Below are 57,671 nucleotides of genomic sequence, written 5' to 3' on the forward strand. Positions count from 1 at the left end.
ATGTTTGGCATGGTTCTTAGACAACGATGAATGTTCTTCTTATTTTAATTCCCTCTGCTACTTTTGCAAGAGGTCTACTATATTCATCTGGAGTTTCACTGTTTTCGTTAAGATAAACAATATGCCACTGCGTAAGCCTTCTATTTTTAAGCTCTTGAGCATAATCTTTTATTTGCTCAAACTGATCTGTTGCGTAAGGCTTATTTTCAATACAAATGCCGTAGCTGTCATCTCCTACCCGGCATTGTAGATAAATATCCATACGCCGAGAGGTCTCACTTACCCGCGTTGTCTCTTCTATAATGACCTTAGTTTGTTCAATGTGCTCTACAAACGATTGCCAATGAGCATCTTTATATATACTAGGTAAGCAATACTGAATAAATAAACGTAAAAAATCAGCTTTTTGAGCGTGGCCACCTTGTGGGTTGAGCAGGTCAGCGAGTATTCGGCTAAGCCCTAATTCATCCGTATTTATATAGTCAAAAGTGTTGAAGTTTGGCGCAAGCTGTCGACTATAGAGTGCTTGCGCGGTTTGTAGCGCTCTTACCTTTTGACTAACCTCATCAATCAAACCTTGTACTGCGCTCATATTTATACCTCCTATTAAGACTTGTTAAATCATATCTATTAAAACTACGATCCACTGATATTTTGATGTTTTAGCTATATAGGTATCATTATTACCTGCAAAAGACTGATCTAGTAATTGCTCAAGCAAACTATTATTCCCTACTAGTAAAGCAAATAATATCAATCTACAAATATTCTCATGCTTGCTCTAGTCTATACTTAGTGCCTCGCTAACCTGCCACATATATCGCCTCTAACTTATAGTAGTTAGGCTTATCAGTGACTCTTGAGCCGTGAAACACTTCTGCATCATCAGAAATTCGGCTATCAATAATATCTGGTACACCAGAAAATTCATCCTGTGATATCTTATGACCACTTTCCATATTAAGTACCATAGACTTAATATTAAGACTTTTAGGAATTTGTTTTAGCAGTTGATTAACGGCATATTCCAGTAGTTTTGCGCTTGGCATGCCCGTCACCTTAGTCTGTACATATCTGGCAGCTTTGTCAGCTTCCCAGGGTTTTTTAATATCTCTATAATCAATGGCTATAAAACCTTGATACGGTAATACTGATTGAAAAACGCTTACCACTTGCTCGACTTCATCGGCTGTGCAAATAATCATACGATCTATAATCTCGAACTTCTCAATCTGCTGATCTGTGGTTTGTATAGCAAATAATGTGCCGAGTTCTGCTTGTTGTTTTAACGCTAGTAATGACTCCTCATCCCAGCCGTCTTCGATAACAATTAACCCAACCTCAGATAAAACGGATATCTCTTCATGCGGCTTGTATAGCGCGGTAAAGGTTACTCGCTTTTTCTGAAGCTTGTTATCAGCTTCTTGAGCAATATTATTTGTTAGAGACTCACTACAGTTAGAAGTACTATTTGCTGTCATATCTGGTTCCTTATTAAATAACTCTATTAATCATTGTTGTAAAGCGCTATCCCACTTTCTAGGCGCTCTAAAATAACCTCTTTTAACTGAGCAGGCTCAATCACCACTGCCAATTGCGACATGCTCACTAACCAATCTTGCAAACGCTGCGTATTAGCAACCGTTGCGCGCACTTCATTCCAAGTGTCATCGATAACCGTAATCGTTTGAGTAGATGATAACGGCCGCTCATAGAGGTGCTGACAGGCATATTTCTGCACTTTTAAAACCAAATTGATTTCAATATTTTCACCAAACTCTAGCTTACCTAGCTTCTGCAAACTTTCTAATGTAAAAACGTCACGCCCTACCCAGTCAGGTATTCGCCTGTCTATGACTACTGCCTCGGTAATGCGATTGACTGCAAAGTTACGGTGCGCCTTCAACAAGACATTGTCATCAATATGATCCTCTACCGGATAAAAGCCAGTCAGGTACATCATGTTATCGATAAAGACCAAACCACGCGGATAGATTCGTTTTTCACTCACGCTATCGTCCCATTTTTTTTGATAGCTGATTTGCAGTTGACGGTTTTGTAATAACGCCTGATGGATGCTAGCCAGCACCCCACTATCAAGCTTTGGTGCTTGTACGATACTCGACAGGGTAATGAGATGATCTTGCCACTGCCCCAGCTTGCTTTGATTGAAGCTGGTCTTATCTTGACGATCTAACTGGTTCAACTTATCGCTAATACTTTGCTTAAAAGACGTTGGTAAATAGTTTGCCGTATATTTATCAAGCATCTGCCAAAAGAACACCGTTTGCTCATTAATGACATCGATACTAAAGCTTGGCTCAATATAAAACCGTGCCGTTTGTCCGCTAATATTCTGACCCCACACTGGCTCTCTGACCAAAGCCTGACTATAAAAAATATCGTTAAATATTTGATTGAGACGACTCAGATCGTTTTCTAAGTTTTTACGCTCATTTGCGTAGCGTTCAGGATTATCGCCATAGACACTCATTAACTCTGTTAGGGACATTGCGTTGGCTTTATCCCGCGGCAGAAATTGATAGAGCGCAAATAGGCGTTCTGACTTGTTATAAGTTGCTATTGAGTGATTAAGCATAACAAACTCGCTCTATTGCAGAATGGGCAAATAACTAATAAACAACGTGTTTCCTATCAGTATCTAGTCAAACCGTACCACAATAGCTGTGCCATTATCATAAGCATTGCCATCCGAGTCGTATACTTGCTGCATAAGCTTCTGTAGCCATCCTTGTAAATCCGTTTGATTATCGATAAGTGACCACTCGTAGCACGATACTAAATCATGAATACCGTCAGTACAAATGACAAGGCTATCACCTGCTTGCACTGTGATTGTTCGCTTGTCGCTCTTTGGCGGCTCGCTACTTGGATCATCGCTATCTACTGCTAGTGCAAAGCATTCGGTAATGCTATATAAGCTGCCTGCCATATCTGTGCGATTGTACTCATCAAAATTGACTTGACGACCTTCTGTACGGGCTTGCTCATCGACTAGCTCATTTAATAAGTTATGATCGCGAGTTAAGCACTGCCACTCTTTCGCCTCTTTGCCCAGCTTGTATACACGACTATCACCGACATGGGTAATATCTATATTAATTGATTTATTGTCGTCTAGTGTCCCGACGATCATAGCGAGGGTTGCCGCAGCGCCATAGCGTTTTTTGGTATGTTTGGTTTGGCTCAGTTGTTTATAGATATGATCTGAGGTCATGCTTTGGACGTTTGCTTGTTTGTCATCCCATAGCGCTTTAATTGCTTTGACCACTGCCTTTGAGCAGTGCTGCGACTGATTAGAGCTGGCAACGCCATCCGATACCGCAAGACAAAATGGCGCTTGCACTGACGTCACTGCCATCACCCCTAAGTCCTCTTGATACCAGTGATCTAAAAAGAAAAACGCATCTTGTTGTAATCCATTACTAGCATTACCTTGAAAAGTAATGGCACAGGCTTTAGCTATGAATTGAGTAGGATTTGAATCGTTATTGTTCTGAAAAATCGTCATGACAGCTTGCCTATATTATTCTTTATAGACAAGTATAGCGAACAACCTAGTGTTTTATTTTCTAGGTTGATACATAGATTGATTAATTAATTTTGGGGCTGTAGTAGATAAGGATTAAATATCACACCATTTTCTCAAGGTTTTCAGCTGATTAGATGGTGAACCATAGTTAAATCTAAACTCACACTCTTTTAAAAATAAATGGAAGTTCTTCTTATCGATCCCATTATACTTTCTTAGAGTTCGTTTAGACTGATTCCAGAAGTTCTCAATGCCATTGATGTGATTGTTTTTACCGCAAGTGAACTCTATAGAGTGATTGACTCTGAAATGTTTAAACTCGCTCACATCTAATGCGTTGTAACTTCGATAGCTATCCGTATAAACAAAGCTGTCAGGCTTGATTTTACGCTTAATAACAGGCATTAGGGTAGTCTGTTTGGTGTCTGCTACGACAATGGTATACACCTTACCGTTTCGTTTTAGAATACCAAATATGGCGGTTTTGCCAGCAGCCCCGCGACCTCTTTTGCTTTTGCGTACGCCGCCAAAGTAACTTTCATCTAATTCGACCTCACCATCAAAAAGTTCATCAGTTTCTAATGAGAGATGGTAATCTATGACAAGTCTTATTTTATGATAAAAAAGTGCAGCAGTGTTAGGCTGAATATTGAGCAAATCTGCGGCTGTTCTAGCAGTCACTTCAGCTGTGAAAAACTCTAACAGTCGTCTCTGTGCTTTTTTACTGAGTTTACAACGGGTTATCTTCATAGAAGTAGTCTAGCATAGTGCTTATCTACTACAGCCCCTTTAACTATTATCGACAACTATGACATGAAGAAAAATTTATTAAAGCAGGTTGCTTGTGATATAACAACTAATATTGAGAGGATGGTGAGTTTATAACGCTATATAAGTTGTTAAATTTGTTGTTCAAAATAAAAGCTCTTAATGATTACCCCTTATACGCCTTGAGCTATAAGGGTTTTTTATTGCCGAATTACAATTAACTGAACCTGTCAACAGCGCTTCTTTACCAACTTAAACCTTCTATTTTGATATTTAGACTTATCAAGACAGTAGAACTCCTTACCCCTCCAACACATTTGTTCTGCCCAGTTTTAGCCCCTTAAGGAAACAATGGCTTTTATTCACAAGTATTCATAAACCATCGTGGTGCATAGGAGCCTATAGGTCTATTTTGGTGCAAAAAAAGAAGGCTTCTTACTCAATAAAGAACCACAGTGGTGCAATTTTCTATATTTTTGGCTGGCATAGATATTGAAGTAATAAAAATAGTAAAACAGTCAAAGCCATTGATTGACTCACCTTGTTGCTATTTTACTCTTTTTGGAGAAGTTTATGTCTTTATTGCCGACCCTTGCTACCGCTACCACACTGAATAGCGCCCCTCGTACCGACTTACGATTGACCTCACGCTTATCTATAGTGGCGCTTGCCGTTGTAGGTAGTTTGAGCCTTGCTGGCTGTCAAAAGCCAGCCGAGACGAGCTCGGAGACGACAGCTAGCGATACCACCACTCAAAGCGCAGCGGCGGCTAATGGCGATACTATTAAAGTCGGTATTTTGCACTCTTTATCAGGGACGATGGCCATCTCTGAAACCTCGCTAAAGGACACCGCGCTAATGACGATTGAGGAGATTAATGCCAACGGCGGGGTACTCGGCAAGCAGTTAGAGCCTGTCGTCGTTGACCCTGCCTCTGACTGGCCGTTATTTGCTGAAAAAGCGCGCCAGCTCCTCACACAAGATGAAGTAGATGTCATCTTTGGGGGCTGGACCTCAGTGTCGCGTAAGTCGGTATTGCCCGTTGTTGAAGAGCTCAATGGCTTGATGTTTTATCCGGTGCAGTACGAAGGTCAAGAGCAGTCCGAAAATATCTTTTATACTGGTGCTGCGCCCAATCAGCAAGCTATTCCTGCCGTTGAATACTTGATGAGTCCTGAAGGTGGTAGCGCTGAGCGCTTTGTATTATTAGGCACAGATTATGTCTATCCTCGTACCACCAACCAGATACTACGCGCTTTTTTACAGTCTAAAGGCGTTGCCGATAGCGACATTATGGAAGAGTACACGCCATTTGGCTTTAGCAATTATCAAACCATTGTCTCTAATATCAAAAACTTCGCCACGGGCAAAAAGACAGCAGTCATATCGACCATCAACGGCGACTCCAACGTGCCTTTTTATCGCGAGCTTGGTAATCAAGGTATTGACGCCGCTGATATTCCAGTCATGGCATTCTCAGTTGGTGAAGAGGAGCTACGCGGTATCGATACTAGCGCGCTGCAAGGGCACTTAGCGGCATGGAACTACTTTATGTCGGTCAAAAACCCAACCAATAACAACTTTACCAAAAAGTACAAGCAGTATGCGCTCGATAACAACTTACCCAATGCCGAGAATGTCGTCACTAACGACCCTATGGAGGCCACCTACGTCGGTATCAATATGTGGAAGCAGGCGGTGGAGGACGCGGGTAGCACAGATGTGGACAAAGTCCGTATCAGTATGGGCGGTCAGACTTTTGCTGCTCCTTCAGGCTATACGCTAAAGATGGATGCAGAGAACCATCACTTGTGGAAACCGGTCATGATCGGTCAGATTCGCCCCGATGGTCAATTTGATGTGGTCTATAAGACACCCGAGGTTATCCAAGCTTCACCGTGGAGCCAATACATTCCTAAGTAAGGATTATCCTAAGCTTTACTTTCTTATTGGTATCAATATCAGCAAACCTTGATAGTCCCGCCAAGCTATAGGCTAGCTTGGCAGGGTTGGAGGAGTGTTGATTATAAAAAAGGATTCCACTATGTCGCCTTATCCCTCTTTTATATATGCTTTTATATATGACGCGCAGGCTAGCGGCTTTAACAAGGCCTTTAGTGCTGTTAGTCTTAGTCTATCATTTGTGCTTCTTTGCTTAGCATTTATGCTCGCTTTAACCCCGCTTCCCGCTTCGGCTGACGACACCGCAGTAGATAGTCATTCTCCTGCCAATACAGTAGCGACCACCTCTAATCTTGCCAGCGATGATAAGAGTTTGCTTACGCAAAATGCGCAGTCTTTGACTACGCCTGCCGCGCTTACCAGTCCAGTTACCAGTCCAGTTACCAGTCCAATTAACAATCAGGGCGATGCCATTGAGCAGTTTGTGGCTGCAGACTTTAGTCAGCGCCAAGCGATGCTGGGTCAGTGGCCAGGCTCCGCTGAGAGTCTCGATACGTTAGTTGAGCTGATTGATAATGATGAGCTGTATCAAGGCAACGGTGGGCAAACTTATTTGCTAAACGCTGATGACGAGCTGTTTACCTATCCTGATAGAGATCTGACGGACGAATGGCCAAGCGATCTGGCGCAAGTAACATTGACTAATGCCCTGCGCTCCGCACTGGTGTTTGGGCAAGCAAAAGTGAAGCTGGATTCAGACGATCCGGCGCAGCGCTTGCAAGCGGTGAGTATCCTTGCTGATAACATCGAACAAATAGATCCTGCAATCGTCAGCGCAGCAGCCGTGCGCGAAGATGACGCGGAGGTGAGCGCCGCGCTTAGTACCTTGCAGGCGAGGCTAAATTTTCGCGATGGCGATGTGGCTACCCAAATCGCCGCGCTTGACGTGCTCGCTGACAGCGATAGCCCGCAGGTGTTAATCGATGTCAAACAGGCGTTGGCAAACGACAATCTTGATCCTAATCTTGAGACGGCGTTGCTGGCGGCTGAAGCAAGTATTGAGCAGCGCATCTCGATCAGCACATGGTCGGGGCATCTGTTCACCGGTCTTAGTACCGCCAGTATCTTACTACTAGCAGCGCTAGGGCTTGCAATTACCTTTGGGCTGCTTGGCGTCATCAATATGGCACATGGCGAGCTGATTATGATTGGCGCGTACGCCACTTATGTGGTGCAAAACCTATTTCAAGCCTATCTGCCTGAGATGGCAAGCTGGTACTTACTCGCCGCGATACCCAGTGCGTTTTTGGTTAGCGCTGTGATCGGTATGGTCATCGAGCGTATCGTGATCCGTCCGCTCTATGGGCGTGAGCTTGAGACCCTACTGGCGACGTTTGGTATCAGTTTAATTTTGATGCAGCTGATACGCATGGTGTTTGGCGCGCAAAACGTTGAGGTCAGCAATGTCTCATGGCTTAGCGGCGCGTATCAAGTGTCTGCAAGCCTTGCCCTTCCCTATAACCGCATCGCTATCATCGGCTTTACGGTCATTATTCTGCTGCTATTGGTGTATTTACTTAACAAAACGCGCTTTGGGCTATTTGTACGCGCGGTAACGCAAAATCGGCAGATGGCACGCGCGGTTGGTATCTCCTCTGCGCGCATCGATATGCTGGCCTTTGGGCTTGGCTCGGGGCTGGCAGGATTGGCAGGCTGCGCACTCGCGCAAGTCGGCAACGTCGGACCCAGCTTAGGTCAGACGTATATCATCGACGCGTTCTTAGTTGTCGTCGTCGGCGGTGTCGGTCAAGTATGGGGCGCAGTACTCGCCTCTTTAGGTTTAGGCGTCAGTGGTACGGTGCTTGAGATTGGTATTGGCGCGGTGCTCGCCAAAATTGTATTACTGGTTCTTGTGATTCTGTTTATTCAGAAGCGGCCACAAGGTTTATTTGCACTAAAAGGCCGTTTTGTTGATTAAGGAGAAGGCTATGAGAATCATCACATTATTATCTGATACCCCGCGCAGCGCTGTATTTATCGGCTTATGCTTTTTGCTATTACTTATCGTACCGTGGCTGCATCTGCTGCCTATCACCTCTCCTTTTCACCTCTCCGCTTACTGGATTACCCTTATTGGTAAGATTATGGCGCTAGCGATGGTGGCGCTGGCCCTAGATTTAGTCTGGGGGTACGCGGGTATTTTGAGCTTAGGGCATGGGCTGTACTTTGCGCTTGGCGGTTATGCCTTTGGTATGTACCTCACGCGCGAGACCGCAGGCGACGGTATCCCTGATTTTATGCGCTTTTTGAGCTGGACTGAGCTGCCGTGGTATTGGGCAGGGACGCAGCACTTTTGGTGGGCGAGCGCTTTGGTGCTATTGGTGCCAGGTATCGTTGCCTTTATCTTTGGCTTCTTTGCTTTTCGCTCAAAAATAAAAGGCGTGTACTTCTCGATTATTACCCAAGCTATGACGTACGCGGCGGCCTTACTGTTCTTTCGTAATGAGACAGGCTTTGGTGGCAACAATGGTTTTACCGGTTTTACCACTCTTTTGGGCTACGACATTACTGCCGCCTCCACGCGCGCTACCTTGTGCTTTGTGACCGCACTGGCACTACTGCTATCTTATGCTGGCCTGCGTTATTTGATGGGTCAGCCTTACGGGCGCGTGCTTGGCGCTATTCGCGATAGTGAAAACCGCTTGCAGTACTTAGGGTATCGCACGCTTTGGTACAAGCTATCGGCATGGGTGCTATCAGCGGTTATCGCTGGTATCGCAGGGGCGCTGTACGTCCCGCAAGTGGGCATCATTAATCCTGGCGAGATGAACCCGATTAACTCCATTGAGATGGCCGTGTGGGTCGCTGCTGGTGGCCGCGGTAATCTTATCGGTGCCATCTTAGGCGCAGGCGTAGTCAACGCGCTCAAGACTTACTTTACCGTCGCCTACCCTGAGGTCTGGCTATTAATACTTGGCAGTCTGTTCGTCGTTGTCACCCTATTTTTACCAAACGGCATTATTGGTCTGCTTGGACGCTTTAAAAAGGAAAAATCTGATGCTCAATAATCATTTATCAACATCGCTTGTCTCTAAGCTGTCTAGCAATTTACCTAATAAAGCGCCTAAGAGGTCGCTAGCTATGACAGCTCAGGCGCTTGATGAATACGACTACAATGACGACCACAGCGACGGTTTGAGTCACCCTAAGACTCGCGGCGCAGACTTTAGCCACGGTATTGCGCTCTATTTAGAGGAAGTGAGCGTCTGGTTTGACTCATTTCGGGCGCTGAACAACTTGTCCTTGTACATCGAAGAAGGAGAGCTGCGCTGTATTATCGGTCCTAATGGCGCGGGCAAAACAACCTTGATGGATGTGATAACCGGTAAAACCCGTCCTACCGAAGGTAGCGTGTTCTTTGGGCAAACCTATAATCTGGCGACTATGTCAACAGAACAAATCGCAGAATCGGGTATCGGGCGCAAGTTTCAAAAACCGACGGTGTTTGAGAACTTTAGCGTGCTCGATAATTTACTGCTTGCCGCGCCCAAGGACAAACGCGTAATGGGCAGTTTGCGCCGTAGGCTTGATGCCGATACTCGAAACACACTTGAGGCGACTCTTGAGCAGATTCGCTTGACAGACAAAACCCGCCTGCCCGCAGGCCTCCTCTCGCATGGGCAAAAGCAGTGGTTGGAGATTGGTATGCTGCTGATGCAAAGTCCTAAGCTTATCTTGCTCGATGAGCCAGTCGCTGGTATGACGGACGCTGAAACCGAGCACACCGCTGAGCTATGTCTGCGCCTCAAACAAAATCATACCTTAATCGTCGTCGAGCACGATATGAGCTTTATTGATACCATTAGTGAAAAGGTCACGGTACTTGCCCAAGGGGCTATTTTAGCCGAAGGTACTTTAGCTGAGGTGCAAGAAAATGAGGCGGTCATTGAGTCCTATCTTGGACGCTAACGGCTTGACTTTTACTGCTTAAAACCATTTAAACATAGGAGCCTCTATGCTAGACGTTAAGGCAATCAATCAGTACTACGGCGGCAGTCATATTTTGCGTGACGTGTCATTTACTGCGCCGGTTGGCGAGTGCAGTGTAATACTCGGGCGTAACGGCGTTGGCAAAACCACTTTGCTTAAATGTCTGATGGGCATACTCCCAATCAAGTCAGGACAGGTTGTCCTCGATGGTACAGACATCAGTAAGCTCACTCCTGAGCAGCGCGTGCGCGCCGGACTCGCTTACGTGCCCCAAGGGCGCGATATATTCTCAACACTGACGGTAGAGGAAAATATTTTGATCGGTATGGCCAAGTTCTCCCGCAGCAAAGCGGGGCGCGTTCCCAAACACTTATACGACATCTTTCCGGTACTCGATGAGATGAAGCACCGGCGCGGCGGCGATCTGTCAGGAGGTCAGCAGCAGCAGTTGGCAATCGCACGCGCACTGGCCTCAGAGCCGCGCGTGCTGGTACTCGATGAGCCTACCGAAGGCATCCAGCCCTCAATTATCAAGGATATCGGACGGGTCATTAAGGATTTAGGCTATCAAGGGGATATGGCGATTGTACTGGTTGAGCAGTTCTATGAATTTGCAGAGGAGCTGGCGGATAACTACACTGTGCTCTCACGCGGACAAGTGGTCGCTCAGGGCGCAGGAGAGGATATGGCAAACAACCGCATTCAAGAATTGGTAGCCATCTAAAAGCATACTTTTTCAAGAATGCTTTTAAAAGAGCTTTTTTAATAGCATACGTCTCAAAAGGAACATTTTATTTTGACTTGGCAATCTACGCTACATCTTTATTTTGACCATACAGCTGACGCGGCAAAAACTCGGCTGTATCACCGTGCCCATACTGGGGCACTGATGGTACAACGCGCACTGTATCCTGAGCCTGATCACCAAGCAGGGATTTGTCATATCTATGTGTTATATCCTCCCGCTGGTATCGCGGATGATGACCGCTTAACACTGGAGTACAAGCTAGAGGCCAATAGTCACGCGGTGATTACTACCCCAGGCGCGGGCAAATGGTACGGGCAACGACAGGCGCAGCGCCAAGCGCATTATGGCGAAGCACAAAAATGTAGCAAACCAAGTCAGCCTATAGACAGCAGTAGCAGCACTTTGCTTGATAAGCGCTTATTAAGCGCTACGGTTGAGGCCGTACAACATATCAGCGCCTACCTCGATGACCACGCTATCCTTGAGTGGCTGCCCCAAGAGAGCATTTATTACGATCACTCTGTCTCTAACGCTACTAACCGCTTTTATTTAACCCAAACCGCCAGTTTGCTCACTTGGGATATCGCCGTGTTTGGTCGTCAAGCGTACCGAGAGACTTTTGCTCATGGTCACTATGCCAATCGTTTAGAGATATGGCGAGATAACGTGTTATTGGTCAAAGAGCATACCGCGCAGCAGGCCGATACCCGCTGGTTTACCTCAGCACTCGGGCTAAATAATCAGCACGTGCATGGCTCGTTTTGGGCCATACCCAGCATTGATACCATTGAAGCAGAGCTACAAAACAACCCATTAAAGCTGGGACAGTATTTAGATGAGACGATCAGCGAGATACGCAGTCTTACCGATAAACAGTCGCTACCCATTTATTGTACGCACAACTATCAAGGGATCAATTGTCGCTACCTAGGGTCTGATGTACGAGCTTGTTTTGAAGCCTTTTACCAAGCCCGCGAGCTTATCAGGCGCAAATGGTATGCGCTTGAGCCGCATCGACCAAGGATTTGGGACACTTAGTTTTTAATTCTGACCTATTCTAAAGCGATAGCTTTTGACAATAGACTCTATTGATCAACAGCGATGTGACTAGGGCGTGTCCCTATTTTAAAAATGGTGATAAAAATGAGATAAATTAAAGGCAAACAAGGAAAATAGCGCAGGTAATATCAAGATATTGACCAGCTACTTGACACCGTTTGCCAAAGATTTAGCCATTTTTAGCCCATTTAGTCATAAACGCTTGAATTAGGGACACGCCCTAATGTGTTAAGTAAATAAACAAATAATATGACCACTCATTATTAAGGCTATTAAGGATAATCCGATGCAACTAACCCCTACCGAAAAAGACAAACTCATGCTATTTACCGCCGGCATGGTCGCTGAACGTCGTAAAGAGCGCGGCGTCAAGCTCAACTATCCAGAAGCCATCGCTTATATCAGTATGCTGCTTATGGAAGGCGCCCGCGATGGCAAAACCGTAGCGCAGCTAATGAGTGAAGGCGCGACTTATCTCTCAACTGATGATGTCATGGACGGTATTGCTGAGATGATTCACGATGTACAAGTCGAAGCCACCTTCCCTGATGGCACCAAACTTGTGACCGTACACAACCCTATTGTCTAGTAAGACCTATAGAACAATGAAGGATGACAAAAATGAGCAAAAATAAAAAGATAAAAGCAGGCGAATATAGAATCAAAGCAGGTGATATGGCCCTAAATGCAGGTCGCTGCGTGCAAAGCGTAGAGGTCGTCAATACAGGTGACCGTCCCATTCAGATCGGCTCGCATTATCACTTCTTTGAGGTCAACGAGGCATTAAGCTTTGATCGAGAACCCACGCTTGGCTACCGTCTCAACATCGTACCCGGAACTGCGGTACGCTTTGAGCCGGGGCAAGCGCGCGAAGTAGAGCTGGTTGCCATCGCAGGTCGTCAGCACATCTATGGTTTTGCAGGTAAAGTGATGGGAGCGGCCGATATCAAGAGCACGCCACACACCTCGCAAAAACGCGTGGATAGACGCATCCATGCCGAGCACTTTGGCCCGACCACAGGCGACAAAGTGCGCTTGGCCGATACCGACTTATGGCTTGAAGTGGAGTATGATTTGACCAGCCACATCGACCAGCGTCCTAATACGTGTAGCGTCAGTATCGGTGAGGAGGTGAAGTTTGGCGGCGGCAAGGTCATCCGTGATGGCATGGGCCAATCACAGCTGCTTGGTAGTCAAGTAGCCGACACCATTATCACCAATGCTTTGATTGTTGACTATACCGGTATTTATAAGGCCGACGTGGCTATCAAAGAGGGTCGCATTAGCGGTATTGGCAAAGCCGGCAACCCTGATATTCAGCCCAATGTGACTCTGCCGATTGGCGCAGCGACTGAGATTATCGCTGGAGAAGGCAAAATCCTAACCGCTGGTGGTATTGACAGTCACATTCACTTTATTGCTCCCCAGCAATGTGAAACGGCCTTGATGTCTGGAGTCACCACCATGCTTGGCGGCGGTACTGGGCCTGCCGAAGGCACTCTAGCCACCACTTGTACGCCAGGCGCTTATCATATTCAAAGTATGCTAAAAGCCAGCGATGCTATTCCTATGAACATTGGGCTGCTTGGTAAAGGTAACGTTAGCTTACCTGAGCCTATTATCGAACAAGTTGCAGCGGGAGCTATCGGTCTAAAACTGCATGAAGACTGGGGCTCAACACCGCAGGCTATTGATAATTGCTTGAGTGTGGCTGAAGAGTACGATGTGCAAGTCGCTATCCATACCGATACGTTAAATGAAAGTGGCTATTTGCATAGCACGTTAGCTGCCTTTAAAGAGCGCTGCATCCATACCTTTCACACCGAAGGCGCAGGCGGTGGTCATGCGCCAGATATCCTAAAGGCCATTGGTGAGCCTAATGTCTTGCCGTCATCAACCAATCCGACGCGTCCCTTTACGGTCAATACCATCGATGAACACCTCGACATGCTTATGGTCTGTCACCACTTAAGCCCAGCCATCGCCGAGGATGTGGCTTTTGCTGAGAGTCGTATCCGCCGCGAGACTATTGCTGCTGAGGACATTTTGCAAGATATGGGCGCCATCTCCATGATGAGCAGCGACTCGCAAGCGATGGGGCGCGTAGGAGAGGTCATTATTCGCACGTGGCAGACCGCTGATAAAATGAAAACGCAGCGTGGTCACTTAGCACCTGACCAAACGGCCAAAACGGAGCAGTCCTCAGAACATATCACCTTAAGTCATACCGACTTTGATAGCGGTAATGATAACTTTCGTATCAAACGCTACCTCTCTAAATACACCATCAATCCCGCTATTACCCACGGTATCAGCGATGAGGTCGGCTCTATTGAAGTTGGCAAATGGGCGGATCTGATTTTATGGTCACCCGCGTTTTTTGGGGTAAAACCGGACAACATTATCAAAGGCGGGTTGATAGCTGCCGCGCCTATGGGCGACCCTAACGCCTCCATTGCTACCCCGCAGCCTGTCCACTATCGCCCTATGTTTGGCAGCTTCCCTAAAACGGTAGCGCAAACTTGTATCACCTTTATGTCGCGTACTGCCTTAGAGAAAGGTGTTGATAAGCAGTTGGGACTAAATAAAGTCATTAAAGCAGTACACAACATTCGTCAAATGCGAAAACAAGATATGAAATTTAACAGCTACTGCCCGATTATGGAAGTCAATCCAGAGACTTATGAGGTGCATGCTGATGGGGAGCTGTTGACCTGTGAGCCTGCTGACTATTTACCAATGGCTCAGCGTTACTTTTTATTCTAAAGGGCTTTTATAGTAATGCTAACTCAGCTCACTAGACATCAACCCTCTATTCCCCTATTTGAACGGACGATAAAGCAATTTATGAAAATATATACACAGCGTCTCGACCCAGCAGCGCTTAGCGCCAAGCAGCAAGCCGTTATTGATGATCAAAAACAGGCACAGCACTTTTTATATCTCGATTTCGATACCCGTCAGCGTAGCCGCTTTAAAGCGCAAACGCAGCAGCAACAAGCCGTCGGTATTGACCTACCGCGCACAGAAACCATCAAAAATGGCAGTGTGCTGGCTAATAATCAAGGCGAATTGATACAGGTGATGGCCGCTAAGCAAGCGTTAATCAAAGTCACCGCTGATAATAGCTTCGATCTTATGAGGGGCGCTTATCATCTAGGTAACCGTCACGTGCCTTTAATGATTACCCCTGACGCCCTGTACTTTGAGCCTGACCACGTGTTAGAGGCGATGCTGGGTCAGCTTGGCCTACATACTCAAGCGGTACAAGCAGCGTTTGAACCAGAAACGGGAGCCTATAAAGGTGAGCATGGGGGACACGCTCACGGTCATGCGCATAGCCATACTGATAGCCATGGACACAGTCACGCTCATCACAGCCATGCTTATGCATATGCTCATACTCACAGCGCTCAAAGCGATAACGGACATTCGCATAGCGATGGCAACGCTTATGACTAATCATGATACGCCCTTAGCGCAATCGAGCGCAAACGCGGTAGACGCAATAGACGCGATAACTGCGCTAAACTCTATAGATATAGACGTCACCGGACGTTTGCTTATGCTGGCGTCAAGTAACCTGCCGATCGGTAGTTACACCTATTCACAAGGTATAGAACCTGCTATTGAGTCTGGGCTTATTTGTGACGAGGCCAGTGGCTTGGAGTTTATGAGCGACTATCTAGCACTGGCATTATGTCGTTACGAGCTACCGCTATTGGCGCTTATGATGGCAGCGCTTATGAGTGATGATAACGCCCTTACTGATGCTTTAGGTGCCGATTACCACGCCAGCCGCGAAAGCAAAGAGTTTGTCTATGAGTCGAGCCAACTGGCACTGTCTTTATCGGCTTGGCTTGGTGATGTGCTTGAGCTTGACGTGCCTGATCGTCTGCTTGCTCATGGGTTTTTACCCTTATTTGCGCATATCAGCTCGTATTGGCAACTTGAGCCTGCGCAAGCTATGACTACCTATGCTTTTGGGCAAATTGAGAACATGGTGCTGGCGGCGGTCAAGACTGTACCACTTGGACAAATGGCAGGTCAGCGTATCATCTGGCAGTTGCAGCAGTTATTAAGTGAGCGCATACCGCCCTTAGCGGCTAGCGTTCAGCAAAGCTTTTTGCAGGTGCAAAAACTATCGTTAGCGGCTAACAGCCTAGAGGAGACTAGCATCTTAAAGCTAAACCTGCTTTATCAAGAGCTGCATATGTCAGCTAACTTGCCGAATTTAGCGATACTGTCATGTCAGCATGAAAGACAATATAGCCGTTTGTTTCGCTCTTGAGTGCTAACCCACACTATTTCACTTAAACACTATTTATTTGTACCAAACTTTTAATTACTCACGACTTTATTGAGGATATTTATTTATGGCACTTACACCCAAAGCCGACCATACCCATTCAGAGACTAGCTTATCTCCTCTACGTTTAGGTATTGGCGGTCCCGTTGGCTCAGGAAAAACCGCACTCACGCTAAGATTGTGTCAACGCTTGCGTGATGACGTCAATATGGCAGTGGTGACCAACGACATTTATACCAAAGAAGACTCTGAATTCTTAACGCGTCACGAGGCCATGCCAGCCGAGCGTATTCGCGGTGTCGAAACGGGCGGCTGTCCGCATACTGCTATCCGTGAGGATGCCTCCATCAATTTATCTGCCATCGCTGAACTACAACACCAATTTGCAGGGCTTGAGCTTATTATTATCGAATCTGGCGGCGATAATTTGGCGGCGACCTTTAGCCCTGAATTATCTGATTTAACCCTATATGTCATCGACGTCTCAGCAGGCGATAAAATCCCTCGTAAAGGCGGACCTGGCATTATGAAATCTGACTTACTTATTATCAATAAAACCGACCTTGCCCCCTTAGTAGGCGCCTCACTTGAGGTGATGGCGCGCGATGCCAAAAAGATGCGCGGCGATAAGCCCGTGGTCTTTAGTAACATGAAAACCGGCGAAGGTCTCGATGATATCGTTACCTTTATCCTAGATAAAGGCATGATTAGCGCGGCATAAGGTGCTGCGTATAAATAGATGTTCTACAAACCCCTGACTATAGTCAATCAATATTAAAAGTGGTACAAGGCAGACGAGTGCAAGTACTACAGTAGTAGGCAAAACGAGTCTAACGCTGTAACACTTTAATAGTGGTTCGACTATATATCGACTTATTAAACCATTAAGGACACATCATGAGCACACAAGCTTCAAAAACCATGACTAAAAATAAGACAGCTAAAAATCTAATCGATAAGGCGGCAATGACTCGCACTCTAGCACTGTCATCTTTGTTAACGGGACTGCCAACACTAGTATTTGCTCACCCTGGGCATGGGGTGATGACAGCTGATGGAGCCTTTGGCAACTCAGTACTGTCAGGTATCATGCACCCTTTGACGGGGCTGGATCATCTTGTACTAGCGCTCGGTATGGGTATGCTCTTGACGCAAATGCACAGCTTTAAAAAAGGCTTTGTGTCTTTGAGCTTAGGTTTAGTGGCAGGTTTTGCCCTAAGCTTAAATATGAGCTTAAACAGTACGTTTATTGAGTCCGGCATTGTACTGTCTATCGTCTTACTCACCATGGCACTGATGAGCCGCTACTTTAATATCAGGCTTAATAATAACGGCATTAATCAAAGCAATGAAGCGTCGGTAAAAACGTGGCATAACTTAGCCATCGCAGGCTTTGCTGCACTCGCTATGCTCCATGGGGCAGCGCACGCTATCGAAGTGCCCGCTAACAGTAGCACAACAGGCTTTTTCATCGGTATGATTATTGCCATGCTTGGTCTGTATACTGTGGGTAGAGGCGTTGCCACTTACCTAAATACTCACTTGCAAGACAGCCTGATGATCCAGCGTGTACTGGCGGTGGTTGGTCTATGCGGCGTGTTGTTTATTTAGTTTTATAAGACATTAGCAGTTTTGTTAAACACTTTGCTAAGTATAGACGATTGTCTTTGCCAACTATCAATCAAAATAGAAAAGCGTTTAACTCTATACTTCTCGGAATACACGCAGGTAATGCTAGCTAAAAATTTTTAGGTTTCCAGTATAGTTGAATCACTATAAAACCGATACAATGCTGCTGGGATGCTTGCTTTTAAAATATGGGTTGCGCAGCCTCTGGCTGCGACGACACAGCACGCAAGTAAAATTTATAGCACTGGTAATATTAGGGCGTGTTTGCGCCGCTATAATAAGACCTTCACCAAATATAAATAACATATCGGACTGCTGCTTGGTATTTTCCGCGCTTACCTGTTCATACTTCTCGAATAACCATTATCTCACCTCAGTGTTGTGCTACTTGGCTATATGATTAGCCTACTTCTTATCACACGCAAAATTAGTTGACCACTATTTTACAATAGTTTAGGCAAGGACAGACAGTATCCAACTTATTGGTGGTAATTAGCCATTTTTAACGAAGAAAAGCCTTTATGATTTACTAACTAAACACTGTCTCAATTACTCTACAAATCATCAGTTTCGACCATAGCAATAGATGCTTATTGTTGTATAGTCACCTGACCACAAAAGTGTTATACAATAAATCAACTAAACGATTACCAGTATAAATGACCATGACTTACTCTCTAGATTATCGCAAACAAGTTTTAAAAAGCTTAGATGAGGGCATGACCTTTGCCGAAGCTGCTGTTTTCTATGATATTAGTCCAACGACCATACAGAAGTGGAAAAAGCGTCTTCACAGTAAAACCACTCGAGACATCACTCCTTACAAAATAGAGGATGAAGTCTTAGCTCAAGACGTCAAAGACCACCCTGACGATTATCACTATGAGCGAGCCCAGCGTTTTAATTGTAGCCCAACAGGCATCAGCAAAGCCTTAAAGCGTATTGTTGCTAATAACTCAATATGAGTATCTTAGTGACTTATACATTGTAAGCCCATTAATTTTAGCAACGACTTACTAAGCGCAATATTTTATTACTTTATGAATAGTTACAAATGACTTAGTATAAACAGTAATGGACTATTATCTGCCTTTTACTTTAATAAAACGGCAAAGAATATGGATGAAAATATGAATATCAATTTTAACGATGTAGAAAGGCTCATTAACATTGCTGAACGTGCCAACATTGATTCCCTAGAAGTCGTTGACGGCAGTAAGCGTATCTCTATCATTTGTCAGCCTCCTTTTAATCAAAGCGGTAATCAAATTAATCAAAGCAGCAATCAAGACCGTAGTCATATCAATAGTAGAAACAGTTTTACTAGCACAGATCATACCTCTACAAACTCCTTTACAAACCCTAATGGCAATTCTTCTGCGCAAGATATCGACTCTGCTGGCGCTGCTAAAGATAAACCAACTACAGAAACAGCCAGCGAAAACAACCAAATCACCGCTCCGATGCTCGGCACCTTTTATCGCCGCTCTGACCCGAGCGCCGATGTCTTTGTAAGCGTTGGCGATAGCGTGGTAGCAGGTGATACGTTATGCGTAATAGAAGCGATGAAAATCATGCATGAAGTCAAAGCCGATCGCGCCGGCAGTATTGAAGAGATTTTGGTCGAAGACGGTGATGTGGTTGAATTTGACCAAGCGCTGTTTATGATTAGTCCTAGCTAGGATATATTAGCTGGATTAGATATTGCCTATATTACTAACCGTATTTAAGCCATCAAATGGACTATATTTGCAAGGACAGCTTCATGTTTAAAAAAATTCTTATCGCCAACCGTGGCGAGATTGCGTTACGTATCATCCGTGCCTGCAAACAGCTGGGCATCACCTCCATCATCGTCTACTCCAAAGCCGATAAAGACTCGCTGCCCGTAAAACTTGCCGATGAAAAGATCTGTATCGGTCCTGCCCTTGCTACCAAAAGCTACCTAAACCAAGAAGCGATCATCTCCGCTGCCGAAGTTATGGGCGCTGAGGCCATTCATCCGGGTTATGGGTTTTTGGCAGAAAATGCCGCTTTTGCTGAGCGTGTCGCCCAAGCTGGATTAACCTTTATTGGTCCAACCTCAGACAACATAAAAAGCATGGGCGATAAGGTTGCGGCAAAAAAACAAATGCTAGAGGCTGGCGTCCCTTGTGTGCCCGGCTCTAATGGCGCACTGCCAAGCGACAAAGAAGCCGCGCTTAAAATCGCTAGAGAAGTCGGTTATCCGGTGATTATTAAAGCGGCAAGTGGCGGCGGCGGGCGCGGTATGCGCGTGGTTGAGAGTGAAGAGAACCTGATAAACGCCATTTCAATGACCCAAGCGGAAGCCAAAACCAATTTTGGCGACTCCGTGGTTTATCTAGAGCGCTATCTACAAGCGCCGCGTCATGTCGAGATTCAAGTCCTTGCTGATACCCATGGCAACGCCATTCATTTAGGCGAGCGCGATTGCTCGATGCAGCGCCGTCATCAAAAAGTGATTGAAGAAGCCCCTGCTCCCGGCATTAGCGCTGAACAACGCGTACAAATCGGTGAACGCTGCGCGCTGGCTTGTCAAAAGATGAATTATATTGGCGCAGGGACGTTTGAGTTTTTATATGAAAACGGCGAGTTTTTCTTTATTGAGATGAATACCCGTATCCAAGTTGAGCATACCATTACTGAGCTGGTGACTGGTATCGATATCGTGCAAGAGCAGATATTGGTAGCAGCAGGCCAGCCTTTGAGCTATACGCAACAAGACGTCAGAATTAACGGTCATGCGTTTGAATGCCGAATCAATGCTGAAAACCCTTATACCTTTATGCCCAGCCCCGGACATATCGATTATTGTCACCTGCCAGCAGGATTTGGCATTCGCGTCGATAGCCATATCGAATCGGGCTATACCGTCCCGCCCTCTTATGATAGCTTAATTGCCAAAATCTGCGTCTATGCGCCAACGCGAGAGCAAGCTATCGACAAGATGCAAGCGGCGCTATCAGAAGCTGAGATACAAGGTATTGATACTAATATTGCCTTGCACCAAAAACTATTTGCTGATCCCGAATTTAACAAAGGCCAAGTAAGTATTCATTATCTATCGCAGTGGATCGCTGAGAATATTGAGTAAAAAGTAATTGAGTAAAAAGCATTATCAAAGACAACTGACATATTTTTTATCATGTGCAGCATTTTTAAATGGTCTTAACTAAAACTAGAATGTAGAAACAAGAACCAAAAGGAATCGCGATCTATGGCTACTCAAGACGCAACCGTTACAGAAACCACAGTATCTGAGCCGCCGCAGTGGCAGCTGTGTAGCGAAACCAATTTGGTGTTATTTTTTCCTAAGCCGACCACGCTTGCCAAGCAGCAACAGTGCTGGGCGCTGGCAGATAGCGTGCAACAGTTGCCAGAGGTGAGCGAGGTAGTCATCGGTATGAATACGCTGAGCGTGTTTACCAGCCCTTTAACTTATAAACAGCTTCAAAACCTGCAACAAACGCTCACCGAATTAAGCGCCAACCCCGAGCAAAAGCAGATTCAAGGTAAGCATGTCGAGATTCCTGTACATTACGGCGGCAAGTATGGCCCTGATCTAAAATCTATGGCCGCTGAATTAGGCTTATCTGTTGAAGAGGTCGTCGAGAAGCATACGGCAGCGACGTATACGGTGTACTTCATTGGATTTCAGCCCGGCTTTCCCTACCTTGGTGGCTTAGCGGAAGCGCTTTACTTCCCAAGACATACCAATCCGCGCACCAAAGTTCCAGCAGGTTCGGTCGGTATTGGCGGCGAGCAAACGGGTATCTACCCTTTTGCTTCTCCGGGCGGTTGGCAGCTACTCGGACAAACAGAAACCAAGTTATTTGATTTATCCAAGGAGTCGCCTACGCTATTAAGCGCCGGTGATACGCTTAAATTTAGCGCTATTGATATTTATGAGTGATGAATAATCTCAAAACAACAAATTAACGATAAAAATAGGCGGTAGTGATGAAAGTTTTAGCCTGCAATGCCCTTGCTAGTATCCAAGACCTCGGTAGATTTGGCTATCGTAGTACGGGCGTGCAACGAGGTGGCGTGATGGATCGCTGGGCCTTTGCAGCCGGTAACGCTTTAATCAAAAATGCATTAAACGAGCCGGCTTTAGAGATCACATTAGGCGGCTTGACGCTAAAATTTACTAAAGACACTGCTTTTTGTATCACAGGCGCTTTATACGAAGCTTCTTTAGATGATAAGCGTATCCCTTGCTATTGGCGCATCAATGCCAAAGCCGGACAGATATTAAAACTAGTCCGCCCCCTAAAAGGCATGTATAGCTACCTTTGTGTCCATGGCGGCTTTGCTGTCGAGCCAATTTTAAATTCTTCTAGCACCAATGATAAAGCAGGTTTTGGCGGCTTTAAAGGTCGATTCATTCAAGAAAACGATGTCATTAAATTAAACACCTCTTCCCAATTATCCAACATAGGCGTTGCCGCCTTACCCGATACTCGTATCATTCGAGTCGTCAAAAACAGCGAATACGACTCCTTTACTAGTGCCTCGCAAAAGCTATTTTTTAAGCAGCGCTGGAAGATAGAAACAAGTAGTAACCGTATGGGTTACCGGTTTAAAGGCGAACAAGCACTTGAGCTTAACGCGCCGCTACAAATGAGCTCGCACGGCGTCGATATCGGTATGATTCAAGTCCCGCCGCAAGGACAGCCTATCGCTCTGATGGCTGACGCGCAAACCACAGGCGGTTATCCCAAAATCGCCAGCGTCATCGACGCCGATATTGGCCTACTGGCGCAAATTCGATATGGTAAGGAGTGTCAGTTCGAGCTTTTGACCATAAAAGACGCTTTAGTGCAGCGCCAAAACAGAGAACGTTATATCGCACGTATCAAGGAGTACGCTCATGAAAATTGATCTAAACGCTGATGTCGCCGAAGGCTGCGGCCAAGATGCTAAACTACTTACTATAGTCAGCTCTGCCAATGTCAGCTGTGGTCTGCACGCCGGCTCCTATGCCGAGATGCTCGCCACCCTCAAGCTGGCAAAACAACATAACGTGCGCGTCGGCGCGCATCCGGGGCTTGATGACAAAGAAAACTTTGGCCGGGTGCAGCAAGACTTAGACGAAGATGGCTACCGTGCCCTTATCAGCTACCAGCTTGGGGCTACCAAAGCGGTATGCGATATGGTCGGCGTCACGCTTGATTACGTCAAACCGCACGGCGCGCTATACAACCAAGCTGCGGTTGATAAAGACTTAGCAGATATCGTGGTCAGTGAGATTAAACGCTTTGACCCTAGTCTTAAAATCATGGGCCTATCAGGCGGTCATTTAGTTAAAGCCGCCAAAGCGCACGATATGCAAGTGATCTCTGAGGTATTCGCCGATAGAAACTATGAAAATGACGGCTCGCTAGTATCACGCACCAAGGACAACGCGTTGATCACCGATCCTAAAGAGGCCAGCCGGCACGCGCTTGAGATGATTACCGAGGGGGTAGTGACCAGTGTTGACGGCAAAAAAGTCCCGGTCGAGGCGCAAAGCATCTGTCTGCACGGTGATAGCGAACATGCGGTAGCCTTTGCTAAAAGTATCAAAGAGCAGCTGCAGCAGCAAGGTATTGAGATATCGGCATAGATAGTAAATAATAGATAGTCAGTAGTCGTTATAGAGTCAACATATAATAAAAAACCTAAACAAGGACGTTTATGAGCACCATAAAAAAACACAATACCGCCATTTTGGGCGCGGCCTTTTTGATGGCAACCTCAGCGGTAGGGCCCGGGTTTTTGACCCAAACCGCTACTTTCACCGAAAGCTTGCTGGCAAGCTTCGGTTTTGTGATTTTAATCTCTATTATTATGGATATTGGGGTACAGCTTAACGTTTGGCGCGTGGTCGCTGTCTCCAAAAAACGCGCGCAAGAGATTGCCAACTTAGTGTTCCCGGGCGTGGGCTATTTGCTATCTTTTTTGATTGTCGCTGGCGGTCTGGCCTTTAACATCGGTAATATTGGCGGCGCGGGGCTAGGCATGGAGTCGGTGTTTAACATCTCTCCCATTACCGGCGCGCTCATTAGCGGGGTTATCGCGGTCGCCATCTTTTTAGGCCGAGAGACCGGGCCTATTATGGATAGATTTGCCCAGCTGATGGGATTTATCTTGATCATACTTATCATTTATGTGGTGTTTAAATCTGATCCGCCGTTAGCTGAAGCCGCTACCAAAACCATTATGCCCGATAAGATCGACGCGGTGGCTATCGTCACTCTAGTCGGCGGCACGGTCGGCGGTTATATTACCTTTTCAGGCGCGCATCGATTATTAGAAGCGGGGGTCAGCGGTGAAGAGAATCTTGACTCGGTGACGAGAAGTTCGGTCTCAGGTATTTTAATTGCCTCTATCGTTCGGGTGTTTTTATTCCTCGCCGTCTTGGGCGTGGTCTCACAAGGTTACGCGTTAGACCCAACCAATCCTGCGATGTCACCTTTTCAATATATCTTAGGTAACGTCGGTAAAATCATCTTTGGTATCGTCATTTGGGCGGCATCTGTGACCTCAGTCATTGGCGCCGCTTATACCTCAGTGTCTTTTATGACCAATTTTCACCCCTTTATCGAAGAATATAAGCGCTTTTTTATCATTGGTTTTATCGTCATCTCCACCCTAGTTTTTGCCACTATCGGTAAGCCGGCGCAAGTGCTGGTGCTGGTCGGTACATTGAACGGTTTGGTACTCCCAATAGCAATGGTGATTATCCTGATCGCCGCTTATAGAAAGAATATCATCGGTAATTACAAACATCCCATTTGGATCGCCGCGTTTGGCTGGGTTATCGCTGTGGCTATGAGTGTGCTTAGTGCGATGACTATTGCTCAGTACTTAGGTATTAGTTAGGGGTATGAGTTAACTGATTTTAAATAGTAGATATAGTAGATAAGGATAATATTATGGATATCGCTGCCGTTGATCGCTTAGTAAAACTGACAGAAGCAAGTCAGGTGTATCAAATAACCATTGAGGATAACGATCAATCTATTAGTGTGGTTAATGGTTCTCGTACCGCTAAAAGCTCTGTTCGAAATCCTATAGACTCATCATCAATCGAGGCAGGCGACAATACTAATTCCTCTCTTAAGGCAAAAAATAACAATGCCCAAGACCAAGAGGCTTTACAAGTACGCTCTCCTCACGTTGGCTATATGCGCTTAAGTGCCGATGGCGCGACGGATAATGTGGTACAAAAAGGTGATGCAATTGAGATAGGTCAAACCATTGGGTTTGTTGAAGTATTGACGAAACTGCTACCCGTTACTAGCGATAAAGCCGGCACGGTTAATGAGATTTTAGTTGAAGAAAGCCAAGTCGTAGAATATGGTCAGCCGATTTTGCAATTAACTGAATAAAGAGTAACAAGTCATGTGTAATAAATAGGTTAGATAACTAGCTATTGACGGGTTGTAACCTACTGAACTGTCTAAACCCTCTACCAGCAAGCTTAGCTTCTAATATTTTATTGATAGATATTGACAGCGTAAAAAATGTCCGTATAGTATCCCCTCATCATCACCGTCCTTAACCACTCATTTTACTGTTATAAAAACAGCGCCCTTGATGGGCGTTGTTTTTTTCATTGCTATGCGACCACACTTAGCTTGGATAATAAAAGCCTATAAGACAAAGACCGTCACTACTAGCGCTAATCTTACGTTCTGTAGAGCACTTTCACCACATGCCAACCAAACTTGGTTTTCACTAAATGCGGGGTAAACAGCTCACCGTTGAAGCAGACTTTATCAAAGGGCCCTACCATTTGGCCTTTTTTAAATTCACCTAAGCTGCCACCTTTTTTAGCTGATGGGCAGGTTGAGTGTTTCTTAGCTAACACATCAAACTGGACACCCTTTTTCAGCTTAGCGATAATATCCTCCGCCAGCTCTTTGTCTTTTACTAAAATGTGTAATGCGCTAGCAGTACGAGCCATGACGTTACCCTTTATAAAGTATTAATTATCACGGCATTATATCACTACTTATGAGTCTGAAAAAAAACCCAGACAGCTTAGTTGTCTGGGTTTTCTGACAGTGCGTAACAACAGCTTATCTTGACTACCCAGAGTACGGATATACTTAGTCTTTCCCATGGTATGTTGCGTCATCTATACAGAACCAGCGAGGTTAGCCAGTGCTGCGAAATTCACCTCCACCCTAATGTCGGGTGGAGTCCTCTTTCGCTTTTTTGATAGAAATGTAATTTTCTTGGATTGTGCTCTGAAAAGACTGCCTCAGATAGTACCTGCTCTACCAGCAAGCAAAAAGAACAGACCCAATCGGAATAGATGACAACGCAATTACTGTTGTCAAAGGTATTAGCGGTGCTGCTCACTTACATTACTCCCTTCGTATTTTTTAGGTAGGTTCAGTCATAAATAAGTTTGAACGTTATGACATAAGAACAACTCAAATACTTACGATAAACCCGCCTCAACTTAACTTCATCATTAAGAATTCTGTAGACTGTGTATAATGATAAAGGTATTATTAACAATAACCATTATCGTTTACAAATTCCATCATTTATATTGGACATTCTATGTTTTTATCTGATAACTCTGCTGCCCCATCTAGCTGCAACCCTTCTTTTACTAGACTTAACCGCGCTATCTTGGCCGTCTCTCGTACCAAAAAGCTGCCACTATACGCCGCTGCTAGCGCTATGCTTCAGCTCACTCCAGCTGTAGCAGCAGTGACGCCGCCAAATACTACTAGTATGCAGCAGACCCTAACAGACGAGCCTAGTACGACCTTAGACCCTATTGTGGTTGTCGCCAATCAAACGCCAACAGCTATCTCTGATATTCCAGCGACAGTGTGGTATATCGATGAGGCTCAAGTGGATGAGGCGGCACGTACCGGTAAGCGCTTAGGTGATTTTATTGCTCAAGAAGTGCCCTCTTTAGACTTTGGTAGCGGCGGTCGTACTAACGCGGGGCAAAACCTACGTGGGCGCGATATGCAAGTGATGATTGATGGCGTATCGCTCAATTCGTCACGGGCCATCAGCCGATATCTTGATTCTATTAGTATGGAAAACATCGCCAGTATTGAAGTGCTCTCTGGCGCATCAGCGGTTTATGGCGGCGGCGCGACAGGCGGTATTATTAATATTAAAACCAAAAAAGGGCAAGCCGGTGCATCGCAAATCAATACAGCGATTCAGGCGACCTCAGGCTTTCAGGACGAAGACGATATCTCTTATAAAGGCCATGTTTCTATCGGCGGCGGTACAGAGGAGCTAACAGGTAATCTAGCAGTAACTTATGAACAAACAGGCTCCTTTTTTGATGGTAAAGGCCGGCTTATCGTTCCTGATATTACTCAAGGCTCTTTGCAAGATAACGAAACCGTTGATGTGCTCGCCAGTACCCAATGGCAAATTGATAATAACCAAACGCTAGATGTATCAGCGCAGTATTATAATAGCGAACAAGATACAGATAATGGCCTTAAGTTCAATTTGGCTGAGGCTCTGCAAGGTGCTCCTCTAGATATTACTATCAGCGATGGTTTTAAGAGCGATCGGCAAGCCGAAACTAAGCGTCAGCAGTACAATGCTAATTATCATCACCAAGATCTATTCGGTCATGATGTCTACGCACAGCTCTCCCACCGCACAGAAGAGCTTAGTTTTATCCCGTTTTATTACGGTAGATACTTTGCCGCCTCTGAGCAATCTACTGATGTAACCTCAGCTCGTTTGGCGTTATCTAAAGACTGGACAGATAAGCTAAAACTGACTTACGGTATCGACGGCTACCGAGATGATCTTGACAGTAATAAGATGATCTTTGACCCGCGTACCAGCGTAGCGACAGGTGGCCTAGTCAATGAGGAGTTTGCAATCGTCGGACGCTACCCAGGAACTAAAGTCGATTCTATCGCCGGATTTTTACAAGGTGATTATGACTTTTCCGATACGCTTACTGCTACGGCAGGCTATCGCTATCAGCGTTTAGATAATGAAATCGATGATTTTGTCGCTGATAGAGTGCAGACTGAGACTGCTTTGGGTCTGGCCGCTGGCGGTGATGCGATACCGGGCGGCAGTAACGACTACAATATTAGCTTATTTAATGTCGGGCTAAACTATAAGCCGACGAGTAACCGTCGCTATTTCGCCAACTTCTCGCAAGGATTTGAGCTACCTGATCCTGCTAAGTTTTATGGTCAAGGTCAGTATGTTAAAAATGCTGATAACTACTATGAGCTAGTCAATGGCTCTAATGTCTCAGGTACTAAGCTTGACGGCATCAAAACGGACAGTTATGAGCTAGGTACTTCGTTTAATACCACCAATTTTGCAGGCCAATTAACGGGCTATTATAGTGTGTCTGATGGTAGTATCGATTACGACCGCCAAACGCTATTAATCACTCAAAGCGATAATAAAAAGCGCGTGTATGGGGTTGAGCTAAAAGGCGATTATTTTATCAATGATAACGTCAGTGTAGGCGGACTGGGGCATTGGATCGAGAGCGAAACTGAGGTCGATGGCGATTATAAAGATACCGTCGTCACCGATACCAGCCCTAGCAAATATTCGTTATGGACTCGCTGGGAGGATGAGATGCAGTCCGTAAAACTACAAGCCAACATGATGCGCGATGTCTCAGGCTACAATGCCAGTACCGATAGCACCCAGGAGCTTGATGGTTATACGACCGTTGATCTGGACTATACCTATTATTTACCTTCAGGGGATTTTAGTATCGGCGTGCAAAACTTACTGGATAAAGAATATACCACTATCTGGGGACAACAAGCGCAGGTGTTTTATGGTCAAGCGGCACCTGACTCTGCTTTTGATTATAAAGGTTTAGGACGTACGTACACGGTTGGCTATACCCACAGGTTTTAATCCTGCTATGATGACTTTAGATCATCTATCCAAATGAAGCAAAAGCCCTTTAAACTATGTTTAAAGGGCTTTTTTAATATTAGACGTCTTTTTGCTATTGTGCTACAGCAAATCTATACTTTTAACCTTTTAGACAGGCAGTAGTATGTGACTACAAAATACTGAGCTTGTCAGCATGTTAATAATCAATCGTATAGCTCAAGCCGTAAGTTGTCCCTGAAGCAGGCAGACGGTTTAGATCGCCATAAGTGGTTTGGTGATAGACCGTTTTATAGTCTTTATTTAGCAAGTTATAGATACCATACCCTACTTTACCGACAGGCAGTTGCACCTGACCCAACAGATCAACAGTGGCGTAACCTTCGATAGGCTGAGCGCTCGCATTTGGATCTTGTTGTTGGTCTTTAAAAGCTTTATCATCGCCGCCAATGGCTAGCGCTTGCAAGCGAATATTGCTACCACCATCAAAGTTGTACTGCGCAAACGCTGTGCCTTTTAAAGGCGTTATGCGTACAGCATCCAGCTCAAGCCAGTCGCCATCTTTTTTATACTGACCGCGAGTATAAGCAATACTGCCGCCTACTTGCCATTGATCGCTAATCTGCTGCACTAACGATCCCTCAACACCGTATACGCGCTCGTCAGTATCGACGACCTCTACCGTATAGTTATCGGTAAAGCGTACGGTCTTATCTGAGTCGTTATAAAAGGCACTTAGCTTGCCAGCAGTATTGCCGCGCTTACCTTGCCAGCCCAGCTCGTAATTATTAATCTCAATCGGTTGGACGTTATTTGAATCAACCACGAATCCTGCGCGTACATCCCGCAGTGCGCGCTGAATATCAGCAGTGGTAAAGCCTTGTGAGAAATTAGCAAATATTTGGTCGTTTGGAGTGAGCTGATAGCTGGTACCGAGGTTAAATAGGGTTTTGTCATGGTCCGTATCGCCCTCTTCTACGCGGCCAGCTTGATAGTCAATACCGTAAGCATCGCCTACTGGACTGATGCGCGGGTCATTAAAATAGTCCTCTAATAGCTGCTCATAGATAGGTATAAAACCCTCGGTATTGGCTTTAAGCTTTTGATAACGTACGCCAGCGCTAGCATGCCACTTATCAGTCACATCGACATCAGCATTAGCAAACACGCCCCACTTATCGATAGTAGTCTCAGGTCCACCGTTATAAGTGGTGCCGCTATTACGTGAAGTAAGACCGTTACTAGCAATAAATGTATTTAAATCTTGCCCGTAGTAGGTTTGCTCGCTCTCTTCGCGCTCAAAATCAGCGCCATAACTAAATAGGGCCTGCTTACCGTTAATCTCGGCTTCGGTCTGCATAGCTGCGCGCAGCCCTATCACTTCGATATCCGCTTCTGACTGGGTAACCGCAACTGCCCCGCCTAGTAACTGTCTTAGCGTATTCTCATCGGTAAGACCATTAGCCACCCAGACCTCTCCCGCTTGTGTGGTGAAGTCTTTACCAGAAGGATAAAAGCGGCCTTGTTCATCGCGGTAGTAGCCGGTAATGCTCAAATTAGAGCCTAAGATATCACTATTATTATAATTTAGGTTCACTGAAGTCTTCGTGGTATAAGGCTCGTGCTGGATATCAGCGCCATCAATAGCTTGTAGTGATGGCGGCGCAGCATTTGGCGCAAGCAAAACTTGCAAATTATTACCGTAGTCTGGACCATAGTCAGTATCTTGCTCGTCATTATAGTAAGTAACGGCTAGATCAACGGTTTGCGTGTCGGTAAGTGCCATACCTAAGCTGGCATTGACACTCAAAGCGTCAGTATCTTGCTGGTCCGTTTGGTTGACATCAGGACTGATACGACGATTGTGGCTATCAAACTTACCGCCTTTACTATCAAAGTCCACATCCAAGCGTCCATAAACGCGCTCACCGCCATACCCTAAAGTTTGCCCGACATGATAGCCTAGGGAGTCGGACTCAAACTCACGGCTAGCGCTCACGCCGATGCGCGTTTGTCTTAGCGGCCCATAACCAAGCATAGACTTGGTGACTAGATTGATAAGACCGCCCGCCGCTCCTGCCCCATAAATACTTGTCGCACCTGAGAGCACCTCTACCCGCTCAAGCTGGGCGGGATCGATACTGTTAAGCTCACGCGACAAACTGCGCGACGCTGATAGCGGCACTCCGTTAAGTAAAAACTGTACTGGGCGACCATGCATCGTCGTGCCATAATTACTGGTTGAACCACTGCTGGCGCCTAGGCTTGGTACGAGCTGCGCTAAAATATCACCAATGGTACGATCCCCCGTAGCCTGCCTTTCAATCTCCTTTTCACTAATGACTTGGGTAACCGCTGGCATCTCGCTAATTTTTTGTGCCAAAGCGGTTCCTGTTCTGGCGTTGGCACTAACTGTAATAGCATCTAAAGTGACGCTTGGCTCATCAACGACGGTAGCGCTTATAGACTCTGTGGCTAAAGTATTTGGTATTGAAGCGTTAACATCAGCCTGTGCAGCGTAGAGTTGTTGGCTGATACAAAACGTTAGCAAGGATAACGCAAGAGGAGCATGATTTTTCATTGAAGTTCACTTCATCAAATGATAGTGGAATGAGCTTTATTTAAGCTCTGATACAGAACATAGTAGTTTTGTTAATAATATTGTAAATGATAACTATTTACATTTCTATAGTTATTTACACCTTTGTATATTTGAAGTTGATTATCTCTTGGCTCGTTTCTTCACTGCGGCTAAACTATAACGAATGTAAATGCGCTACTGCATCTTGGCTGGCGTGCAGACGCTCATTACTGTCGAGTTCAACAAGCTTGCCATTATGCATTTGTAGTAAACGATCAGCGTGCTTAAAATAGCGATCATCATGGCTAATAATGAATAAGGTTTTGCCCATCTGTTTGAGGTTTGGGATGATTTGCTCATAAAAAGTCTGGCGGTAGACCGGATCTTGATCTGCCGCCCATTCATCAAGCAAAAATATTGGCTTGCTCTCTGCGATGACGAGTAACAACGCCAGTCTTTTGCGCTGCCCTTGTGACAAGTTAGTATTTGATAATGTACCTTCTGCTATCGAGAGCTTATCGGACAGCTGTAGTCGCGCTAACCAATCAGCAACTATAGCTTCATCAGGCAGGCTATCGCCTTGCCCTTGTAGCCAGTCAAATAAATAGCCATCCCCAAAGATGGCGGCAAAGTGCTGCTGATAGTCCGTGTAATCGGTCGCTGTCAGTACTTGTCCATCAAGCAAGACTTGACCAACATCAGGTTTATATAGTCCGACTAACAGTTTGGCTAAAGTCGATTTACCACTACCATTAGCACCAATCAAAAACACCACCTCGCCTCGATTTAAAGTCAAGTTAATATCATAAAGACCAAATCCTTGTGCGACATGATCAGACTTATCAGCGCCAAGCGCTCTTGCCACCTCATTTATGTTACTGCTGACAATAGGACTAGCCTCTGCTGTATCTACTGTAGTAGGTTCAGCAGTAGGATAGTGATAACCAACCTCTCTTAACTCAATACGCTGCCAATTTAATAGTTTATCGATATCGCTGGTAGCAAAGTCGGCTCGATATACTGCCAAGTTTAAGGAGACGATTTTGTTAAGTGCGACACTGGCCGTCTGTAACGTTGGATAAGCGCCAACCGCGGCTAGCAGAGGTGATTGAATAAATAATAAGGTTAGCGCAAATGAAGTGACGGTAGCTTGATTGGCCCAGTTAAAGGCAGTCGCTAATATAAATAAAATACCTATCGCGGCAAACATCATAATGTTTGACCAATTTAATGCCGATAGATGGTAAGTATCGGATAAAACAATTTTTTGACGATAGTCATCAGCATGATGATCAAACTTTGTCTCATAAAACTGACGGCTACGATGACGATTGAGCATGAGCTCTTTATGCCCAAATATAGCCGTTTCATAATCTTGGTATAGACTATCTTGCAAACCACGAATCTGTAACAAGTTTGCATAGACCCTATTAACCAATAGCATGCCGATTACGATAACAAACGTCAGCCATAGCAGCATAACGATGGTCAGCGGAATGGACATCAAGGATAAATAGACAATAGCCGCTAGCGTTAATACGGTGCCTTGTACCAGTTGCGGCAAACGCACAAACGCGCTAGTAATGTTTAAGATATCATCCGACAAACTGGCGAGCAATTTAGCGCTACCTGCTTTCTCAAGCTGAGCATGATCGGTATCTAAAATACGCTTAAGCAGCTGACGACGTAAATCATACACAAAGCGATGACCCAGTTTGGTCAAAGCGAACTGAGAGACAAAGGTCGTCAGTAATTGCAAAATAATCAAAGCAAAAAAAGCGGACGTATACATCCAAGCGCGGTCATTAATGCCTGACGCTCCGGCCAATAAAGCGCTTGTATCAGGATTAGCGGCTAAGAAGTATCTATTGATAAAAGCAATCACGCCAATGCCAACAGCGGCTGTCAACAGGTTGAGGACGACTACAGTCAATAAGGCTTTACGCTGTTGACGCCATAATAATTGCCCCAAGGTGAGCTTAGAGGCGTCATTGGCATGCATAGATAGAGATTTTGCAGTGGGGTAAGACAAAAAATAGCTCCTAAAGACGACTTAAAAATAATGGTTAACTATAAAAGTACAGAGGTATTCATTGCTTAATAGTGACTAGCAGGCACTTTACGAATCAGCCATAAGAAATACGCGCCGCCGATAATGGCTGCTACCGTGCCCGCTGGCAATTCATAAGGGAAGATGACATAACGACCAATCCAATCAGCTATGACCATGACTCCTGCCCCTAACAAAGCCGCTAGCGGTAATTGACGCTCAAGCTTTACCGCGCCAAGCGAGGTGGCTAAATGCGGCACCATCAGACCGACAAAGCTTAGTGGCCCGACGGCTAAAGTGCTGGCGGTACTTAGTGCTGCCACCAGTATGAGTAGCGCCAGAGTCACAGGTGTCACTGCCACACCTAAATTACGCGCAACGCCTGTGCCAAGACCTAATACACGTAACGGCTTGATAATCAGTAAACTTAAGGCAAATAAAATAAGCGCAATAGCCATCAGATACCAAACGGTACTCGGCTGGGCACTATAAGTCGTGCCTGATAGCCAGCTGAGCATCGCCTCCAGGCGCGGGTCACCGGAGAGCTTAACTAAGTGCATGACCCCATCCATCATTGCCGCAATACCGATACCGACGAGCAATAGATAGCCTGAGCTGACCTTGCGTGCCAGCCAAATCACTAAAAGCAGCACCGCTATCGCCCCTGATAAGCCTGAAAGCAGTAACGTGCCTGCGCCTGCCGTTACTCCTAGCATAGGCAAGAGTAAAAATCCTAAGATAACGCCAAGCGCTGCTCCTGAGCTGACCCCGAGTACTTCAGGACTTGCCATTGGGTTACGCGTTAGCGTTTGCAACAGGACGCCTGCGACAGCCAACATTAGCCCCGTCGCCGCCGCACTTAGACTACGCGGAAGGCGGTATTGCGCGGTTAATGCCCAATCAGTGCTCAGCCCCCAGCCGCTGATATCTTGTACGAACAGACATGCCAACGTGATAATAATAACCATGCCTGCTGCCCAGCTCCCATACGCCACTGGTTTGCGCGTGCCTGCGAGCATCGGCGTCACCGCCTCTATACGCTCACGGCGTTGGCGCAATATCAACCAGATAATCAAGGGCGCGCCCAATATACCCGTCATCGCGCCCGCTGGTATCTGCATATCGAGTAACGGCTCAAGCAACAAAGCAATATTACTGGTGAGCCATAACAGTAGCGCCCCTAGACCAAAGGCGGCGATTAAACGCTTAGCTATTGACGAGATACCCAGTGCATTGACAAGACTTGCCGCACCAAGGCCAATAAAGCTAATCAGCCCCACTTCACTGATTACCAAGGCGGTCACTATTGCCACAACCAGTACCACCAGCGCGCGAATACCATTAATCGGTACACCTAAGCGCTTGGCTTGACCATCGTCTAAGCTCATAAGGGTTAGCGGCTTTAATAATGGCAGACACACCAGCGTCATCACGGCGGCAGTGATTGCCAATACGACGCTAGTATGCCAGCTGTTTTGTGCCAAAAACCCAGCCGCCCACGATAAAATCCCATTACTACGCGCAGCAAAAAATAACACCAGCACATTTGCTACAGCAGCCAGTAAAATATTGACGACCAAGCCTGCTAATATTAAAATTAGTGGATTAAAGCGGCTGGGCGCCGCTAAAGCAAAGACTAGCCCCATACTGATCAGCGCCCCGACAAAGGCGACGTAAACCCCGCCATAAATAGCAAGGCTGGGCACAAATAGCGTCACAATCAGCATCGCCAATTGCGCCCCCACCCCGACGCCTAAGGTAGTATCAGAGGCTAACGGGTTTTTGACCAGTTGCTGCAGTAGGATACTGACTACCCCTAGCAGTCCTCCTGCCAAGAGCGCTACGATACTGGTAGCGACAAGGTGCAGCTGGGTCGCCATACTGGTAATATCGAGCTGCAAGCTTGGCATAAACAGATCGCCGATAGGCCGCGTCCACTCTTGCGCTATAAGTGTCCAACTACTCCATAAGGATAAAACCATAAGAAGGGCAAGTGCTACCCAAAGCCGCCATGACGTCGTCTTATTCATGAGGCAGCCCCGCCGTTTAATGTTACGTTTGCTAGATTATCCGCTAAGCTCACCAGTGACGACATCCCGCCATATATCCACACCGGCGGTAGCTCGCCCATGCAGCGGGTGTTGCCGTAGCCCAAACGCTGCCAAACTAAGCTATCCTCAATCTCAGCCCGCGTTATCGGACTCAAGGGATGAACGATTAATAAGCACACCTCGTCATCTAACTGCGCCAAATCCCCCATACGTAGTGGCACAAAGCCCCATTGATTACCTTCGTCCAACACGACAAGCTCTTTATCCATTTGCTTAAGGGCCGGTTCAAATAGACTATTGGCGACATACATGCGCAGGTTATTGGCGTCGGCAAACTGTACCACTGCAAACTTTTCGACATCAGGATAGCGCTGTTGTAATTGCTCGCTGGCAGTCGCGATATCTTGGCGGCTCTTGACGATATAATCCTCAGCCAGCTGCGGCTCTTCAATCAGCGCGCCAAGCTTACGTGTCGGCTCAGTATAATCCTCCCAAACGGCGGTATCACCTTTCGCAGCAGACATAACAGACTCAGCTGGCACATCGCCATACAGGTTTCGCGCGTGCTCATAAAAGAAATTATCCACTACTAGGTCTACGGGCAACTGTGCGACCAGCTCGGCATTGGGCAGGTAACGAATACCTAAATCAGTAATAGTAAGCGGCAGCTTAGGCGTGCCAACCCATTTATGCCAAACTCTGACATCACCGGTGGCAATAGGAGCATAACCCATCGCTATTAAAGTGGCAGCATTACCCCAGTCAGGCGAGACGATATTTATTTTGGAGTTAGAATGCGCTAAAGACGTTTGTGTTTGCGCCTTTATTTCAGTATCTTGCTCGGCTGCTTGATTATTACAGGCACTCAGTATAGTACTGACGGCTAGAGCTATTAGAAGACAAGGCTTTAAGATATATTTAGCAGGTTTAGTATATCGAGAAGCGTGCAGAATAGAGAACATAACAGCCTATCTTATTAGGGGTCAGAAGAAATAAGTACGATAGATAAAAGGCAAAACGTGTCAGACTTAAGCCACTGCCACCGGCTGCCCAGTAATAGGATGGTCAAGCAGTTGCATCTCGACATTAAAGATATTGCGCAGAATGTCAGGTTGCATGGTGCTGGCAATATCACCTTTGTGACAGACATGGCTGTTTTTGAGCGCAATAATACGGTCGGCATACTGCGCTGCGAGATTAATATCGTGTACGATAATCACCACGCTTAGACCCTGCTCATCGACTAGACGCCGAATCAGCCCAATGACCTCAAGCTGATAGTGCATATCGAGCGCCGCTAATGGCTCATCGAGCAGTAGGTAGCGGCTATCTTGTGCCAAGCACATTGCCAGCCACGCCCGTGCCCGCTCGCCCCCTGAAAGCGTCGCGGTAATACGATCAGCGAACGCTTCGGTTTGGGTAACTCTTAACGCCTCAGCCACTTTATCTTTATCCTTTTGATTGGGTTTTTGCAGCCACTTTTGATGCGGATAACGCCCGAGCATCACCAGCTCACGTACCGTAAACCCAGCGGCTTCAGGCAGTTGCTGCGGCAAATAAGCCATATGCTGTGCCAGCTCCTTACTACCGTAATCGCTGATAGAGCGTCCATCTAAGGTCACACTCCCGCTGCTACTTGCCATCTCACCTGCCAACGCTTTAATCAACGTCGATTTGCCTGAGCCGTTATGCCCTACTAGCGCCACCAGTTGCTTAGTGGCAATCTCACAGTCCACATTATTGAGTAAGGTATTGCCTTGGCGATTGATGGTCAGATTATTAGCTCGTAACATAGAAGCACTCGTTATCAATGAAAAATATAATATCTATCTGGGTTTGCTCAGCTTGGTTATTTAAAGTCGTCATCAAAACCAATAAAAAACGATTTTACTCGTAAATGATAACAAAAACAATTATCATTAACGTACTGGTAATTTTTTATACGTGAGTATTCTATGGTTAATTCCTTTGCAGCTTCTAAAGACAACCGTTCTCCTCAAGAGCCGTACACCCCGATACAGGTGCCTGAACTGACTGATATCATCACTCATCTTAACGAAGAGCATCTCGATGAGCTCATTGCTTTTGCTAGTGTTGTTACTGACCGCTCCAAAGCTGAGCTTGATAAGCTCAACCTACAGCTAAGCGCTATTTATGCCGAAGGCTTCGCTCTACAAGCTCAGCCTAAACCTTTAGACAATCGCTCTACTACATCACAAAAGCAAGTCTCGCAAAATCAGCTCATCTTTATTCCGTTTACCACCTCTATTACCCAGCTTGAAGACTTACAAACTCAGTATATTTTGCTCAAACAACGAGTCGATAAAAAGCTTGGCAAAAAAACCATTAAGCTGACCAAGCAGGTATTTAGCGTGCAGAGCAGTACTATGGTAAGCAAAAACATGCTCCGCCTTGAGCTTAGCCTTCCTGATTCCAGCACTTCTAAAAATGCAGATAACGATGCTGACACTGCTGCCGCTAACCAATCCAATTCAAGCCCTATGCCCATTAATGAGCCAGGTTATGCTTATTTGTTCGACTTGGAACATAATATTCAGGATAGTCAGAAGAGGGATAACATAAAGACACCGCGACCACACTGCTATTACACGCTCAGAAAAGCATGGCAGACAGATACGGGTAGACACGCATGGGTCGATGTGTTTTTGCATGGTGACACTTCAGGCGGTGTTTGGGCCAAGTCGCTACAAGCAGGCGATACCGTACTGACCAAGCGTGAAGTCCCCGAAAAAATTGAGCATTTGCAAGAAGGACAAGCGTTACTTATTGCCGATGAGACCTCAATACCGACAGTGGCGCGCCTGCTTGAGCTTTGGGACAACCCTTTGCCGCCACTGGTACTTTGTATCACCGGGGACACAGGCGACCAAGCTTATTTTGATGAGGTGAAACGAAACTCTGAGGTTAAAAGCAATTTTACGATTGTGCCTATAGTGACCGCTAAAACAAACGCAGGTGCTGATTTGGCGACGCTTATCGATAATAAGCTTGGCGATTATTTAGCTCAGCAGCCTTTAGTCATCGACAAGGTTTGGGGTGCATTAGAAGCGAGTACAGCCAAAGCCTTGCGTAAACGGCTCAAAAACAGATTGCATCTGGAGCGAAGTGATATGGTGGTAAAAGTCTATTGGCGTCATGACTAAAACCAAAACACGACTAGAGCATGATTAAAAATAGTCTCTTTAACCACTTACCTTTAACCATCAGCAATGAAACCCTGCTATTTACACAGCAGGGTTTATTGTTAGTAGCAGTAACAAAATATCGAAACCTAAAGTTTAAAACTTAGCCGTCGCACTCACACTCATTTGACGCTCAGGCCCCATCCAGCAGTTCTCAGTATCATAACAAGCACCAACATAGGTCTTATCAAACAGATTATTGATACTCGCGCCGACAGCGAGCATTGGGTTGATCTGATAATTACCGCCAATATCGACCAACGTCACGCTTGGTAGCTCATCTGAGTTTTGCTTGTCAATCTGTATGCCGTCTTCGTAGCGAATGCCAGCATTGAGAGTGAGTTTGTCTGTCGCATAGTAGTCGGCCCATAGCGTGGCTTTGTGCTTAGCCGTTTGGGCAGGGGTGTTGCCGACCACGTCAGGGTTGAACTCATCTTCTGTGATTTCAGCATCGGTGTAGCTGTAGCTTGCCGCGAGATCTACCCAGTCATTGAGCATGCGACTGCCTGATACCTCAACGCCTTTTGACTCAATCTCACCCGTTTGAACTTTCTGTCGATAGTCAGCGGGGTTGGTGACGATGATATTTTGCTGTGTGATATCGAATACGGCTAGCGTTCCTTTGGTAGCACGGTCTGGTGATAGATATTTGACGCCAGCTTCGAGCTGATCAGCTGTTGTCGGTTCAAAGGGTTTATTGGTAATAAAGTTGCTACCAACAACGGGCTGGAATGACTCTGAATAGCTGAAAAATGGTGATAAGCCATTGTCAAAATCATAAATAGCAGCGAAACGGCCACTTGTCTCTGATGCATCATTACCAAACGTCTCATTATTATAAACGGCACCTTGAGAGGCGTCAGTTTGCTTAGTCGTACTCTCGAAGTTGTCGTGACGTAGTCCGGCGACAACGGTTAAATCCTGCCACTTCATTTCGTCTTGCACATAAAATCCAAGCTGGCTTTGTTCGATATCTTGTGTCTGACGATAGGTATCCAGCGGTAGCGTAGCCGTATTGATCTGTGAGAAGTCTGGATTAGACAGGTCAAGGTTTGGCGTACCATTTGCGCCCGCATCATAATAAACTGCATTGCTATCTGTCTCTTGATACTCAGCACCAAACAATAGGTTATGTGAGGTACTGGCAGTATCGAATGTATAGGCCAGTTGATTGTCTGTGGTCCAGTTATTCATGTTCTCATCCGTGGTATAGGCCACGCGATTGAGAACCGTGTCACTACCTTCTACAAACCCTCTATTATACATATTGCGTTGCTGCGCTTCGGCATCGGTATAGCGCGTGATATGTTTAAACGTTAACTTATCATTGATGTCCCAGTTTACGGTGACGCTTGGCATGAATACTTCTTTGCTAAATTTATTCCATTCATCACCTGCATAAGCATCGCTACCCAATTTGCCATAGCTTGCCTTGTAGACGGTGCCGACAGCAGGCAATGGAGTAGAAGGTACCATCTCTGGATCATCTTGATAAAACAAGTTGGCAAGTATTGAGACATCATCCGTCGCCTGCCATTCAAGCGAAGGGTTAATCAACAATCGCTCTTCTTCTGTGGTCTGCATCTGACCATCTTTTTGGCGTTTTAGCGCGACTAAGCGATAGTTCAAGGTGTCTGTGATAGGCCCCGTACTATCGACGGCCACTTCTTTTAGATTTTGATTACCCAGTCGTAGCTGTACTTCATTTTCTTGAGTGCTTTTAGGGGCTTTGGCGACTTGGTTGACCATGCCGCCCGGTGAAGCATAGCCGTATAGCGAGGACGCTGGCCCTTTCACCACTTCGACCGCTTCAGTCGCATAGACATCGACTTGTGGCATCAGATTCCAAGCGCCATCGTAGGGCAGCCTCAGTCCATCATAAAAGTTTGAGTAGGTTTTAAATCCACGAATGTTGTACTCGTCAAAGATAGAGACCGTGCCACGACTCTCAGTGCTCACACCTGGTTCATAGCGTAGAGCAGCATTGACACTATCCGCTTGGCGCTTTTGTAAAAGGTCCTGATCGATGCGGGTATAGCTCATAGGCGCATCTTCAGGGTCTAAGGCGGTCTTGGTGCCAGTCGTGCGATAGCTGTCTGCGTAGACGGTAATATCCTCTAAAGTGGTACTAGGCACAGTGGTTTGCGCTGAGGTGCCGGGTTCACTAATATCATTACTCATATCGTTAAGATCAGTCGCGGCATAGGCTTGATAACTGATACTCATTAAAAAACTGAGCTGTATCGCTTTTACTAAAGGTTTCTTGTGAGAAGGTTTAGGCATAAGATATTCTTCGTTTGGTTTTGAAAAAGAAAATAGCAACTATGGAGATGCTACTAGATCGTTATCGACTCTACATAGAGTAACAAAGCAGATAGAATATATAATAAACATTCTCATTTGTAAATGATAATCGTTACTATTTATAAATTTAAAGTGTATAGCATGGCTGAGTTTTATTCGAATGAGTCACCGTTAACAATAGACCACGAGTATTCAAACCATATTACAACCTTAAAAATTTGCTTATAAGTTGCAATAACTACTATCATATCGATGCACTATTAAAACCATAAAGATCACACCCCAAATAGGAGAAAATAATGATTAGCCATGTACCTGACGTAACGTTCAAAACTCGTGTTCGTGATGAGTCTATCGGCGGTGATAACCCCTTCACTTGGTATGACCTGACCACGGATGAGTTATTCGCTAATAAAAAAGTGGTCGTGTTCTCACTACCTGGCGCCTTTACGCCTACGTGTTCGACCAGCCATCTACCGCGTTATGAAGAGCTATATGAGGAGTTTAAGGCGCTTGGCGTAGATGAAATCGTTTGCGTTTCTGTCAATGATGCCTTTGTCATGTATCAATGGGGTCTCAAGCAAAACCGTGAAAACGTCTTCTTGCTACCTGATGGTAATGGTGAGTTCACTCGTAAAATGGGCATGCTAGTAGATAAGAGCAATCTTGGCTTTGGCATGCGCTCATGGCGTTATTCGATGTATGTCGATAATAAAGAAATCAAAAAGGTGTTCAAAGAACCTAACTTCGGTGACAACTGCCCAATAGACCCGTTCGAAGTATCAGATGCTGACACCATGTTAGAGTATCTAAAGAGCAACGCCTAATATCTACTGACTGGTATTACAATCATTCAAAGATAGCTCAAAAAAAATCCTCACAACTCATTGACAAGTAGTGAGGATTTTTTTGCGTTGTGTTAAATCGTTTTTTTAAATGATATGTACGTGTCTGACGCTATAGTCCATTCATTTTAAAAGTGTTATAGCGCTACTGGTATAAATTTTACTGGCGTGCTGCGTTCCTTCGATGCTGCGCAACTTATGTTTTAAAAAGAGCATTCCAGTAGCGCGTTTAATAGATTCATAACATTTTTATCTTCAACTGACTCTATCATTTAGAGGAACGCTTCGAACCTCTACCCCCTTTGCCCCCTCTGCCTTTAGTAGGTCGCTTACCATTACCGCCAGAACTCTTACCGCCGGTAGCCTTACCACGTCCAAAAGGGCGACCGCCTTTAGAAGGCGCTGGAGTTTTAGTGCCATTCTTGGAGCGATTACTGTTATCGTTTGTACCTTTTGATTGTGAAGAGCGATTATTATTAGATTTTTTGCGGCGTGTATTAGCAGACCTCTTAGAAGCGTTACTGTCCTCTGACGCAGAGCCTTCTATCGACTTAAGTAAAACGGACATCTCTTTTTGGGTCAAGTCGCGCCAGTCTCCAATAGCAAGACCCTTGAGATTGACATTCATAATCCGCGTACGCTCAAGCTTGACGACTTCATAGCCAAAATGCTCACACATACGGCGGATTTGACGGTTTAGACCTTGCACTAAAGTAATGTTGAACACCGTGGGCGCTACTTTAGACACTGGGCATTTTTTGGTCATTTGTCCCAAAATCGGTACCCCGCCTGCCATACCCTTAATAAAGCTCTCAGTGATTGGCTTGTTTACTGTTACTAAATACTCTTTTTCGTGGTTATTACCGGCCCGTAATACCTTATTGACCAAATCACCATTGCTGGTCAAAAATATCAAACCTTGCGAGTCTTTATCCAAACGGCCAATAGGAAAGATACGTATCCCATGTCTGACAAAATCCACGATGTTATTTTTTTCAGCTTTTTCCGTCGTACTCACGATACCAACTGGCTTATTGAGTGCAATAAATACAAAGTCATCAGCGTCTTGCGGCTCAATGAGCTGTCCGTTGACTTTTACTGTGTCTCCAGGCATCACTTGATCGCCGATTTGAGCCCGCTTGCCATTGATATATACGTTGCCTTGCTCAATAAAGCGGTCCGCATCTCTACGAGAGCAGATACCACTTTCTCTGATGTATTTATTTAAGCGAGTCGAGTTATTGAACATAGAGCACCGTTTTAGCTGATGAAAAGCTTTTATTGCCAAGAAAGCTTATATCAAATGAATGAGTCGTAATGTATGAGTAGAACTGAGTTGATTTTATTATATAGGAAATTGAGTATTAGTTTTATTTCGAGCAGCCTGTATCCATTATAGGGTTAACCAGAATGACTTTAAAATATCTTATTGATGCTTTTAAAGTCTCAAACCTATACGAATGAGCAGTAGATGTAGCGATCATCTAACGATTAGAACCAACCGCTCTGCAAAAGGTGCTCGGTATTACTCACTTTAAAGCCCTCACATAAATCATAAAAGGCTATCGGGTCTTCTATATTATCGAGCAAATCTCGTTTGTTTAGTGCCACAAATAGCGCTAAAGCATAAGCGGCGCTGTGAATAGACTTTTTGGGATTGAAGGTGATATCGGTAAAGGCTTGATACTGCATTACCTCGCTATGGAGCTGTGTATTTTGTTTAAGCGCGTTGACGTATAGCCAATCATAAAACATGGTTAGCGGCTCTAAATTCCACTCCATCTCAGAGTCATTGTAACCAATAAGCTGACCTGAATGGTGTAAGCGCTCATCTTTTTTGGCTTGTCTTGGCGGCGCATCAAGCAGGTCAGTAAAGGGGCCACCGCGCTCAAACACCTTACTCGCCTGAAAGATATTCTCCACGCTATATTGCCCGCCACTGTGCTCATCAGTGAGCTGCAAACTGAGTGGGCTGACTAAGAAACTTAACTTATTGCCCGATTTACTTGATAGCTCTAAAACATTATTAAAGCCGTATTTTTTACGGATGACCTGATGCAAGTCGTTGATAGATTTTTTCTTTTGACGGCTGGCAAATCCGACATGGCGCTCAAAGCGAACCATATCTGTTTTGACTAGGTTGTCACTATTGACTCTGGGCATAAATACCGGTCTTTGTTCTACAGCGTTTTGATTTTGTGGCATGGTTTATAGTCTTTATTCGATTTCGATAGGCATTATAGCAAGAGTTGAGTTGATATTGGCTTTGATAACGACTCGCGGGTGATATAACCTTCAACCTCTCTACAAGGCCAACGTTTATTGTTATCCTGAGCCTGTTAGCCTGTTAGCCTCTTGATTTAATTAAAGCGGTCGTCAGCCAAATTCAGTATTGAGTTAACTGCAGTTCTGGCTTATGCTTTTTGATGGTTTATTGATAAGAGAAAGTATTATGTTTGCACATATCGACTACTACCCTGGCGATCCTATTTTAAGCTTGATGGATAAGTTCGTCGCTGATAGTAATCCGCATAAAGTCAATTTAGGCATCGGCGTCTATTACGATGAAGCTGGTAAGCTACCGGTGCTTGAATGCGTCAAGACGGCTGAGCGCATGATCGCCAATCCGGTCACCCCGCGCCCCTATCTGCCGATGGCAGGATTGCTCGGGCATCGGGTCGCTTGTCAAAACCTACTCTTCGGTCAAGACTCTAAAATATTAGCACAGAAGCGGGTGGCGACTATTGCTACCCTTGGCGGTTCAGGCGCGCTCAAGGTCGGCGCTGAGTTTATTCGAGAATGGTTTCCGCAGTCTAAATGCTACGTCAGTGACCCAACTTGGAGTAATCATATTGCTATCTTTGCAGGCTGTGATATCGAAGTGGGCAGCTACCCTTATTATGATAACGCTACTAGTCGCCTAAAGTTTGAAGCAATGCTCGATTTTATTGACCAACTAAACCCGTATGACGTAGTGCTTATGCATCCTTGCTGCCACAACCCGACAGGTATGGATCTATCTACTGAGCAATGGGATAAGGTATTGGATATTATCAAACAGCGCCAGCTTATTCCCTTTATGGACATTGCTTATCAAGGCTTTGGCGAAGATATGGAGCAAGACGCTTATGCTATACGCAAAGCGGCTGATATGGGTCTGCCGGTATTCGTTAGTAACTCGTTCTCCAAAAACCTATCACTATATGGTGAACGTGTTGGCGGTCTCTCTGTAGTTTGCCCCACTAGCGATGAGACTGAGCGTGTGTTCGGGCAGCTCAACTACACCGTGCGCCGTATCTATACCAGCCCGCCTTCGCACGGTGGTCATGTGGTCGACATCGTGATGAATGATGAAGAGCTACAGCAGCAATGGGTAAGCGAGGTCTATGGGATGCGCGATCGTATCCAAGCAATGCGCTTAAAGCTTAAATCGGTATTAGAGGCTAAGCTGCCTGAGCATAATTTTGACTATTTGACTCGGCAAAAAGGCATGTTCAGCTTTACTGGTCTTACAGCGGCGCAGATTGAGCGTTTGCAAAATGAGTTTGGGGTTTATTTGGTGTCCAACTCGCGGATGTGTATGGCAGGTCTTAATGTCAATAATGTCGACTACGTCGCTGAGTCGATCGCGTCGGTGCTCACAAATTAAAAGTTGAGCGGTCAGAACAGCTTATCGCTTTAATTACATTAATCACATCATTAATTAAAAAAAGGACAGAATAACTATATTCTGTCCTCTTTCATTTTCAGTCTATTTAAAATCAATTGCTAATTAATTTTAAAAAAGGTAATGATTACGCAAGCATACCACCATCCACGAGCACACAAGCGCCAGTAGTATAACTCGACGCGTCTGACACTAAGTACAATACGGTGCCTGCCATCTCATCAGGGTCGGCCACGCGCCCTAGCGGAATCGCATGTAGTGCCATATTTAATACTTTATCATTTGACGTCAGTGCTGAGGCAAATTTGGTATCAGTAAGGCCTGGTAATAAAGCGTTGACACGGATATTGAACGGGCCACATTCTTTGGCAAACGATTTAGTCATGCTGATAACAGCAGCTTTGGTAATTGAATAGATGCCTTGCTTGTCACCAGCGACAATGCCGTTGACCGAGGCGGTGTTTAAAATAACGCCGCCGCCCTGCTCTTTCATCATTTTGCCCGCTGCAATAGACATAAAGAAATAACCACGAATATTGACATCGACAGTCTTTTTAAATGCGCCCAAATCAGTATCTAAGATATGGCCATAATAAGGGTTGGCCGCGGCATTATTGACTAAGATATCGATTTGACCAAATTCGCTTTTGATGTGCTCAAAGATGGCATCAATCTGATCCATCTCGCCGACGTGACAAGCATAAGCACTGGCTTTATCGCCGTTCTCTACAATACTATCAGCAACCGCTTGGCAAGCGTCAATCTTACGGCTTGAAACGATAACGTGCGCACCGCGTGATGCCAGCAAGCGCGCAATAGATTCGCCAATACCGCGACTCGCGCCTGTAACTAAGGCAATCTTCCCTGTTAAATCAAATAAATCTTTCATTACTCCTCCATAATATTCTTAAATATCTAATGATTACGCTAACATACCACCATCTAAAGTAAAGGCATGACCATTCATAAAGCTGCTCTCATCGCTGGCAAGCCAAGCGATAGCGCCTGAGATTTCTTCTACTTGACCTAAGCGGCGCAGCGGACTGGCTTTAATAGTGGCCTGCTGAGCACGCTCATCCATTTTTGCCATGGTGTTCTGTACCATCGGTGTATCAATGAAGCTTGGGCACACGGCATTGAAGCGAATGTTTGCGCGAGCATACTCGTGAGCCGCTGACTTTGTGAGCCCCATAACGCCATGCTTAGCTGCACTATAAGCAGATAATAATGGCGCAGAGCGCAAGCCTGCGATAGAGGCCACATTGATCACATGGCCGCCGCCATTAGGCGCTAAGCAAGCAACTGCCGCTCGCATACAGTGCCAAACGCCTTTGAGATTCACCGCGATATTTTTATCAAAATCGTCATCGCTCAGCTCATGCATCGGTTTGGGTGCATGGTCGATACCGGCATTATTAATGACCACATCAAGGCCACCAAGCTCGCTCATAGCGAACTTAAATAGCGCGCGAACATCATCACCATCGGTGACATCGACTCGTCTAAAGGTAATGCTATGATTGGCCTCTAGCGCTTCTTTATAGACGCTATCACCAAGCTCTTCGTTTCTATCGCCGATCACGACCTTTGCGCCGCGACTGGCTAATAACTTAGCGCTCGCCGCACCAATGCCGGAGGCGCCGCCCGTAATCAAAATGCGTTTGCCTGCAACGTTTGAGGCAGGTAGGTTGCTTAAATTGTTTGCTGCAAGTCCATTGCTAGTCATCAGTTATTCCTTTACTTGTAAAATAAGTTTGCCAAAGTTTTCACCATTAAATAACATCATTAGCGTCTCTGGGAACGTCTCAATCCCTTTGACGATATGATCTTTTACCGTGATATCTCCTGCTTGAATCCAGCCGGCGATATCTTTCATCGCTACCGGGTACTCTTTGATATTATCAAACACGACGATGCCTTCCATACGCGCGCGATTGACCAGCAAAGATAGATAGTTGGCAGGGCCTTTGACCGCTGTCGTATTATTATACTGACTAATCGCACCGCAAATCACAATACGCGCATGGACATTAATTTGAGTTAAGACGTCATCTAGAATCTCACCACCGACGTTATCGAAATATACATCAACGCCGTCAGGACATGCTTGCTGAAGCGCTTTTTTGACGTTCTCGTTTTTGTAATCGACCGCGGCATCGAAGCCTAACTCATCAATCAAAAACTGACATTTCTCAGGACCACCGGCGATACCAACGACACGGCAGCCTTTGATTTTGGCGATTTGTCCAACTAGGCCGCCGACAGCTCCCGCCGCTCCTGAGACCACTACCGTCTCGCCAGCTTTGGGCTCGCCGGTCTTTAGCAGACCGAAATAGCCAGTCATTCCTGGCATACCGAGCACGCCAAGATAATAAGGCAGCGGCGCTAGATTCGGATCGACCTTATACAAACCCTTGCCATCACTGACCGCATAGGACTGCACACCGTTATGACCAGAGACGAAATCACCAACGTTGAATTTGTCGTTATTACTTTCGATGACTTCGCCAACCGTACCAGCACGCATGACATCGCCTATTTGCACCGGCTCAATGTAGGATTTGGCATCGTTTAACCAACCGCGCATCGCAGGATCAATAGAGATATAATCAATTCTAATTAAGATCTCGCCATCACCAATACTAGGTACTTCGGTCTCGGTATAGTCCCAAGTATCGCGGCTCGGTTTGCCTGTCGGTCTCTCTTTGAGTCGCCACTGCTTATTGATCGGTGTATTTTCAGCTGTCATTATTTATTCCTTTAAATTAATTTTGTGTTCGTGCCATTTATCGAGTCTAAAACCACTCTACTTCCATATCGGTACAGACTGAATTATCGTTGTTTAATAAGTCAATATCACGCTGAATCGTTGGCAACTCCCAGTCGATAAAGTATTTGGCCGCTTGAATTTTACCATGGTAGAAGTTTTGCTTATCGCTCGCCTGTTCCTGAGCCAATAGCTGCTCAGCTGTGCTTGCTTGACGAATCCACATCCAGCTCACCACGATTGAGGCAAAGATATTCATCAATGCTTGCGCGTTACCCGTCAATGTCAGCGCTTTTTCGGTCGGTAGTATTTTGCTTAAATGCACAAGCACTTCATGCAAATGCTCAGTGTAAGGCATCAGCTTGCCTGCGAGCTTCGCCGACTCAGGCGTCGTGATACTTTGCAAGTCATTAGTAATCTCACGCTTAAGAACTTGCATCCCTAAGCCTTGATTTTGCCAAATTTTACGAAATGACAAATCAAGCGCCTGTACGCCGTTCGTGCCTTCATGAATAGGGTTCAGACGGTTATCACGCCAGAATTGCTCGGCATGATATTCGCGTGTATATCCGGCGCCGCCTAATACCTGAATGCCTAAATCATTGGCTTTGGGCCCATACTCTGATGGCCAAGCTTTGATCACTGGCGTTAATAAATCTAATAATTCGGATAGCTCGTTCTGTAGCGTGTCATCATCGCTGGTATTGATACGGTCAATTAAGTTTGAGCCGTACAGACACAATGCTATTGCGCCTTCGGTATAAGCTTTTTGCGCAAGCAGCATCCGCTTGACATCGCCATGATTGATAATAGCCGTAGCGTCATGCTCAGGCTTATTGTTCGGAGCGATACGGCCTTGGGTTCTGTCTTTAGCATAATCAAGCGAGTACTGATAGCCACGATAGCCGATCATCGCCGCGCCAAAGCCGACACCGATACGCGCTTCATTCATCATCTTGAACATATAGCGTAGACCAAAGTGCGGCTCGCCGACTAGGTAACCATAACATTCGCCTTTATCACCGAAGCTCAGCGCGGTAGACGTCGTACCGCGGTAGCCAAGCTTATGCAGCAGCCCTGTCAAATGTACATCGTTACGCTCGCCGATGGAGCCATCCTCTTTTAAGCGATACTTCGGCACCACAAAGAGCGAGATGCCCTTCACGCCGGCAGGTCCGCCTGGGATTTTGGCCAGCACTAAATGCACAATATTGTCAGACAGCTCATGGTCGCCGCCTGAGATGTAGATTTTGCTGCCTTTAATGCGATATGAGCCGTCTTCTTGCTCGGTGGCAGTTGTTTTGATATCCGCTAGTGAAGAGCCCGCGTGCGGTTCGGTCAACGCCATCGTACCGGTGAACTCACCTGTCAGCATACGCGGCATAAAGGCATCTTTGACGTCCTCACTGGCAAAATGCGAGATAACATTGATCGCGGCTGTCGTCAAGAACGGATAAGCGGTAGTCGACGGATTCGCCGCCATAAAATAACCTGCGACTGCGGTCATTACCGTCTCAGGTAGCTGCATACCACCAACTTCAAAAGAGTAACGACCAGCGATAAAGCCGGAGTCACGAAAAGCATCAAAGGCGACTTTGACATCGTCGATCATGCTGACGGTTTTGCCATCGAACTGCGGCTCATCTTTGTCCGCGAGATGATTGTGCGGTAAAAACAAATCCGTCGCGATCTTATCTGCAGTATCTAGCACGGCATCAAAGGTTTCGCGGTTATGTTCTGAAAACTTAGTATGTTCAGTTAAACGCTCAACATCTAACACATCGTAGAGCTGGAAAGGTAGTTCATATTCGTTAATCAAAGTATCGGTCGCCATAATATTCCCTTGTTATTAAAGCTCATCATTAGCATTAGAGTAATCATAAGCTAAATTTTTGCTTTACCGTATTGTCATTTATGACATAATTGAGGTGAAAAACGACATTGGTATGACACTGGTATAAAGAGTGCCTGCATAATAATAGTCAATAAGGAGAGTAGCCAATGCCGCAAACCAAGCCCTATGAAGTGATTATCCTCGGATTTGATGGCGTGCTCGGTAGCGTGCTTTCAGGAGCGCTGGACTTGTTTTCTTTTACTGGCGTCAGCTGGCAGCGTTTTTTGGATTTAGAAGTAAAGCCAAAGTTTAAGGTGCAGATTGCAAGCCTTGGCGGTGTGGATATCACCGCCAGTAATCGGCTAGTGATTCAAGCACACTGCGATATCACTACAGTGAGCAAGTGTGACTTACTCCTTATCCCAACCATTGGCGACTCGATAGACAAGGTACTCAAACAAAACGCAAAGCTGCTACCGCATTTGCAGCGTTTGGACGCAACTGAGGCTGATATCGCAAGCAATTGTAGCGGCGCTTTTTTTCTAGCTGAGGCAGGACTCCTCGATGGCAAAACCGCGACTACCCATTGGGGCTACGCTGATAAATTTAAAAGTGATTACCCCTTAGTTGACTTACAAGACAATCAGTTTGTCACTCAATCAGGGAATATATTTTGCGCGGCAGGAGGGAGCGCTTTTTATGATTTAGCACTGCTACTCATTGAGCGTTATTGCGGCCGTGAGGTCTCAACGCAAGTAGCCAAGACTCAGATTATTGATAGCAAAAGAGGCAGTCAAAACAGCTATACCAACGTGACGCTGCATAAGCCGCACGGCGATACACTAGTCAAACAAGTGCAAGAGTATATCGAAAACAACTTCGCTCAGCCGCTACAAGTCAGTGATTTAGCTACCATTGTCAATGTCACGCCGCGTACGCTGAATAGACGCTTTCAGACCAGTATCGATATGCGCCCTATTGAATATATTCAAGCAGTGCGAATTGAGCAGGCCAAGAGGCTGCTTGAATCACAAGCCGTCACTATCAAGTCGCTTGCCTATCAGGTTGGCTATAGCGATCTTTCCTCATTTACCCGGCTTTTTAAGCGAGCGACCGAGCTGACGCCAAAGGAGTATCGAGATAAGTTTTCGCGGCTAGCGATTTAAAGACGAAGTCTTGCAAGCCGCAAATTTAGGTTTTATAGCTGTATTCAATATAGCTGATCCAAAAATTAACGCACTAAAATCACTGGCGAGACTGTACTCGCCAAAATCTCAGTCGTCGTACTGCCTAGGAACATCTGCTGCCACTTAGAATGACCATAAGCGCCAATCACCATAATATCGATATGATGTTCTAGTTGAAAATTGAGTAGGCCATTGACTGCATCGCCTTGCGGCAGATGGTGACAGTCAATACTATAGCCTGCATTTAGTAACTCTGCAGCTGCCGCGGATAGGCTATTTTTGGAAGTGCTATCGTGATTACCCACCATCACTAAGTGGCCTGGTAGCTTTTTTAGCACTTCGCTCTTAGCGATGCGTTTGATGACTTTGATAGCAGTTTTACTCGCGTCAAAAGCAATCATATAACTGCTTGGCTCTTGAAACGGCTCTGAACAAATCAAAATGGGTACATTCGATGCGCGCGCAACGGTTTCGATTTGACTGCCAATATTGATGCGGCTATTTTTGTGGTCCTCACCGCGGCGCCCCATGACGATCGCGCGGTTCATATCACTGAAATGCTCGATAGCAGGTAATAGCTTGCTATGACGCTGATAGATATCAACGGCGACATCGAAATGGCTATTGATATAGCTTTTTGCGTCATTCACCAAGGCGGCGCTATAATTGTTAGCCACCTTGGCTCGGCGTTCATCTATCTCCGACAACTCCTGTAATAGAATCTGACGACTGTCAACGCCAATGCTCCCTGAGAGGTCACGCCTAACTGAGGCTGGCACTTCGATTGTATTCAACAAAGCAACCGGCAGACTCAGCCGATTAGCGTACCATGCGGCGTAACCACAAATGGACTCGGTCACTGCCGAGCCATCAATACAAGCTAAAATATGTTGCGTCGCCATAATTTATCCTTAAATACGCTGAGTGCATTATCCTAATATTGATACTCATATTTATAGCAGATTATTAACCCGTATTGATAGTATTTCTAAAATTTAAAACAAATATCTAATCTCTGATTTGTAATTGCTGCCAGTCTTCTCGGCTTATTCTATATAGTACATGCGGCGCAAGCGGATGATTGGCATTTAACATAGGGTGATCAAAGACCTGATTAGTATTAGTCATTCCTAAGCGCTGCATCAGGCGCTGTGACGGCTGATTGCTTATAGCGGTAAAGGCGACTACTTCCTCAAGAGCTAAGACGTCAAAAGCGTATTTTAGCGCCGCCTGTGCGGCCTCTAACGCGTAGCCGTTACGCCAATAGTCTTTATGCAGGCGCCATGCAATCTCTACACCTGTAAAAGGCATATCGGCGTGAATTTGGTTTAACCCCACCATGCCAATAAAGGTATCAGCAGCACCCTCTTTAAGACTAACGGCCCAAAACCCCCAGCCGTTATCCTCAATCAGTTGTTGGCATTTATTGGCGATGAGATTACTTGTCTGTTTAGAGAGTACCTTAGGAAAATACTGCATGACTTCGCTATCTGCATTCATCTCGGCAAAAACTGGCAAATCACTAGGCTGCCATTGCCTTAACAGCAAACGTTCGGTTGCTAGCGTCGCAGTCGGTTTTATCATAGTTTGAAACCGCAATTAAGGTGGGTTTTGGGCTAGAGGAAGAATGGACTAAAAAATTATAGATAAATTGTTTACACCGTTTGAATCGCTTTAAACACTGACTCTATAACTCAAATCACCCGCCTCATCACCCGTCATTCCACGAAAACCCCAACAATGCGCAGGCTGCTCTTTAATGGTAATCTCAACATCGATCGTCTTGATACCAAGCTGAGATTCAATCTGCTGAAATAACGTTTTGATGAGCGCTTTTTGCGTAGCCATCGTCCGCCCTGCCATCATGTTGATTTCGATGACGGTATAAGCCGCTGACCGATCACTAGGATAATAAAAATCTTCCGCATTAAGCGGTACAAAACGCTGAGCCTTTTTGCCTTCTGGCATCCCTAGTACCGACTGCATACAGTAAGGTAGCAATAGTCATAAAATCATCCTTGATAGTGGTATATTAACGGTAAAAAGTAAGTACGTTCAGTTTGTCATCCACTCTTTACTACAAATAACTTCTTTAGCTAAAAACAAAGCAGACAAACATAGTTGCAAAAATAGCTGGGTTAAGCAATAACGATCTATACAACCTTAAGGTCACATTAAACTCAATAAAACTCTAAGACAATAAGCTCATTATATATTGAGAAAACTTCAAAAAAAGTAACGTAAGCTAAATAAACCGCTATGGTAGCAGATAGACTATTATTATGGTCTAAATAATACGCTTAGAGGTCAGCTATGAACATCTTAATTGCGCCCGACTCCTTTAAACAAAGTCTTGAAGCTTTAGAGGTCTGCCGGGCTATCGAATCTGGGTTTAGGCAAGTATTTACGGATGCTACCTACACGCTACTACCAATGGCTGATGGCGGCGAAGGCACTACTGCAGCGCTATCCTACGCGCTTGAGGGGCGCTGGATAACGACCAAGGTGCATGACCCTTTAATGAGAGCTGTTGATGCAAATTACTTGCTGCTAGCGGATAACACCGCGGTGATAGAAATTGCAGAAGCTTGCGGTTTAGCCTTATTGACGAGTGCCGAGCAAAACCCCTTAATAACGAGTAGCTACGGCGTAGGTGAACTTATCTTAGATGCGTTAGAGAACGGTGCACAGCGCTTTATCATAGGTTTGGGCGGTAGCGCTACTAATGACGCAGGCCTTGGTATGCTTATGGCTTTAGGCGTTAGATTTTATGATGCGAATGATAATGCGTTAACCCAAGGCGGCGCGCAATTAGCCAATGTGCAGCGTATCGATACCTCTACCTTACACCCAAAAACTAAAGCGTTACTGGCACAAAGTACGCGCCCTTTTGCAGTCGCCTGTGATGTAACTAACCCTCTATGCGGCGTCAATGGAGCTAGTGCTGTCTTCGGTCCACAAAAGGGCGGGAGCGACAAGCAAGTCGCTATTTTAGATAAAGCACTAGCGCATTTTGCCCATATTTATACGCAGCAGAACATGCAAGATGATAATGATGACTATCAAAAAGTAGCAGGTGCTGGAGCGGCAGGTGGATTAGGGTTTGCGTTTATGGCTTTTCTTGATTCAGAGCTGCAATCCGGCTTTGATCTTATCGCTAAGGCTACGCGTTTATCAGCGCATATTGCTAAGGCTGACTTGGTCATTACTGGAGAAGGAAAGCTCGATGCTCAGACCATGATGGGGAAAGTCGCTAATGGTGTTGGCCTGATGGCAAAAGCGCAAAATAAACCGGTCATCGCAATCTGCGGTGCGGTTGACCATGAGGACTATCATAAAAGCGCTCATAATGAATCTGCCATGAACACTTTGTTCGCTGTGGTCATGCCTAGTATTCAGCAGCTTGCGCCTATTGATGAGGTATTCAATAGCGCTTATACCAATATCGAGACCACTGCTCTAAATCTTGCCGCAGCGATGTGTTTAGGGGAAAAACTGAACTAGGCCGCTGCTAGTCAGACTTTTAGTAGCGCATCCAAAAACAGTCTTATAAAAAAAACACCCCTTAGCTATGCAATAACCAAGGGGTGTTTGTTACTCAGGTTTATACTAAAAAAACTTACTTAATGCGCATATCACCCGTCTCAACGAAACGCTGATGCCAAGACAAAGACTCTTCTAAGATATGCGGCGTTTGCATGCCGGCCTTTTCAGCGGCAGAAGCACGATCGAAGTAATCTTGCAGCATCGGACGATAGTCTGGATGCGCGCAATTATCGATAATGGCTTGCGCGCGCTGACGTGGCGCTAAACCGCGTAGATCGGCCAAGCCCTGCTCAGTGACGATTACCATGACGTCATGCTCAGTGTGATCATGATGCGAGACCATCGGCGTAATACAAGAAATAGCGCCGTCTTTCGCCGTTGACGGGCTGACAAAGAACGAAGTGTAAGCGTTACGGGCAAAGTCTCCTGAACCACCTAGGCCGTTCATCATGCTCGTACCCATAACGTGAGTCGAGTTGACGTTGCCATACAGATCGCACTCAATCATCGCATTGATCGCAAGCACACCTAGGCGACGTGAGACCTCAGGATGGTTGGTAATCTCTTGTGGACGTAGTACGATGCGCGCGCGCAGCTCTTCGATATTGGCATTAAAAGTCTCTAGCGCTACTGGGCTTAACGATAGCGCTGTCGCCGAAGCCATCGTCATTTTACCAGACATAATCAGATCGAGCATACCGTCTTGTAGTACTTCGGTATAACCGGTTAAGTTCTCGAACGGACTATTCTCAAGTCCAGCTAGTACTGCATTAGCGACGTTACCGACGCCTGATTGGATCGGTAGTAGATTCTTCGGCATGCGGCCTTTTTTGACTTCCTCATGGAAAAAATCAATGATGTGGCTGGCGATTTTGTTTGATTTTTCGTCCGGATCAGCGAACTTACTGTTACGATCTGGCGAGTCAGTTAATACCACAGCGACCACTTTATCTAAATCGCAATGTAAGTAGGGCACACCAATGCGGCCACCTGGAGTGACTAGCGGAATTGGCTTACGATTGGGCGGCATACCGATATCGTTAAAGACATCATGCATACCCTCAAGCATTAAGCTCTGCTGAGCATTAACTTCTAGGATAATCTTATCGGCATTTTCAAGCCAAGCATTACTCGTACCAATTGAGGTCGATGGAATCAGGCGACCGTCAGGCAAGATACCAGCCACTTCTACCACCGCCATATGCATATCACCATAAAAGCCTATGGTGCTTTGCTGAGCGACGTGTGATAAGTGCATATCAAAATAAAAGGCTTTACCCGCGTTGATTTGCTTACGCAAGGCTGGCTCTGATTGATACGGCGTACGCCATTTGATGCCGTTAGCCTCTGCTAATACGCCGTCACATTCGGTAGCAGTAGAGGCGCCCGTTAATAAACCAATTTGAAAGTCTTCACCGCGAGCGTGCGCCGCTTCCATGTGCTTAGCAAGGGCAGCTGGAATAGCTTTTGGATAGCCCGCCCCTGTAAATCCGCTCATACCAACATTCATATCGTTTTTGATAAAGCGAGCTGCTTCCTCAGCCGACATGATTTTTTTGTTTAGTCCTTCGTGCAGTACGCGACCTTCATGATTCATTGAACTCATATTATTTTCCTTCAACTTCCTTATTAAATTAAACTCTTAATACAGTAATAAGAGCGTGTAAAAACAACGCTACAAATGCAGCGTCCGTTTCATATTGAAAAACTAAGTCCTGGCTGTAGTATCAATCTTGCTTTGCTAACAAGGTCGTTAGCAGCTCATCGATTTCAACCTTAAATTCTTTATCTTCGCTTTTATTCGCGGCGATTTTAGCATTCTGCAGATTTTCGATAGCTTTATCGGTTTGATTTAATTCAATTTGCAAAACTGCCATCGAAAAAGCTATCGAAGCTAAGTGATCCTTGGCATTGATAGCTTGCGCTTTGGCTAGTGCTTTATCATAAATAATAAGTGCTGCATCAAGATCTTCGGTAAAATCTGCCAATGTCTCCCACTGCTCGGGATGATCTTTATCCGTATCTTCATTGTCCACACAGAGCGCTTTTAGCTCAGCATAAAACCCGTCAAAGGCGGCTTGATCGCCTATTCGGTCTGCTTCTAACAGCTCTTCAGCTAACAGATAGATAGCCTTATAAATCTTCGTATTGATTTTGCGATTGCTCATCAGCGGGACTCTTAACTCTGTAACTCAGGATAGATGACTTTAGTGTCAACTCTTTTAGTAGAAGTCGCTTTATTAAAAAAGACAGGATAGCCGGTATCATGTCTTTTCAGCTCAGCTGCTGCCTACTCAGCTGCGATAGCGATCATCTCAACGAGTAACTCGGGGCGCGCAAGAGCGGACTCACCGCAAGCACGAGCTGGTGGCTGCACCCCTTCAAACCACTTATCATAAACCTCATTCATCGCGGCAAAGTCTGCCATATCCTTAATCCACACGGTCACCGAGAGAAGTTTGGATTTGTCACTACCGACTTCGTTGAGTAAGCTCTCAATCTTCTCTAAGCAAGTGAGCGTTTGCGCTTTGATATCGTCTTCCGCGTTGCCGACTTGACCACACAGATAAATGGTCTGATTGTGAATGACGGTTCTGCTCATACGCTGAGTGCTATGGAGCTTCTTAATCATGGGTTGTCCTTAAGTTATTAAGCAAAATTTATTGAGCAGATGATTAAAACACCAGTCATCAATAGGGCAAGCCAAATGGCGGCTAAAAATATAGCGTTATTTTTTGGTGAAACGCTGAGCATTAAATGGCGCAACATCGACAGTCAACGGCTTATTATG

At 45.6% G+C, this 57,671-nt stretch carries 50 protein-coding genes and 1 pseudogene (1 of these 51 running past the window's edge); 26 read left to right on the forward strand and 25 right to left on the reverse strand.

What is annotated here, in order from left to right; translation table 11 throughout:
- Positions 1 to 16: 16 nt before the first annotated feature.
- From AAEY83_RS05225 to AAEY83_RS05245, 5 genes are all read right to left on the reverse strand, one after another.
- On the reverse strand, positions 17 to 592 hold the full coding sequence (locus AAEY83_RS05225) for a PDDEXK-like family protein (protein ID WP_025643626.1): 576 nt from the start codon (positions 590 to 592) through the stop codon (positions 17 to 19).
- A gap of 211 nt (positions 593 to 803) precedes the next feature.
- Positions 804 to 1,481, reverse strand: a complete 678-nt coding sequence (locus AAEY83_RS05230) for a hypothetical protein (RefSeq protein ID WP_025643628.1) — start codon at positions 1,479 to 1,481, stop codon at positions 804 to 806.
- Between the two features lie 26 nt (positions 1,482 to 1,507).
- Positions 1,508 to 2,599 carry a helix-turn-helix transcriptional regulator gene (locus tag AAEY83_RS05235; RefSeq protein WP_025643631.1) on the reverse strand — a complete coding sequence of 364 codons (1,092 nt, stop codon included), beginning with the start codon at positions 2,597 to 2,599 and terminating at the stop codon, positions 1,508 to 1,510.
- A 63-nt stretch (positions 2,600 to 2,662) separates the two neighbouring features.
- On the reverse strand, positions 2,663 to 3,532 hold the full coding sequence (locus AAEY83_RS05240; protein WP_025643633.1) for a PP2C family protein-serine/threonine phosphatase: 870 nt from the start codon (positions 3,530 to 3,532) through the stop codon (positions 2,663 to 2,665).
- Between the two features lie 114 nt (positions 3,533 to 3,646).
- Positions 3,647 to 4,303: an IS1595 family transposase gene (locus AAEY83_RS05245; RefSeq protein WP_025643635.1), complete on the reverse strand. Its 657-nt coding sequence runs from the start codon at positions 4,301 to 4,303 to the stop codon at positions 3,647 to 3,649.
- A gap of 591 nt (positions 4,304 to 4,894) precedes the next feature.
- Between AAEY83_RS05245 and urtA the strand changes: the two genes are divergently transcribed.
- The 20 genes and pseudogenes from urtA (at position 4,895) to AAEY83_RS05345 (ending at position 25,355) form a co-directional block, all read left to right on the forward strand.
- Complete coding sequence (gene urtA, locus AAEY83_RS05250; protein ID WP_084212584.1) at positions 4,895 to 6,244, forward strand: urea ABC transporter substrate-binding protein; 1,350 nt, start codon at positions 4,895 to 4,897, stop codon at positions 6,242 to 6,244.
- Positions 6,245 to 6,365: 121 nt separating this feature from the next.
- A complete protein-coding gene (gene urtB, locus AAEY83_RS05255; RefSeq protein ID WP_025643639.1) occupies positions 6,366 to 8,201 on the forward strand; it encodes an urea ABC transporter permease subunit UrtB in 1,836 nt (611 codons plus the stop codon).
- A gap of 10 nt (positions 8,202 to 8,211) precedes the next feature.
- Positions 8,212 to 9,291, forward strand: coding sequence for an urea ABC transporter permease subunit UrtC (gene urtC, locus AAEY83_RS05260; RefSeq protein ID WP_025643641.1), 1,080 nt, complete (start codon positions 8,212 to 8,214; stop codon positions 9,289 to 9,291).
- A 139-nt stretch (positions 9,292 to 9,430) separates the two neighbouring features.
- Positions 9,431 to 10,192, forward strand: a pseudogene (urtD, locus tag AAEY83_RS05265) (urea ABC transporter ATP-binding protein UrtD); the annotation flags it as partial.
- Between the two features lie 46 nt (positions 10,193 to 10,238).
- Positions 10,239 to 10,937, forward strand: coding sequence for an urea ABC transporter ATP-binding subunit UrtE (gene urtE, locus AAEY83_RS05270; RefSeq protein ID WP_025643645.1), 699 nt, complete (start codon positions 10,239 to 10,241; stop codon positions 10,935 to 10,937).
- 72 nt (positions 10,938 to 11,009) lie between these two features.
- Positions 11,010 to 11,999, forward strand: a complete 990-nt coding sequence (locus AAEY83_RS05275) for an urease accessory protein UreD (RefSeq protein WP_025643646.1) — start codon at positions 11,010 to 11,012, stop codon at positions 11,997 to 11,999.
- 307 nt (positions 12,000 to 12,306) lie between these two features.
- Positions 12,307 to 12,609 (forward strand): urease subunit gamma, encoded by a 303-nt coding sequence (gene ureA / locus AAEY83_RS05280; RefSeq protein ID WP_025643648.1) that lies wholly within the window; start codon positions 12,307 to 12,309, stop codon positions 12,607 to 12,609.
- A 32-nt stretch (positions 12,610 to 12,641) separates the two neighbouring features.
- Complete coding sequence (ureC, locus tag AAEY83_RS05285) at positions 12,642 to 14,786, forward strand: urease subunit alpha (protein ID WP_084212585.1); 2,145 nt, start codon at positions 12,642 to 12,644, stop codon at positions 14,784 to 14,786.
- Positions 14,787 to 14,867: 81 nt separating this feature from the next.
- The gene (gene ureE / locus AAEY83_RS05290; protein ID WP_025643652.1) at positions 14,868 to 15,482 is read left to right on the forward strand and encodes an urease accessory protein UreE; all 615 of its coding nucleotides are present in this window, start codon (positions 14,868 to 14,870) and stop codon (positions 15,480 to 15,482) included.
- A complete protein-coding gene (locus AAEY83_RS05295; RefSeq protein ID WP_025643654.1) occupies positions 15,475 to 16,311 on the forward strand; it encodes an urease accessory protein UreF in 837 nt (278 codons plus the stop codon). The genes ureE and AAEY83_RS05295 overlap by 8 nt, the downstream gene beginning before the upstream one ends.
- Positions 16,312 to 16,396: 85 nt before the next feature.
- Entirely contained in the window at positions 16,397 to 17,050 is a 654-nt protein-coding gene (ureG, locus tag AAEY83_RS05300) for an urease accessory protein UreG (protein WP_025643656.1), read from the forward strand.
- A 176-nt stretch (positions 17,051 to 17,226) separates the two neighbouring features.
- Positions 17,227 to 17,940, forward strand: a complete 714-nt coding sequence (locus AAEY83_RS05305) for a HupE/UreJ family protein (RefSeq protein WP_025643658.1) — start codon at positions 17,227 to 17,229, stop codon at positions 17,938 to 17,940.
- A gap of 683 nt (positions 17,941 to 18,623) precedes the next feature.
- Positions 18,624 to 18,923 carry an IS630 transposase-related protein gene (locus tag AAEY83_RS05310; RefSeq protein WP_025643662.1) on the forward strand — a complete coding sequence of 100 codons (300 nt, stop codon included), beginning with the start codon at positions 18,624 to 18,626 and terminating at the stop codon, positions 18,921 to 18,923.
- Between the two features lie 165 nt (positions 18,924 to 19,088).
- Complete coding sequence (locus AAEY83_RS05315; protein WP_025643664.1) at positions 19,089 to 19,640, forward strand: acetyl-CoA carboxylase biotin carboxyl carrier protein; 552 nt, start codon at positions 19,089 to 19,091, stop codon at positions 19,638 to 19,640.
- Between the two features lie 83 nt (positions 19,641 to 19,723).
- A complete protein-coding gene (gene accC / locus AAEY83_RS05320; RefSeq protein ID WP_037058509.1) occupies positions 19,724 to 21,073 on the forward strand; it encodes an acetyl-CoA carboxylase biotin carboxylase subunit in 1,350 nt (449 codons plus the stop codon).
- A 123-nt stretch (positions 21,074 to 21,196) separates the two neighbouring features.
- Positions 21,197 to 21,892 (forward strand): 5-oxoprolinase subunit PxpB, encoded by a 696-nt coding sequence (pxpB, locus tag AAEY83_RS05325; protein WP_025643666.1) that lies wholly within the window; start codon positions 21,197 to 21,199, stop codon positions 21,890 to 21,892.
- Between the two features lie 47 nt (positions 21,893 to 21,939).
- A complete protein-coding gene (locus AAEY83_RS05330) occupies positions 21,940 to 22,863 on the forward strand; it encodes a 5-oxoprolinase subunit C family protein (protein ID WP_037058511.1) in 924 nt (307 codons plus the stop codon).
- Positions 22,853 to 23,587 carry a 5-oxoprolinase subunit PxpA gene (gene pxpA / locus AAEY83_RS05335; RefSeq protein ID WP_025643670.1) on the forward strand — a complete coding sequence of 245 codons (735 nt, stop codon included), beginning with the start codon at positions 22,853 to 22,855 and terminating at the stop codon, positions 23,585 to 23,587. The genes AAEY83_RS05330 and pxpA overlap by 11 nt, the downstream gene beginning before the upstream one ends.
- Before the next feature lie 71 nt (positions 23,588 to 23,658).
- Positions 23,659 to 24,846, forward strand: a complete 1,188-nt coding sequence (locus tag AAEY83_RS05340; protein WP_025643672.1) for an NRAMP family divalent metal transporter — start codon at positions 23,659 to 23,661, stop codon at positions 24,844 to 24,846.
- 53 nt (positions 24,847 to 24,899) lie between these two features.
- Entirely contained in the window at positions 24,900 to 25,355 is a 456-nt protein-coding gene (locus AAEY83_RS05345; RefSeq protein ID WP_025643675.1) for an acetyl-CoA carboxylase biotin carboxyl carrier protein, read from the forward strand.
- Between the two features lie 299 nt (positions 25,356 to 25,654).
- On the opposite strand, the gene AAEY83_RS05350 is transcribed toward AAEY83_RS05345, so the two are convergent.
- A complete protein-coding gene (locus tag AAEY83_RS05350; RefSeq protein ID WP_025643676.1) occupies positions 25,655 to 25,933 on the reverse strand; it encodes a peptidylprolyl isomerase in 279 nt (92 codons plus the stop codon).
- 608 nt (positions 25,934 to 26,541) lie between these two features.
- Here AAEY83_RS05350 and AAEY83_RS05355 point away from each other — a divergent pair.
- On the forward strand, positions 26,542 to 28,866 hold the full coding sequence (locus AAEY83_RS05355) for a TonB-dependent receptor (protein ID WP_025643677.1): 2,325 nt from the start codon (positions 26,542 to 26,544) through the stop codon (positions 28,864 to 28,866).
- Between the two features lie 178 nt (positions 28,867 to 29,044).
- On the opposite strand, the gene AAEY83_RS05360 is transcribed toward AAEY83_RS05355, so the two are convergent.
- From AAEY83_RS05360 to AAEY83_RS05380, 5 genes are all read right to left on the reverse strand, one after another.
- Complete coding sequence (locus AAEY83_RS05360; protein WP_025643678.1) at positions 29,045 to 31,426, reverse strand: TonB-dependent receptor; 2,382 nt, start codon at positions 31,424 to 31,426, stop codon at positions 29,045 to 29,047.
- A 175-nt stretch (positions 31,427 to 31,601) separates the two neighbouring features.
- Positions 31,602 to 33,458: an ATP-binding cassette domain-containing protein gene (locus AAEY83_RS05365; RefSeq protein ID WP_025643679.1), complete on the reverse strand. Its 1,857-nt coding sequence runs from the start codon at positions 33,456 to 33,458 to the stop codon at positions 31,602 to 31,604.
- A 65-nt stretch (positions 33,459 to 33,523) separates the two neighbouring features.
- Positions 33,524 to 35,506, reverse strand: coding sequence for a Fe(3+)-hydroxamate ABC transporter permease FhuB (gene fhuB, locus AAEY83_RS05370; protein ID WP_037058513.1), 1,983 nt, complete (start codon positions 35,504 to 35,506; stop codon positions 33,524 to 33,526).
- The gene (locus AAEY83_RS05375; RefSeq protein ID WP_025643682.1) at positions 35,503 to 36,489 is read right to left on the reverse strand and encodes a TroA family protein; all 987 of its coding nucleotides are present in this window, start codon (positions 36,487 to 36,489) and stop codon (positions 35,503 to 35,505) included. The genes fhuB and AAEY83_RS05375 overlap by 4 nt, the downstream gene beginning before the upstream one ends.
- Positions 36,490 to 36,555: 66 nt before the next feature.
- Positions 36,556 to 37,320 (reverse strand): ABC transporter ATP-binding protein, encoded by a 765-nt coding sequence (locus AAEY83_RS05380; RefSeq protein ID WP_025643683.1) that lies wholly within the window; start codon positions 37,318 to 37,320, stop codon positions 36,556 to 36,558.
- 162 nt (positions 37,321 to 37,482) lie between these two features.
- Here AAEY83_RS05380 and AAEY83_RS05385 point away from each other — a divergent pair, with 162 nt between their 5' ends.
- Positions 37,483 to 38,691 (forward strand): SIP domain-containing protein, encoded by a 1,209-nt coding sequence (locus AAEY83_RS05385; RefSeq protein WP_025643685.1) that lies wholly within the window; start codon positions 37,483 to 37,485, stop codon positions 38,689 to 38,691.
- 135 nt (positions 38,692 to 38,826) lie between these two features.
- On the opposite strand, the gene AAEY83_RS05390 is transcribed toward AAEY83_RS05385, so the two are convergent.
- Positions 38,827 to 41,013 (reverse strand): TonB-dependent siderophore receptor, encoded by a 2,187-nt coding sequence (locus tag AAEY83_RS05390; protein ID WP_051397451.1) that lies wholly within the window; start codon positions 41,011 to 41,013, stop codon positions 38,827 to 38,829.
- A 320-nt stretch (positions 41,014 to 41,333) separates the two neighbouring features.
- Here AAEY83_RS05390 and AAEY83_RS05395 point away from each other — a divergent pair, with 320 nt between their 5' ends.
- Positions 41,334 to 41,861: a peroxiredoxin gene (locus AAEY83_RS05395; RefSeq protein ID WP_037058515.1), complete on the forward strand. Its 528-nt coding sequence runs from the start codon at positions 41,334 to 41,336 to the stop codon at positions 41,859 to 41,861.
- 286 nt (positions 41,862 to 42,147) lie between these two features.
- Here the strand turns inward: AAEY83_RS05395 and rluF are convergent, their stop codons facing one another.
- A complete protein-coding gene (rluF, locus tag AAEY83_RS05400; RefSeq protein WP_025643691.1) occupies positions 42,148 to 43,128 on the reverse strand; it encodes a 23S rRNA pseudouridine(2604) synthase RluF in 981 nt (326 codons plus the stop codon).
- 242 nt (positions 43,129 to 43,370) lie between these two features.
- A complete protein-coding gene (locus tag AAEY83_RS05405) occupies positions 43,371 to 44,084 on the reverse strand; it encodes a DarT1-associated NADAR antitoxin family protein (protein ID WP_025643692.1) in 714 nt (237 codons plus the stop codon).
- 247 nt (positions 44,085 to 44,331) lie between these two features.
- Between AAEY83_RS05405 and AAEY83_RS05410 the strand changes: the two genes are divergently transcribed.
- Positions 44,332 to 45,528, forward strand: coding sequence for an amino acid aminotransferase (locus AAEY83_RS05410; protein ID WP_025643693.1), 1,197 nt, complete (start codon positions 44,332 to 44,334; stop codon positions 45,526 to 45,528).
- A gap of 145 nt (positions 45,529 to 45,673) precedes the next feature.
- Here AAEY83_RS05410 and AAEY83_RS05415 read toward each other — a convergent pair whose 3' ends face one another.
- Genes AAEY83_RS05415 through AAEY83_RS05430 form a run of 4 tightly spaced genes read right to left on the reverse strand, consistent with a single transcriptional unit; the run spans position 45,674 to position 50,147 of the window.
- The gene (locus AAEY83_RS05415; protein ID WP_025643694.1) at positions 45,674 to 46,435 is read right to left on the reverse strand and encodes an SDR family oxidoreductase; all 762 of its coding nucleotides are present in this window, start codon (positions 46,433 to 46,435) and stop codon (positions 45,674 to 45,676) included.
- Between the two features lie 33 nt (positions 46,436 to 46,468).
- Positions 46,469 to 47,272: an SDR family NAD(P)-dependent oxidoreductase gene (locus AAEY83_RS05420; RefSeq protein ID WP_025643695.1), complete on the reverse strand. Its 804-nt coding sequence runs from the start codon at positions 47,270 to 47,272 to the stop codon at positions 46,469 to 46,471.
- A gap of 3 nt (positions 47,273 to 47,275) precedes the next feature.
- Positions 47,276 to 48,295, reverse strand: a complete 1,020-nt coding sequence (locus tag AAEY83_RS05425) for an NADP-dependent oxidoreductase (RefSeq protein ID WP_037058517.1) — start codon at positions 48,293 to 48,295, stop codon at positions 47,276 to 47,278.
- 46 nt (positions 48,296 to 48,341) lie between these two features.
- A complete protein-coding gene (locus tag AAEY83_RS05430) occupies positions 48,342 to 50,147 on the reverse strand; it encodes an acyl-CoA dehydrogenase family protein (RefSeq protein WP_025643697.1) in 1,806 nt (601 codons plus the stop codon).
- A gap of 167 nt (positions 50,148 to 50,314) precedes the next feature.
- Here AAEY83_RS05430 and AAEY83_RS05435 point away from each other — a divergent pair, with 167 nt between their 5' ends.
- The gene (locus tag AAEY83_RS05435; RefSeq protein WP_025643698.1) at positions 50,315 to 51,313 is read left to right on the forward strand and encodes a GlxA family transcriptional regulator; all 999 of its coding nucleotides are present in this window, start codon (positions 50,315 to 50,317) and stop codon (positions 51,311 to 51,313) included.
- Between the two features lie 65 nt (positions 51,314 to 51,378).
- On the opposite strand, the gene AAEY83_RS05440 is transcribed toward AAEY83_RS05435, so the two are convergent.
- From AAEY83_RS05440 to AAEY83_RS05450, 3 genes are all read right to left on the reverse strand, one after another.
- The gene (locus tag AAEY83_RS05440) at positions 51,379 to 52,236 is read right to left on the reverse strand and encodes a universal stress protein (protein WP_025643699.1); all 858 of its coding nucleotides are present in this window, start codon (positions 52,234 to 52,236) and stop codon (positions 51,379 to 51,381) included.
- A gap of 106 nt (positions 52,237 to 52,342) precedes the next feature.
- A complete protein-coding gene (locus AAEY83_RS05445) occupies positions 52,343 to 52,918 on the reverse strand; it encodes a GNAT family N-acetyltransferase (RefSeq protein WP_037058519.1) in 576 nt (191 codons plus the stop codon).
- Between the two features lie 90 nt (positions 52,919 to 53,008).
- Entirely contained in the window at positions 53,009 to 53,335 is a 327-nt protein-coding gene (locus tag AAEY83_RS05450; protein ID WP_051397452.1) for a tautomerase family protein, read from the reverse strand.
- 312 nt (positions 53,336 to 53,647) lie between these two features.
- On the opposite strand from AAEY83_RS05450, the gene AAEY83_RS05455 reads away from it, so the two are divergent.
- Positions 53,648 to 54,838, forward strand: a complete 1,191-nt coding sequence (locus AAEY83_RS05455) for a glycerate kinase (protein WP_025643701.1) — start codon at positions 53,648 to 53,650, stop codon at positions 54,836 to 54,838.
- Positions 54,839 to 54,953: 115 nt separating this feature from the next.
- On the opposite strand, the gene scpC is transcribed toward AAEY83_RS05455, so the two are convergent.
- The 4 genes from scpC to AAEY83_RS05475 all read right to left on the reverse strand — a co-directional run.
- Complete coding sequence (gene scpC, locus AAEY83_RS05460) at positions 54,954 to 56,486, reverse strand: succinyl-CoA:acetate CoA-transferase ScpC (RefSeq protein WP_025643702.1); 1,533 nt, start codon at positions 56,484 to 56,486, stop codon at positions 54,954 to 54,956.
- Between the two features lie 121 nt (positions 56,487 to 56,607).
- A complete protein-coding gene (locus AAEY83_RS05465; RefSeq protein WP_037058521.1) occupies positions 56,608 to 57,048 on the reverse strand; it encodes a hypothetical protein in 441 nt (146 codons plus the stop codon).
- A gap of 122 nt (positions 57,049 to 57,170) precedes the next feature.
- Positions 57,171 to 57,509: a RidA family protein gene (locus AAEY83_RS05470; RefSeq protein WP_025643704.1), complete on the reverse strand. Its 339-nt coding sequence runs from the start codon at positions 57,507 to 57,509 to the stop codon at positions 57,171 to 57,173.
- 99 nt (positions 57,510 to 57,608) lie between these two features.
- On the reverse strand, positions 57,609 to 57,671 hold the 3' portion of the coding sequence (locus AAEY83_RS05475) for an NAD(P)/FAD-dependent oxidoreductase (protein WP_025643706.1). It continues 1,200 nt past the right edge of the window; 63 of the gene's 1,263 nt are visible here — the last part of the coding sequence; its start codon lies off the right edge, out of view; the stop codon is at positions 57,609 to 57,611.

Source organism: Psychrobacter sp. TB20-MNA-CIBAN-0197, from assembly GCF_040309765.1.
In the GTDB taxonomy this organism is placed as follows: domain Bacteria; phylum Pseudomonadota; class Gammaproteobacteria; order Pseudomonadales; family Moraxellaceae; genus Psychrobacter; species Psychrobacter submarinus.

Coding starts and splice junctions, on each gene's coding strand:
- AAEY83_RS05225 (WP_025643626.1), bottom strand. CDS start 592: ATGAGCGCAGTACAAGGTTTGATTGATGAGGTTAGTCAAAAGGTAAGA.
- AAEY83_RS05230 (WP_025643628.1), bottom strand. CDS start 1,481: ATGACAGCAAATAGTACTTCTAACTGTAGTGAGTCTCTAACAAATAAT.
- AAEY83_RS05235 (WP_025643631.1), bottom strand. CDS start 2,599: ATGCTTAATCACTCAATAGCAACTTATAACAAGTCAGAACGCCTATTT.
- AAEY83_RS05240 (WP_025643633.1), bottom strand. CDS start 3,532: ATGACGATTTTTCAGAACAATAACGATTCAAATCCTACTCAATTCATA.
- AAEY83_RS05245 (WP_025643635.1), bottom strand. CDS start 4,303: ATGAAGATAACCCGTTGTAAACTCAGTAAAAAAGCACAGAGACGACTG.
- urtA (WP_084212584.1), top strand. CDS start 4,895: ATGTCTTTATTGCCGACCCTTGCTACCGCTACCACACTGAATAGCGCC.
- urtB (WP_025643639.1), top strand. CDS start 6,366: ATGTCGCCTTATCCCTCTTTTATATATGCTTTTATATATGACGCGCAG.
- urtC (WP_025643641.1), top strand. CDS start 8,212: ATGAGAATCATCACATTATTATCTGATACCCCGCGCAGCGCTGTATTT.
- urtE (WP_025643645.1), top strand. CDS start 10,239: ATGCTAGACGTTAAGGCAATCAATCAGTACTACGGCGGCAGTCATATT.
- ureA (WP_025643648.1), top strand. CDS start 12,307: ATGCAACTAACCCCTACCGAAAAAGACAAACTCATGCTATTTACCGCC.
- ureC (WP_084212585.1), top strand. CDS start 12,642: ATGAGCAAAAATAAAAAGATAAAAGCAGGCGAATATAGAATCAAAGCA.
- ureE (WP_025643652.1), top strand. CDS start 14,868: ATGAAAATATATACACAGCGTCTCGACCCAGCAGCGCTTAGCGCCAAG.
- AAEY83_RS05295 (WP_025643654.1), top strand. CDS start 15,475: ATGACTAATCATGATACGCCCTTAGCGCAATCGAGCGCAAACGCGGTA.
- ureG (WP_025643656.1), top strand. CDS start 16,397: ATGGCACTTACACCCAAAGCCGACCATACCCATTCAGAGACTAGCTTA.
- AAEY83_RS05305 (WP_025643658.1), top strand. CDS start 17,227: ATGAGCACACAAGCTTCAAAAACCATGACTAAAAATAAGACAGCTAAA.
- AAEY83_RS05310 (WP_025643662.1), top strand. CDS start 18,624: ATGACTTACTCTCTAGATTATCGCAAACAAGTTTTAAAAAGCTTAGAT.
- AAEY83_RS05315 (WP_025643664.1), top strand. CDS start 19,089: ATGAATATCAATTTTAACGATGTAGAAAGGCTCATTAACATTGCTGAA.
- accC (WP_037058509.1), top strand. CDS start 19,724: ATGTTTAAAAAAATTCTTATCGCCAACCGTGGCGAGATTGCGTTACGT.
- pxpB (WP_025643666.1), top strand. CDS start 21,197: ATGGCTACTCAAGACGCAACCGTTACAGAAACCACAGTATCTGAGCCG.
- AAEY83_RS05330 (WP_037058511.1), top strand. CDS start 21,940: ATGAAAGTTTTAGCCTGCAATGCCCTTGCTAGTATCCAAGACCTCGGT.
- pxpA (WP_025643670.1), top strand. CDS start 22,853: ATGAAAATTGATCTAAACGCTGATGTCGCCGAAGGCTGCGGCCAAGAT.
- AAEY83_RS05340 (WP_025643672.1), top strand. CDS start 23,659: ATGAGCACCATAAAAAAACACAATACCGCCATTTTGGGCGCGGCCTTT.
- AAEY83_RS05345 (WP_025643675.1), top strand. CDS start 24,900: ATGGATATCGCTGCCGTTGATCGCTTAGTAAAACTGACAGAAGCAAGT.
- AAEY83_RS05350 (WP_025643676.1), bottom strand. CDS start 25,933: ATGGCTCGTACTGCTAGCGCATTACACATTTTAGTAAAAGACAAAGAG.
- AAEY83_RS05355 (WP_025643677.1), top strand. CDS start 26,542: ATGTTTTTATCTGATAACTCTGCTGCCCCATCTAGCTGCAACCCTTCT.
- AAEY83_RS05360 (WP_025643678.1), bottom strand. CDS start 31,426: ATGAAAAATCATGCTCCTCTTGCGTTATCCTTGCTAACGTTTTGTATC.
- fhuB (WP_037058513.1), bottom strand. CDS start 35,506: ATGAATAAGACGACGTCATGGCGGCTTTGGGTAGCACTTGCCCTTCTT.
- AAEY83_RS05375 (WP_025643682.1), bottom strand. CDS start 36,489: ATGTTCTCTATTCTGCACGCTTCTCGATATACTAAACCTGCTAAATAT.
- AAEY83_RS05380 (WP_025643683.1), bottom strand. CDS start 37,320: ATGTTACGAGCTAATAATCTGACCATCAATCGCCAAGGCAATACCTTA.
- AAEY83_RS05385 (WP_025643685.1), top strand. CDS start 37,483: ATGGTTAATTCCTTTGCAGCTTCTAAAGACAACCGTTCTCCTCAAGAG.
- AAEY83_RS05390 (WP_051397451.1), bottom strand. CDS start 41,013: ATGCCTAAACCTTCTCACAAGAAACCTTTAGTAAAAGCGATACAGCTC.
- AAEY83_RS05395 (WP_037058515.1), top strand. CDS start 41,334: ATGATTAGCCATGTACCTGACGTAACGTTCAAAACTCGTGTTCGTGAT.
- rluF (WP_025643691.1), bottom strand. CDS start 43,128: ATGTTCAATAACTCGACTCGCTTAAATAAATACATCAGAGAAAGTGGT.
- AAEY83_RS05405 (WP_025643692.1), bottom strand. CDS start 44,084: ATGCCACAAAATCAAAACGCTGTAGAACAAAGACCGGTATTTATGCCC.
- AAEY83_RS05410 (WP_025643693.1), top strand. CDS start 44,332: ATGTTTGCACATATCGACTACTACCCTGGCGATCCTATTTTAAGCTTG.
- AAEY83_RS05415 (WP_025643694.1), bottom strand. CDS start 46,435: ATGAAAGATTTATTTGATTTAACAGGGAAGATTGCCTTAGTTACAGGC.
- AAEY83_RS05420 (WP_025643695.1), bottom strand. CDS start 47,272: ATGACTAGCAATGGACTTGCAGCAAACAATTTAAGCAACCTACCTGCC.
- AAEY83_RS05425 (WP_037058517.1), bottom strand. CDS start 48,295: ATGACAGCTGAAAATACACCGATCAATAAGCAGTGGCGACTCAAAGAG.
- AAEY83_RS05430 (WP_025643697.1), bottom strand. CDS start 50,147: ATGGCGACCGATACTTTGATTAACGAATATGAACTACCTTTCCAGCTC.
- AAEY83_RS05435 (WP_025643698.1), top strand. CDS start 50,315: ATGCCGCAAACCAAGCCCTATGAAGTGATTATCCTCGGATTTGATGGC.
- AAEY83_RS05440 (WP_025643699.1), bottom strand. CDS start 52,236: ATGGCGACGCAACATATTTTAGCTTGTATTGATGGCTCGGCAGTGACC.
- AAEY83_RS05445 (WP_037058519.1), bottom strand. CDS start 52,918: ATGATAAAACCGACTGCGACGCTAGCAACCGAACGTTTGCTGTTAAGG.
- AAEY83_RS05455 (WP_025643701.1), top strand. CDS start 53,648: ATGAACATCTTAATTGCGCCCGACTCCTTTAAACAAAGTCTTGAAGCT.
- scpC (WP_025643702.1), bottom strand. CDS start 56,486: ATGAGTTCAATGAATCATGAAGGTCGCGTACTGCACGAAGGACTAAAC.
- AAEY83_RS05465 (WP_037058521.1), bottom strand. CDS start 57,048: ATGAGCAATCGCAAAATCAATACGAAGATTTATAAGGCTATCTATCTG.